At 43.7% G+C, this 57,062-nt stretch carries 59 protein-coding genes, 2 tRNA genes, 1 pseudogene and 1 riboswitch (2 of these 63 running past the window's edge); of the genes and pseudogenes, 27 read left to right on the forward strand and 35 right to left on the reverse strand.

Going from position 1 to position 57,062, the window contains the following annotated elements; translation table 11 throughout:
- The 5 genes from asd to truA all read left to right on the forward strand — a co-directional run.
- Positions 1-290, forward strand: the end of a protein-coding gene (gene asd, locus NQU59_RS01100) for an aspartate-semialdehyde dehydrogenase (protein ID WP_005239899.1). The gene continues 829 nt to the left of window position 1, outside the view; only the last 290 of its 1,119 coding nucleotides appear in the window; its start codon lies off the left edge, out of view; the stop codon is at positions 288-290.
- Between the two features lie 141 nt (positions 291-431).
- Positions 432-1,895: a FimV/HubP-related protein gene (locus tag NQU59_RS01105; protein WP_257064613.1), complete on the forward strand. Its 1,464-nt coding sequence runs from the start codon at positions 432-434 to the stop codon at positions 1,893-1,895.
- A 61-nt stretch (positions 1,896-1,956) separates the two neighbouring features.
- Positions 1,957-3,213, forward strand: a complete 1,257-nt coding sequence (locus tag NQU59_RS01110) for a FimV domain-containing protein (RefSeq protein WP_257064614.1) — start codon at positions 1,957-1,959, stop codon at positions 3,211-3,213.
- Between the two features lie 44 nt (positions 3,214-3,257).
- Complete coding sequence (locus NQU59_RS01115) at positions 3,258-4,226, forward strand: asparaginase domain-containing protein (RefSeq protein ID WP_257064616.1); 969 nt, start codon at positions 3,258-3,260, stop codon at positions 4,224-4,226.
- Positions 4,227-4,242: 16 nt separating this feature from the next.
- Positions 4,243-5,040, forward strand: coding sequence for a tRNA pseudouridine(38-40) synthase TruA (truA, locus tag NQU59_RS01120; protein ID WP_096911260.1), 798 nt, complete (start codon positions 4,243-4,245; stop codon positions 5,038-5,040).
- Positions 5,041-5,085: 45 nt separating this feature from the next.
- Here truA and NQU59_RS01125 read toward each other — a convergent pair whose 3' ends face one another.
- Positions 5,086-6,093: an AraC family transcriptional regulator gene (locus NQU59_RS01125; protein ID WP_005239905.1), complete on the reverse strand. Its 1,008-nt coding sequence runs from the start codon at positions 6,091-6,093 to the stop codon at positions 5,086-5,088.
- Positions 6,094-6,323: 230 nt separating this feature from the next.
- Here NQU59_RS01125 and infA point away from each other — a divergent pair, with 230 nt between their 5' ends.
- Positions 6,324-6,545 (forward strand): translation initiation factor IF-1, encoded by a 222-nt coding sequence (gene infA / locus NQU59_RS01130; RefSeq protein ID WP_001284370.1) that lies wholly within the window; start codon positions 6,324-6,326, stop codon positions 6,543-6,545.
- A gap of 62 nt (positions 6,546-6,607) precedes the next feature.
- Here the strand turns inward: infA and NQU59_RS01135 are convergent, their stop codons facing one another.
- Positions 6,608-6,979, reverse strand: coding sequence for a lysozyme inhibitor LprI family protein (locus NQU59_RS01135; protein WP_257064619.1), 372 nt, complete (start codon positions 6,977-6,979; stop codon positions 6,608-6,610).
- A gap of 151 nt (positions 6,980-7,130) precedes the next feature.
- On the opposite strand from NQU59_RS01135, the gene NQU59_RS01140 reads away from it, so the two are divergent.
- Positions 7,131-7,520 (forward strand): hypothetical protein, encoded by a 390-nt coding sequence (locus tag NQU59_RS01140; RefSeq protein ID WP_010589773.1) that lies wholly within the window; start codon positions 7,131-7,133, stop codon positions 7,518-7,520.
- A gap of 53 nt (positions 7,521-7,573) precedes the next feature.
- Here NQU59_RS01140 and leuB read toward each other — a convergent pair whose 3' ends face one another.
- The 4 genes from leuB to leuC form a co-directional block, all read right to left on the reverse strand.
- Positions 7,574-8,653, reverse strand: a complete 1,080-nt coding sequence (leuB, locus tag NQU59_RS01145) for a 3-isopropylmalate dehydrogenase (protein WP_096911261.1) — start codon at positions 8,651-8,653, stop codon at positions 7,574-7,576.
- Between the two features lie 46 nt (positions 8,654-8,699).
- Positions 8,700-9,275 (reverse strand): hypothetical protein, encoded by a 576-nt coding sequence (locus NQU59_RS01150; RefSeq protein ID WP_005278764.1) that lies wholly within the window; start codon positions 9,273-9,275, stop codon positions 8,700-8,702.
- Positions 9,276-9,411: 136 nt separating this feature from the next.
- Positions 9,412-10,062 carry a 3-isopropylmalate dehydratase small subunit gene (gene leuD, locus NQU59_RS01155; protein WP_005239913.1) on the reverse strand — a complete coding sequence of 217 codons (651 nt, stop codon included), beginning with the start codon at positions 10,060-10,062 and terminating at the stop codon, positions 9,412-9,414.
- A gap of 12 nt (positions 10,063-10,074) precedes the next feature.
- Positions 10,075-11,493 carry a 3-isopropylmalate dehydratase large subunit gene (gene leuC, locus NQU59_RS01160; protein WP_005239915.1) on the reverse strand — a complete coding sequence of 473 codons (1,419 nt, stop codon included), beginning with the start codon at positions 11,491-11,493 and terminating at the stop codon, positions 10,075-10,077.
- A gap of 335 nt (positions 11,494-11,828) precedes the next feature.
- Here leuC and NQU59_RS01165 point away from each other — a divergent pair, with 335 nt between their 5' ends.
- Together NQU59_RS01165 and NQU59_RS01170 are read left to right on the forward strand one after the other, a co-directional pair.
- Positions 11,829-12,041, forward strand: a complete 213-nt coding sequence (locus tag NQU59_RS01165) for a DUF2061 domain-containing protein (RefSeq protein WP_227501348.1) — start codon at positions 11,829-11,831, stop codon at positions 12,039-12,041.
- A 53-nt stretch (positions 12,042-12,094) separates the two neighbouring features.
- Positions 12,095-12,958, forward strand: a complete 864-nt coding sequence (locus NQU59_RS01170; RefSeq protein ID WP_096911265.1) for a LysR family transcriptional regulator — start codon at positions 12,095-12,097, stop codon at positions 12,956-12,958.
- Here the strand turns inward: NQU59_RS01170 and NQU59_RS01175 are convergent.
- The 3 genes from NQU59_RS01175 to NQU59_RS01185 all read right to left on the reverse strand — a co-directional run bounded on the left by NQU59_RS01175 (position 12,955) and on the right by NQU59_RS01185 (position 16,060).
- On the reverse strand, positions 12,955-13,743 hold the full coding sequence (locus NQU59_RS01175; protein WP_257064625.1) for a hypothetical protein: 789 nt from the start codon (positions 13,741-13,743) through the stop codon (positions 12,955-12,957). The genes NQU59_RS01170 and NQU59_RS01175 overlap by 4 nt on opposite strands.
- Positions 13,744-13,841: 98 nt before the next feature.
- Complete coding sequence (locus NQU59_RS01180) at positions 13,842-15,272, reverse strand: DUF2252 domain-containing protein (RefSeq protein ID WP_257064629.1); 1,431 nt, start codon at positions 15,270-15,272, stop codon at positions 13,842-13,844.
- A gap of 137 nt (positions 15,273-15,409) precedes the next feature.
- Positions 15,410-16,060, reverse strand: coding sequence for an HAD family hydrolase (locus NQU59_RS01185; RefSeq protein ID WP_005239932.1), 651 nt, complete (start codon positions 16,058-16,060; stop codon positions 15,410-15,412).
- Between the two features lie 184 nt (positions 16,061-16,244).
- Here NQU59_RS01185 and NQU59_RS01190 point away from each other — a divergent pair, with 184 nt between their 5' ends.
- Both NQU59_RS01190 and ptsP read left to right on the forward strand, forming a co-directional pair.
- A complete protein-coding gene (locus NQU59_RS01190; RefSeq protein WP_004656060.1) occupies positions 16,245-16,721 on the forward strand; it encodes an RNA pyrophosphohydrolase in 477 nt (158 codons plus the stop codon).
- A 93-nt stretch (positions 16,722-16,814) separates the two neighbouring features.
- Complete coding sequence (ptsP, locus tag NQU59_RS01195; protein WP_005239933.1) at positions 16,815-19,109, forward strand: phosphoenolpyruvate--protein phosphotransferase; 2,295 nt, start codon at positions 16,815-16,817, stop codon at positions 19,107-19,109.
- A 72-nt stretch (positions 19,110-19,181) separates the two neighbouring features.
- Here the strand turns inward: ptsP and NQU59_RS01200 are convergent, their stop codons facing one another.
- Positions 19,182-19,631, reverse strand: coding sequence for a hypothetical protein (locus tag NQU59_RS01200; protein ID WP_005239935.1), 450 nt, complete (start codon positions 19,629-19,631; stop codon positions 19,182-19,184).
- A gap of 607 nt (positions 19,632-20,238) precedes the next feature.
- Between NQU59_RS01200 and NQU59_RS01205 the strand changes: the two genes are divergently transcribed.
- The 3 genes from NQU59_RS01205 (at position 20,239) to NQU59_RS01215 (ending at position 22,696) form a co-directional block, all read left to right on the forward strand.
- Positions 20,239-21,759 carry a catalase gene (locus NQU59_RS01205; protein ID WP_257064632.1) on the forward strand — a complete coding sequence of 507 codons (1,521 nt, stop codon included), beginning with the start codon at positions 20,239-20,241 and terminating at the stop codon, positions 21,757-21,759.
- 92 nt (positions 21,760-21,851) lie between these two features.
- On the forward strand, positions 21,852-22,292 hold the full coding sequence (locus NQU59_RS01210; protein ID WP_005239939.1) for a thiol-disulfide oxidoreductase DCC family protein: 441 nt from the start codon (positions 21,852-21,854) through the stop codon (positions 22,290-22,292).
- A complete protein-coding gene (locus NQU59_RS01215) occupies positions 22,289-22,696 on the forward strand; it encodes a DoxX-like family protein (RefSeq protein ID WP_005239941.1) in 408 nt (135 codons plus the stop codon). The genes NQU59_RS01210 and NQU59_RS01215 overlap by 4 nt, the downstream gene beginning before the upstream one ends.
- Here the strand turns inward: NQU59_RS01215 and NQU59_RS01220 are convergent.
- Positions 22,683-23,735 (reverse strand): MBL fold metallo-hydrolase, encoded by a 1,053-nt coding sequence (locus NQU59_RS01220; protein WP_096911377.1) that lies wholly within the window; start codon positions 23,733-23,735, stop codon positions 22,683-22,685. The two genes, NQU59_RS01215 and NQU59_RS01220, sit on opposite strands and share 14 nt — an antisense overlap.
- 389 nt (positions 23,736-24,124) lie before the next feature.
- Between NQU59_RS01220 and NQU59_RS01225 the strand changes: the two genes are divergently transcribed.
- Positions 24,125-25,045 (forward strand): LysR substrate-binding domain-containing protein, encoded by a 921-nt coding sequence (locus NQU59_RS01225; protein WP_257064633.1) that lies wholly within the window; start codon positions 24,125-24,127, stop codon positions 25,043-25,045.
- Positions 25,046-25,085: 40 nt separating this feature from the next.
- Here the strand turns inward: NQU59_RS01225 and NQU59_RS01230 are convergent, their stop codons facing one another.
- From NQU59_RS01230 to NQU59_RS01245, 4 genes are all read right to left on the reverse strand, one after another.
- Positions 25,086-25,694: a glutathione S-transferase family protein gene (locus NQU59_RS01230; protein WP_005239948.1), complete on the reverse strand. Its 609-nt coding sequence runs from the start codon at positions 25,692-25,694 to the stop codon at positions 25,086-25,088.
- A gap of 51 nt (positions 25,695-25,745) precedes the next feature.
- Entirely contained in the window at positions 25,746-26,444 is a 699-nt protein-coding gene (locus NQU59_RS01235; protein WP_257064634.1) for a helix-turn-helix transcriptional regulator, read from the reverse strand.
- Positions 26,445-26,519: 75 nt separating this feature from the next.
- Entirely contained in the window at positions 26,520-27,194 is a 675-nt protein-coding gene (locus tag NQU59_RS01240) for an HAD-IA family hydrolase (protein ID WP_257064635.1), read from the reverse strand.
- Positions 27,191-28,123 (reverse strand): RluA family pseudouridine synthase, encoded by a 933-nt coding sequence (locus tag NQU59_RS01245; protein ID WP_005239955.1) that lies wholly within the window; start codon positions 28,121-28,123, stop codon positions 27,191-27,193. Before NQU59_RS01245 ends, NQU59_RS01240 begins: the two co-directional genes overlap by 4 nt.
- 789 nt (positions 28,124-28,912) lie before the next feature.
- Between NQU59_RS01245 and NQU59_RS01250 the strand changes: the two genes are divergently transcribed.
- From NQU59_RS01250 to NQU59_RS01265, 4 genes are all read left to right on the forward strand, one after another.
- Positions 28,913-32,272, forward strand: a complete 3,360-nt coding sequence (locus NQU59_RS01250; protein WP_257064637.1) for an Rne/Rng family ribonuclease — start codon at positions 28,913-28,915, stop codon at positions 32,270-32,272.
- 190 nt (positions 32,273-32,462) lie between these two features.
- A complete protein-coding gene (locus NQU59_RS01255) occupies positions 32,463-34,304 on the forward strand; it encodes a long-chain-acyl-CoA synthetase (RefSeq protein ID WP_096911380.1) in 1,842 nt (613 codons plus the stop codon).
- Between the two features lie 174 nt (positions 34,305-34,478).
- Positions 34,479-34,554 (forward strand) — tRNA-Lys (locus NQU59_RS01260).
- 116 nt (positions 34,555-34,670) lie between these two features.
- Positions 34,671-34,746 (forward strand) — tRNA-Lys (locus tag NQU59_RS01265).
- A gap of 125 nt (positions 34,747-34,871) precedes the next feature.
- On the opposite strand, the gene hemW is transcribed toward NQU59_RS01265, so the two are convergent.
- Positions 34,872-36,026, reverse strand: a complete 1,155-nt coding sequence (hemW, locus tag NQU59_RS01270; RefSeq protein WP_005239961.1) for a radical SAM family heme chaperone HemW — start codon at positions 36,024-36,026, stop codon at positions 34,872-34,874.
- Positions 36,027-36,165: 139 nt separating this feature from the next.
- On the opposite strand from hemW, the gene NQU59_RS01275 reads away from it, so the two are divergent.
- From NQU59_RS01275 to NQU59_RS01290, 4 genes are all read left to right on the forward strand, one after another.
- Positions 36,166-36,627 (forward strand): DMT family transporter, encoded by a 462-nt coding sequence (locus NQU59_RS01275; RefSeq protein ID WP_005239963.1) that lies wholly within the window; start codon positions 36,166-36,168, stop codon positions 36,625-36,627.
- A 27-nt stretch (positions 36,628-36,654) separates the two neighbouring features.
- Positions 36,655-38,013, forward strand: coding sequence for an MATE family efflux transporter (locus NQU59_RS01280; RefSeq protein WP_257064639.1), 1,359 nt, complete (start codon positions 36,655-36,657; stop codon positions 38,011-38,013).
- Between the two features lie 197 nt (positions 38,014-38,210).
- Entirely contained in the window at positions 38,211-39,503 is a 1,293-nt protein-coding gene (locus NQU59_RS01285) for an ABC1 kinase family protein (protein ID WP_257064640.1), read from the forward strand.
- Positions 39,504-39,712: 209 nt separating this feature from the next.
- Positions 39,713-39,967 (forward strand): type B 50S ribosomal protein L31, encoded by a 255-nt coding sequence (locus NQU59_RS01290; RefSeq protein ID WP_005239968.1) that lies wholly within the window; start codon positions 39,713-39,715, stop codon positions 39,965-39,967.
- 90 nt (positions 39,968-40,057) lie between these two features.
- On the opposite strand, the gene NQU59_RS01295 is transcribed toward NQU59_RS01290, so the two are convergent.
- The 3 genes from NQU59_RS01295 to NQU59_RS01305 all read right to left on the reverse strand — a co-directional run bounded on the left by NQU59_RS01295 (position 40,058) and on the right by NQU59_RS01305 (position 41,914).
- Entirely contained in the window at positions 40,058-40,387 is a 330-nt protein-coding gene (locus NQU59_RS01295; RefSeq protein WP_257064643.1) for a DUF190 domain-containing protein, read from the reverse strand.
- Between the two features lie 16 nt (positions 40,388-40,403).
- Positions 40,404-40,784 carry a fluoride efflux transporter CrcB gene (gene crcB / locus NQU59_RS01300; protein ID WP_096911169.1) on the reverse strand — a complete coding sequence of 127 codons (381 nt, stop codon included), beginning with the start codon at positions 40,782-40,784 and terminating at the stop codon, positions 40,404-40,406.
- 131 nt (positions 40,785-40,915) lie between these two features.
- Positions 40,916-40,982: riboswitch (Fluoride riboswitch) on the reverse strand.
- Positions 40,983-41,062: 80 nt separating this feature from the next.
- Positions 41,063-41,914: a DUF2071 domain-containing protein gene (locus NQU59_RS01305; protein WP_257064644.1), complete on the reverse strand. Its 852-nt coding sequence runs from the start codon at positions 41,912-41,914 to the stop codon at positions 41,063-41,065.
- A 140-nt stretch (positions 41,915-42,054) separates the two neighbouring features.
- Here NQU59_RS01305 and NQU59_RS01310 point away from each other — a divergent pair, with 140 nt between their 5' ends.
- Positions 42,055-42,387, forward strand: a complete 333-nt coding sequence (locus tag NQU59_RS01310) for a HopJ type III effector protein (RefSeq protein ID WP_257064646.1) — start codon at positions 42,055-42,057, stop codon at positions 42,385-42,387.
- Positions 42,388-42,452: 65 nt separating this feature from the next.
- Here the strand turns inward: NQU59_RS01310 and NQU59_RS01315 are convergent, their stop codons facing one another.
- Positions 42,453-43,193, reverse strand: a complete 741-nt coding sequence (locus NQU59_RS01315; protein WP_257064649.1) for an SDR family NAD(P)-dependent oxidoreductase — start codon at positions 43,191-43,193, stop codon at positions 42,453-42,455.
- Between the two features lie 194 nt (positions 43,194-43,387).
- Here NQU59_RS01315 and NQU59_RS01320 point away from each other — a divergent pair, with 194 nt between their 5' ends.
- Entirely contained in the window at positions 43,388-43,996 is a 609-nt protein-coding gene (locus NQU59_RS01320; protein ID WP_257064650.1) for a TetR/AcrR family transcriptional regulator, read from the forward strand.
- A gap of 106 nt (positions 43,997-44,102) precedes the next feature.
- On the opposite strand, the gene NQU59_RS01325 is transcribed toward NQU59_RS01320, so the two are convergent.
- The 5 genes from NQU59_RS01325 to NQU59_RS01345 all read right to left on the reverse strand — a co-directional run bounded on the left by NQU59_RS01325 (position 44,103) and on the right by NQU59_RS01345 (position 47,836).
- Positions 44,103-44,705, reverse strand: coding sequence for a flavin reductase family protein (locus NQU59_RS01325; protein WP_257064651.1), 603 nt, complete (start codon positions 44,703-44,705; stop codon positions 44,103-44,105).
- Between the two features lie 18 nt (positions 44,706-44,723).
- Entirely contained in the window at positions 44,724-45,137 is a 414-nt protein-coding gene (locus NQU59_RS01330; protein ID WP_005239973.1) for a GFA family protein, read from the reverse strand.
- A gap of 134 nt (positions 45,138-45,271) precedes the next feature.
- On the reverse strand, positions 45,272-45,931 hold the full coding sequence (locus NQU59_RS01335; RefSeq protein WP_005239974.1) for a hypothetical protein: 660 nt from the start codon (positions 45,929-45,931) through the stop codon (positions 45,272-45,274).
- A gap of 80 nt (positions 45,932-46,011) precedes the next feature.
- Positions 46,012-47,199: a TIGR03862 family flavoprotein gene (locus NQU59_RS01340; protein ID WP_257064652.1), complete on the reverse strand. Its 1,188-nt coding sequence runs from the start codon at positions 47,197-47,199 to the stop codon at positions 46,012-46,014.
- Complete coding sequence (locus tag NQU59_RS01345; protein ID WP_016653182.1) at positions 47,192-47,836, reverse strand: hypothetical protein; 645 nt, start codon at positions 47,834-47,836, stop codon at positions 47,192-47,194. The genes NQU59_RS01340 and NQU59_RS01345 overlap by 8 nt, the downstream gene beginning before the upstream one ends.
- A 91-nt stretch (positions 47,837-47,927) precedes the next feature.
- Here NQU59_RS01345 and NQU59_RS01350 point away from each other — a divergent pair, with 91 nt between their 5' ends.
- On the forward strand, positions 47,928-48,119 hold the full coding sequence (locus NQU59_RS01350; RefSeq protein ID WP_005239977.1) for a DNA gyrase inhibitor YacG: 192 nt from the start codon (positions 47,928-47,930) through the stop codon (positions 48,117-48,119).
- Positions 48,120-48,137: 18 nt separating this feature from the next.
- On the opposite strand, the gene NQU59_RS01355 is transcribed toward NQU59_RS01350, so the two are convergent.
- The 6 genes from NQU59_RS01355 to pqqA form a co-directional block, all read right to left on the reverse strand.
- Positions 48,138-49,199, reverse strand: a complete 1,062-nt coding sequence (locus NQU59_RS01355; RefSeq protein ID WP_257064654.1) for a dipeptidase — start codon at positions 49,197-49,199, stop codon at positions 48,138-48,140.
- Positions 49,196-50,359 carry a pyrroloquinoline quinone biosynthesis protein PqqE gene (gene pqqE, locus NQU59_RS01360; RefSeq protein ID WP_257064656.1) on the reverse strand — a complete coding sequence of 388 codons (1,164 nt, stop codon included), beginning with the start codon at positions 50,357-50,359 and terminating at the stop codon, positions 49,196-49,198. Before pqqE ends, NQU59_RS01355 begins: the two co-directional genes overlap by 4 nt.
- The gene (gene pqqD, locus NQU59_RS01365) at positions 50,356-50,640 is read right to left on the reverse strand and encodes a pyrroloquinoline quinone biosynthesis peptide chaperone PqqD (protein ID WP_096911163.1); all 285 of its coding nucleotides are present in this window, start codon (positions 50,638-50,640) and stop codon (positions 50,356-50,358) included. Before pqqD ends, pqqE begins: the two co-directional genes overlap by 4 nt.
- Positions 50,633-51,391: a pyrroloquinoline-quinone synthase PqqC gene (gene pqqC / locus NQU59_RS01370; protein WP_257064658.1), complete on the reverse strand. Its 759-nt coding sequence runs from the start codon at positions 51,389-51,391 to the stop codon at positions 50,633-50,635. Before pqqC ends, pqqD begins: the two co-directional genes overlap by 8 nt.
- Positions 51,392-51,401: 10 nt before the next feature.
- Complete coding sequence (gene pqqB / locus NQU59_RS01375) at positions 51,402-52,313, reverse strand: pyrroloquinoline quinone biosynthesis protein PqqB (RefSeq protein ID WP_257064660.1); 912 nt, start codon at positions 52,311-52,313, stop codon at positions 51,402-51,404.
- 73 nt (positions 52,314-52,386) lie between these two features.
- Complete coding sequence (gene pqqA / locus NQU59_RS01380) at positions 52,387-52,461, reverse strand: pyrroloquinoline quinone precursor peptide PqqA (protein ID WP_009514286.1); 75 nt, start codon at positions 52,459-52,461, stop codon at positions 52,387-52,389.
- Between the two features lie 186 nt (positions 52,462-52,647).
- Between pqqA and NQU59_RS01385 the strand changes: the two are divergent.
- A pseudogene (locus NQU59_RS01385) lies at positions 52,648-53,854 on the forward strand (IS256-like element ISAba26 family transposase).
- Positions 53,855-54,143: 289 nt separating this feature from the next.
- Here NQU59_RS01385 and NQU59_RS01390 read toward each other — a convergent pair.
- The 4 genes from NQU59_RS01390 to murI form a co-directional block, all read right to left on the reverse strand.
- Positions 54,144-54,788 carry an MBL fold metallo-hydrolase gene (locus tag NQU59_RS01390; RefSeq protein WP_257064661.1) on the reverse strand — a complete coding sequence of 215 codons (645 nt, stop codon included), beginning with the start codon at positions 54,786-54,788 and terminating at the stop codon, positions 54,144-54,146.
- Positions 54,789-54,817: 29 nt separating this feature from the next.
- A complete protein-coding gene (gene hemH, locus NQU59_RS01395) occupies positions 54,818-55,834 on the reverse strand; it encodes a ferrochelatase (RefSeq protein ID WP_257066100.1) in 1,017 nt (338 codons plus the stop codon).
- A gap of 70 nt (positions 55,835-55,904) precedes the next feature.
- Positions 55,905-56,933, reverse strand: a complete 1,029-nt coding sequence (locus NQU59_RS01400; RefSeq protein ID WP_005239993.1) for a DUF4062 domain-containing protein — start codon at positions 56,931-56,933, stop codon at positions 55,905-55,907.
- Between the two features lie 94 nt (positions 56,934-57,027).
- Positions 57,028-57,062, reverse strand: partial view of a glutamate racemase gene (gene murI / locus NQU59_RS01405; protein WP_005239996.1) — the final stretch only. 853 nt of this gene lie beyond the right edge of the window; the window shows 35 of its 888 coding nt (coding positions 854-888); the start codon falls outside the window, past its right edge; the stop codon is at positions 57,028-57,030.

A 57,062-nucleotide genomic window follows, 5' to 3' on the forward strand; every position in this document is an offset into this window, starting at 1 on the left:
CGATTACCTTGAAATTGAAAAAAGATGTTGCGCTTGATGAAATCGAAGACATGATTCGTCATTCAAGCCAATGGGCAAAAGTGGTTCCAAATACCCGTGAAGCATCAATGACTGATCTGACTCCTGTTGCCGTTACCGGTACTTTAACTGTTCCTGTCGGTCGTTTACGCAAACTCAATATGGGTAAAGAGTATCTTGGTGCATTTACAGTCGGTGACCAACTGCTTTGGGGTGCTGCTGAGCCATTGCGTCGTATGCTTCGTATTCTGGTGGAATACAAGAACGCTTAAGCAAAAATTGCTAAAAATCAAAAGCCGATCACATTTGATCGGCTTTTTTCATGTGATGAAAGATGAATAATTTACAATTCATTTACATCACGGTAATGTATACTTTTTCCAGACCATAACATCACTTTTTCATGGATCGAGATGACTGTTTATAACAAATTAAAAATTGCCATTTTAGCCATACTTTCATCGCAACATCTTTATGCAATTACACTTGATCCATTACAAATCCAGTCTGCACCTGGTGAATTACTGTATGCGGAAATGGGCTTTCACCAAGCCGATAACAACTCGAAATTAGAGGTGAGTCTAGCAACCCCAGAAGATTTACTGATGCTTGGTGCTGCACATCAGCCACCATCTAGTCTTAATTTTTTTACCCGTCGAAATAATCAGGGTGAAGGTGTGATTGTGATCACCTCTTCACGCCCCATGACGGATACCGAACTGAATATTATTGTAAAAATTCAAGAAGGCGGCGCATCTCATTTAAAACATATCCGCCAGCCGATGCGTCAAATTGCAAAAGCACCCTTAGCCAAAAATACCAATGAAAAATCACTGACGCCTCAATTTATTGTCAGTGAAAAAGACATCGCCTTAAATCTACCGGAAAGTACCCGCTTTAATGTCGCAAATGCAGGTCCCCAAGAAGTCAATAAAAAACAAGAAACACTTTTAAATGCCCCATTTGCACTCCCCCCTGTATTAGAAACATCAAAATCTTCTGCATCGGTACCTGAAGTGAGTGCTGTTTCAATTGCCGCACCTGTTCAAGTCCAAACAACCGCACATTCTGCAGCTGTACCACAGCCAGCAATGCCAGCCCCAGACAAAGTAAAACAGCAACCAGAAGCAGCCCCTCTCAAGCAAGAAACCGCTCAGACTGCGAATGCTGCAACCCACAGCAAACCCAATACGGCATTGGATGAAGAACTGAAAGCAGCTCCAATCAAGCCAACGGAAACCAAAGAAAAAAATAAAATAGCAGATCAGGTCAAAGAAACGGCCAAAACGGTCAAAAAGAAGACTCCTGCAACCCCAGCACCAGACACTGAAAAAAATCAACAACATGTGGTGCAGCGCAATGAATCGTTATGGAGTATTGCTCAACGTATTGCGGGACAAACGCAGCAGCCTGTTGCTCAGGTGATGAACCAAATCAAACTACAAAATGAGCATGCCTTTATTGGTGGCAATGCCAACCGACTCAGACAAGGTTCTCATTTAAACTTTAATCTTAGCGCAACATCTGCTCAGCAAAATAAAAACAGCAATCAAATTGCAGCACAAACACAGCGTCCTGTCACAGGAAAAGCCAAATATCGTTTGCAACAGGCAGAAATGTCATTGGTTGCAGAAAGTAATCAAGATGCGAGTACTGGAAGTGCCAAAAAAGACACATTACAGCAAAAAACCAGTGCTGACTTATCATTAAAAGTTATGACAGCACGGGAAAAAACCGTTACATTACAAAGAAACGTAACACAGTTAGAATCGGCACTACGTCAGAAGGAACAACGTATTCAGCTGTTAAATGCCCGGCTTGCCGAGTTACAAGATCAGTTGAAAGCGCAGCAACAAACTAAAAAGCCAACACACTAGGTTACGAGAAGATTCTCATAAATTTGCTTAAAAGCGGCTCTATCTTTAAGGGGTATAGATCATGTCAACGATAATTATTGTACTGCTGGTCATTGTACTGGTCGTTGCGATCGTTTTAAAAAAACGTGAAAGCAGTCAAGCCAATGCAACACCGAAAAAAGGTGCGACGAAAGCCACTAAAAAAACCGCAACAAAAACGGCTTCACGCACCACGCTGGTTCGTGAGGAGCAAGAACTTGCCCCTCAAGTCACAACTGCAATTTCTGAAAGCCTACGCCAACAACTTGAACAGCAAATTCAAAGTGGTCATTTTCAGTCTGCCGAAGCACAAATCAATCAGGCTTTAAAACAAGATAACTCTCAGCATGAGCTCTATCTGTTTTTATTGGATATCCATTTAAAGCAAAAAGATGATCTAGCAATCGATCAGTTGATCAAGCACATTCATGCCTTAAAACTAGAAGATATTGCACAAGCGGCTGAAACAAAACATCGAGAATACGAACAGAATAAACAGCCCGATTCACTCGAATTTAATTTAGCTTCACATAGCTTTCAACAAACACCTGCTTCAGAACCGCAGGCCCAGAGTAAGGTCGCTGACTTCGATGCTTTAGTGCAAACACCCGCAACACAATCATTTGACAACTTACAGTCAGAATATGTTGCTCCCGCAATCGAAGAACCCAAGCCAGCCGAGCCTGTGCCAGAAGTTCAACCACTGGACTTTAATTTTTCCTTCGAGCAGAAAACAGCTGTTGAGCCTGCGCCTACGCCTCCTGCTGAAACACCTGAAAGTAAAGCACAGCAACCACTTGAGTTTTCTTTTAACTTAGAGCCAACATCGCCCAATACGGAAGAAGCGAAAGTTGAGGAAGCAAAACCTGAACTGGATTTTAACTTTGCCAATTTAGAGCTGGCATCACAACACACTGCAGAAAAAGCACCTGTTGAAGAAGCTGCGCCAAGTTTAGATTTTAATTTTGAACCTGCCCTAGAAAAAACTGAACAACCCGCGCCACTTGAAACAACAGAATTTTCATTTGACCTTGCAGAACCTGCCAAAGTTGAAACACAACCCGAGGTTATCGCTGCTGTTACTGCACCTAGACCTGCCACTACGGTTCATGACCCATTGGCACAGTCATTCCCTGATCTGCAACAGCTTGATGAAGCACAGCTGAATTTAGAACTTGCAGCGCAGTATATTGAACTGGGTGCTTATGACTCTGCCCGAGAATTATTAAAAAACACACCGTCGTTGAATTCAGCGCAACAACAACAGGCAGAAAATTTACTGAATAAAATAGCTTCCTGAATTTGATCAGTCTAATATAAGCAGTCTCTCAGACTGCTTTTTTTATGATGAAAACAATCGCTTTAATTTATATGGGTGGGACGTTTGGTTGTATTGGTGAACCGCTGATGCCAATGCCTGAACACGATTTTTTGCCTTTATTAAGTAAGGTGATTCCGCCTCATTTACAAGTCGAATGTTTTGCTGCACCGAGCATTCAAGACAGTAGTGCCTGCACAGCAACAGATTGGTTAAAACTGGTACAACAAATTCAACAATTACAGCTGCAAGGTTTCCATCATTTTGTGATTATTCATGGAACCGACACCTTAAGTTATGCCGCAGCGACCTTGGCACGTTTCCTTGGACACTCTTGCCATGCCATTATTACAGGTAGCCAATATCCCTTATTGAATATTGAAGGCAATGATACCCGCGAATTCACCGACGCCATTGGCAACCTTTATCTCGCATTGGAACAGGTCCTTGCCTTGCCAACGGGCGTTTATCTCGCCTTCCATGAGCAGGTCTTTCATGCACAAACGACGTTAAAAGCCCACACCACTGAATTAGATGCCTTCGTTGGCGTTAAAGCAGAGCAAAGCTGTGATATCGCAGCTGATTCTTTTATTGTCCAAAATGAACACATTGAGCAAGCCGCTCGACTCAGCATCCTGAATCTGATGTTGCAGCCAATCGCAAAAGAACAGCTCATTTTACAGTTAAACAATCTTTTACTTGCCCCACCCAACTTTCTCGTCTTACAGGGTTTTGGTACCGGGAATATTGCCGTAAATGACGAAATACTCGAATTATTCGAGGCATGCTATCAAAAACAGTGTCTGCCAATCATCAGTACGCAAGTCACTTTTGGACAACTTGATCAACGCTATGCCGTGAGCTCATGGATTCAATCTGCTAAAGTTTTGGTCAATGATAGTCATAGTCATGCTGATTTGTATGCAAAAGCCTTGCAAATGTATTTAAAATACCCGACCCATGAACAATGGTTCGAACATTGGCATCAACACTAATTTTTGAGGTTAAAACATGCAACGTTATGCAATTGGTATTGAATTTTGCGGTACTCAATACCGTGGTTGGCAAACCCAACAGGCTGGCGTTGTAACTGTTCAGGAAACCCTAGAACAAGTCCTGAGCCGCATTGCCAATGAGCCGATCATTTTGCATGGCGCTGGACGAACTGACGCAGGCGTACATGCAACCAATATGGTGGCGCACTTCGACACCGAAGCCATTCGCCCGGAACAGGGCTGGATTCGTGGTGCCAATAGCCAACTGCCCAAAGATATTTCAATCCAGTGGATCAAGCGTATGGATGAAAATTTCCATGCACGCTTTAAAGCCGTGGCACGCCGCTATCGTTATGTGGTGTATAACGCACCAACTCGCCCAGCCTTAATGTACAAGCAAGTCACCCATCTTTACCAAACCCTTGATGTACAAAAGATGATTACGGCAGCTGCAAAATTCGAGGGCACGCATAATTTCGAGACTTTCCGAGCGGCAGCCTGTCAGTCCAACCAACCTGTACGCCATGTAAGCCACTGTCGCTTATTCGAGCATGGCCGCTATCTGGTCTTAGATATTCAAGCGGATGGCTTCTTGCACCATATGGTCCGCAACATCATGGGCTGTTTACTTGAAATCGGACAAGGTCAGTATGAAATCGACCATATTGATAGCATGTTTGCCGCTGAAGATCGGACGGCTGCAGGCATTACCGCCCCACCTGATGGCTTATATTTTATTCAGTCTTATTATCCAGATGAATTCGACTTACCACAGCTGCCTTTGGGTCCACACTGGTTGAATCTGCCTAAATAAAAAAAAGCCTTATCAGATCGATAAGGCTTTTTTCTTTAGAAGCATTTAACGTTGTTTACGCTTACGATATTCAACAGGTGTTTCATTGGTCCAACGCTTAAAGGCGCGGTAAAAAGTACTTGGCTCAGAGAAACCGGTTAAATAGACAATCCGCTCTACACTTTCATTGGTATTCGCCAATAACTTTTTTGCCAAACGGCAGCGATAATCAGAAAGAATTTGCTGAAAACTGGTATTGGCTTCGCTGAGTTGGGTTCTTAAACGACGTGGCGTGATATTGAGTTGTGCCGCCACTGTTTCTAGCGTGGTTTCACCACTTTCCAGTGTTGAGCCAATGGCACGACGCACTTCACCTACCAAGTCATAGCGCGCCAATTCTTGTAATTTTTCAATCGCCAATTGCTCATGCAATTGTAGTAATTCTGGCTCTGCTTGCCACAATGGATAATCCAGCACTGCCGCATCAAAATAAAGGCGGGTTTCTTTTTGTCCTAAACTGACAGGACAGCCATAGACACGGAAGTATTCATCATCCGTCGCACCTTCATGAAAGTTAAAGTCGATATAAATGGGATGAAACTGCCCTTCAGTAATAAATTTAAAGAAGCGTAAAATGCCTGACATGGCACATTCAGAAAAATGGCGGTTAACCAGATTATCAGGCCAATACTGCTCACCATTACTTAAATAACAGCGACCATCCTCAATCACCAATTTGGCATCAAAGGCATCACTAATCAGACGTTGATAGGCCAAGGCACGTTTCAGGCCTTCACCAAAAGTCTCACTGCTGATAAATAGGTGTTCAATCACCTGGCCACGATAAAGGGGTAAGTGTTCACCGAGATGAAGTCCAATATCAGGATCATTACTGACATCCTGTGCAGCAATCCAGAAGGCATTCTGTGCACTTAATGGCGTTCTTGCATTGGTATCTACCTGATTTAATGCAACCCCTGCCTTTGTTAAAATCTCTTCAGTTGGTAATCCTGCTTTACGAATTGCCTGATAACCAAAGCGCAATACAACTGATGCATCTGTTAGCTGACCCACGCAATGCCCTTCCCTGTAGATACGTTATTATGACAATGAACAACAATTTTAGATTAACGTTGATTGACCAAAGTGACAACAATATTCTGCTTATTTTGTTAAAAAAATTCCTAAATTGTCTGACAGTTTCTTTCGGTTAATATCTGACAGCCTCTCACCGACTTGATCTTGTAAATTTTAAATAAATTGACTATAATTTGCGCCTTCCCAATTTGATCATCAGGTAGGCTATGGCCAATAAAGAGGAACTCATTGAGTTCGAAGGCGTTGTCACCGAAACGCTTCCTAATACGATGTTCCGTGTACGTTTAGAAAACGGTCACGAAGTTATTGCTCACATTTCTGGTAAAATGCGTAAACACTATATCCGTATTTTAACAGGTGACAGTGTAAAAGTTGAAATGACTCCTTATGATTTGACCAAGGGTCGTATCACTTATCGTGCGCGCTAAGTCAGATTAGTGAATGCAAAAAAGCCACATTATGTGGCTTTTTTTATTGCGCTTATGCCGATTTATTCACTTAAACGCGTGGTTTTACAGCCGATCGTCTGACACTCACGGATACGGTCCTGTAACCAGTTATTCCGTTCTTGTGTCGTCGTAAGACGGCACTGTACATTGACTGAGCTTCTTTCATCATTGGTGCATTCAGCATCGCGATGGCGAATCCAGGCCAGTTGTGATTTTTTCAAAATTTTTTGTTGTGTTTCATTGAGCTGTTTACGTAATTGCTGATAATTTTTATTTAAATCAGCATCCGCACTGGCATAAACTTTATTGGTACAGTAAATGTCATCATAGGTGTTGCGCGCATTATCACAATTATCTGCATAACTGAATGTTGCCACTGCCCCACAAATTAAACCAAATATTATTTTGCGCATGAATTTGTCCAAATCGTTTAGTTATAATAACTATCTAAGCATATTTTTATTCGCTTGAACATTCCCCGAAAGTAGACAAGTTCGTATCTTTTTGTCTTTGCATTATTAGAATGTTCACGTACATTTATCACTGATAAATAGGGAAATTATGATGAAAAATTATAAAATGTATCTCGCTGCTACACTCCTTATCTTGCAGGGATGTGCAACGCCAGGAATGCAATCTGTTCAACTACAGGATTATTTACAACCTTATCTAGGTCAGCCTGCCGACCAGATTCAGCAGAATCTGGATCTTAGAAACTTAGGCTTTCAGACGTTAAAACAACCGCAGAGAAACAATCAAAATTTAATTTTTACCATACTTCGTCCAATTAATATCCCTGTACCAATGAATATGGGGATTTCAGATGGCTCCCGTCTTTCAACTAACATGACTTATGGCCAATCTTATGATGTTAACTTTTACTGCCATATTATTTTCGAGCTTGATCAGCAGCAAATCGCGCGCGCGATTCGTTATGAAGGCAAAGCCTGCTAATCAAAGCAATAAAAAAACGCAGCTGTTGCTGCGTTTTTTATGATCAGGGCTAGTTAGTTCAATGCCGCAACCACAGCCTCACCCATGGCATCGGTACCCACCTTGGTCATGCCTTCAGACATGATATCTCCAGTACGTAAGCCTTGATCTAAAACCTGCCCCACCGCATCTTCAATGGCTTTGGCCGCAGCTTCTTCGCGGAAGGTATAACGCAACATCATCGCCACTGAAAGTACAGTTGCCAATGGATTGGCAATATTCTGCCCTGCAATATCCGGTGCAGAGCCATGACATGGTTCATACATGCCTTTACCCTGTTCATCCAGTGAGGCTGAAGGCAACATGCCAATTGAACCTGTTAACATTGCCGCTTCATCTGACAAGATATCACCAAACAAATTGCCTGTAACAATCACATCAAACTGCTTAGGTGCACGAACCAATTGCATCGCAGCATTATCCACATACATGTGCGATAACTGGATATTCGGATACTGTGCCTGCTGAAGGTCAGTAACGGTTTGTTTCCATAATTCAGTCACTTCAAGTACATTGGCTTTATCAACTGAACATACTTTGCCGCCACGTAATCCCGCCAGCTCAAAAGCCACTTTGGCGATACGCTTAATTTCACTTTCTGAATAAACGTCAGTGTTATAACCTTGCTTCTCACCATTCTCGAGTTCACGAATACCACGCGGTTGACCAAAGTAGATCCCGCCGGTTAATTCACGAACGATCAGAATATCCAGACCAGCAACGATTTCTGGCTTTAGGCTTGATGCATCCGCCAACTGTGGGTAAAGAATTGCAGGGCGTAAGTTGGCGAATAAATTCAATTCACTACGGATTTTTAATAAGCCGCGTTCTGGGCGAATTGAACGTTCGATACTATCCCACTTAGGACCACCAACCGCCCCCAGTAAAATCGCATCGGCTTTTTTTGCCTGCTCACTGGTTACCGCTGGATAGGGTTCACCATGCGCATCAATTGCAGAACCACCGAGTAGCCCATGTTCCCATGTCAAACCTAGATTAAATTTATCATTGACCTTGGTTAAAACTCGTTCAGCAGCAGCTACGATTTCAGGGCCAATGCCATCACCCGCCAAAATTAAAATATGTTTAGACATTTATTGTTCCAGTTTCCCTATGCGCAGCGTTGATACTGCGAGCCGATTAAATCTTTTTCTCAACAAATTCGCCTAAACCTGTGCTGACATCAAAAGGACGGCAGAAACGGCGAATCGTATGTTGCCCTTGTTGTAAATCTACACATAACGGATCAGGCACAGAAACGTTAATTAAACTGCCTGAACGACGTGTTCGGTCTCGGTACATTTTAAAGGTATAGTTCACATGCGGTTTAAATGCATGAATCACATGAAAAGTCTCAGCACGATCAGGAGAAATCGGATAGAAGCGAATCACAACTTCATATTGCTTGGCGGGTACACTCAGGTAAACTTGCTGTTTACGGCTAAATACGGAACCATGCAAACGTACAATGCCACGTTCCATCGCTTGTTTGCTAATCCGATGATTTTTAGCATCAATGACTGCAATATCACCGATTCGCTCAAACTCACAATTCTCAACACCTGAACAATATAAAGTTGTGTTGTCCGCCTTACTTTCCAATGTGTTTTGTGCGATACGAACCTGATCCACCACATTGGGTGCGTTTTGACATGCAGTCAAAGCCGTCGCAACACCTAGACACAGTAAAATACTGCGAGCGAGTCTTCTTTTCATTATTCAAGCCCAGTCCTCATGTCTTGTTAACATGTAAGCAAAATATTATCCGCTAGCATGTTAACAAGAGTTCAATCTCTGCGCTATGCCTATATTAAAAATGTCCAAAACACAATCTTGTTTCGTTTACCCAAACCTAAGCCTGAATATCTTGAAACACCCATGGACGCGCTTGTTTTGCCTTGGCTTCAAAAGCACGAATATCATCTGCAACCTGTAAGGTTAAGCCAATATCATCCAATCCATTCAATAAACAGTGTTTACGGAAAGGATCAATTTCAAATTGAAAGGCTTCACCTGTCGGGGTTCGTACTTCCTGTGCATCCAGATCGATGGTCAATTGATAGCCTTCGGTCTCGGCACATTCCTTAAATAACTGATCGACCGTTTCCTCAGATAAAATCACAGGTAACATGCCATTTTTAAAACAGTTATTAAAGAAAATATCGGCAAAGCTAGGTGCAATCACCGTGCGGAAGCCATATTCATTCAACGCCCAAGGTGCATGCTCACGGCTTGAACCACAACCGAAATTGCTTCGTGCCAATAAAATACTTGAACCTTGGTAACGCGGTTTATTCAACACAAACTCAGGGTTTTTCGGGCGTTTGCTAATGTCTTGACCCAAATAGCCCTCATCCAAATAACGCAATTCATCAAATAAGTTATCGCCGAAACCTGTACGTTTAATCGATTTCAAAAACTGTTTTGGAATGATTAAGTCGGTATCGACATTGGCACGATCCAAAGGTGCGACAACGCCTTGTTCTATGGTATATTTTTTCATGCTTGTGCTCCCTTAGAATGAACGGACGTCAACAAAATGGCCCGCAATCGCTGCGGCAGCGGCCATGGCTGGGCTGACCAAATGTGTTCGCCCACCATTGCCTTGACGACCTTCAAAATTACGGTTCGAGGTCGATGCACAATGCTCACCTGGTTGTAATTTATCAGCATTCATGGCCAAGCACATTGAACAACCTGGTTCGCGCCATTCGAAACCTGCCTCCAAGAAAATTTGATCCAAACCTTCCTGTTCAGCCTGCTGTTTGACTAAACCAGAGCCCGGCACAATCATTGCCTGTTTAATACTCGACGCCACTTTACGACCTTTTACCACATCCGCCGCAGCACGAATATCTTCAATCCGCGAGTTGGTGCATGAACCAATGAAAACACGGTCTAACTGAATATCTTCCAAAGCCTGCCCAGCAGTTAAACCCATATATTGATAAGCTCGAGTCCAGTCATTGCGTTGTACATCATCTTTGGCCTGCTCTAATGTTGGCACAGCCTGTGATACTGGAATCACCATTTCTGGAGAAGTTCCCCAAGATACTTGCGGTTCAATCTCTGCACCATTCAATACCACCACCGCATCAAAGACGGCATCTTGGTCTGAATGTAAGGTATTCCAATATTCGACGGCTTGATCCCACTGTTCGCCTTTTGGTGCATAGTTACGGTCTTTCACATAGGCAATGGTTTTATCATCGACCGCGACCATACCCACACGTGCACCCGCTTCAATTGCCATGTTACACACCGTCATACGCCCTTCAATCGACATATCACGGAATACTTGACCACCAAACTCAATGGCATAACCTGTACCACCCGCAGTACCAATTTTGCCAATAATCGCCAACACAACATCTTTAGAGGTTACGCCTTTGCCTAATACACCATCGACACGCACCAGCATGTTTTTCGATTTTTTCTGTACCAAGCACTGGGTTGCCAATACATGTTCAACTTCTGAAGTTCCAATGCCGTGGGCCAAACAACCAAAGGCACCATGCGTTGCGGTATGTGAATCACCACAGACCACCGTCATCCCCGGTAAAGTCAAACCTTGCTCTGGACCAACCACATGGGCAATGCCTTGACGGATATCATTAATCCCAAATTCAACAATATTAAAGCTTTTACAGTTGTCATCTAAAGTTTGGACCTGAATACGAGAAGTATCGTCTTCAATCCCAGCAATCCCCTGTTCGCGCTCTTTTTTAGAAGTTGGCACGTTATGGTCGGGGGTGGCTACATTGGCACTTAAGCGCCAAGGTTGACGGTCCGCAAGTTGTAGACCTTCAAATGCTTGAGGGCTGGTTACTTCATGTAATAAGTGGCGATCAATATAAATTAAGCTTGAACCATCATCACGTTGCTTGACTAAGTGGTCGTCCCATAATTTGTCATATAAGGTTTTGCCTGCCATGTCGTCGCCCTCCATCGTGCTTGCCATCGGACTGGGTATTTTTGATCTTAACTTGATTATAGCGATGCTTTTGCATAAATCTAATTTATCATTTTTATAAATTAACAAACTTTTTGGAATGATAAATTGTGCTTTTTAATTACTCTTCCTTTATGAAATTAAAACGATGATAAATCAAGCTGTTCCACTCTACCCTTATTCCTGCATGTGGTTTTTAGCCAAATTTAATCAAATCCTCGACTCATTTATAAATTCAATCAGCATAAATCAAAATTTCTTTTTACATTTTAAATGATAATGATTATTATTTAATTAAATAGCGATTCTGTAGGGTGATCCTCATGTCAAATATTCAACAATTTGTACTCAACAATAAACGGACTTTGAAAAAAACCTTGAGTTATTACATCATGCATATTAGTGTGGCGATGATGGTTGCCTACCTGATTACAGGCAACTGGCTTATGGCAGCCACCTTAAGTTTGATTGAACCCACGGTGCAAGCCTTTGCTTTTTTCTTCCATGAAAAAGTCTGGAATTACTTCTAATTCAAAAATACTGCATATAAAACTAATTTTAAAATCTCCTTGGACAAGCCTGTATGAACCTCGCTGCTTTTGAAGCATTTGTCAAAGTGATGGAAACTGGTTCAATTTCTATCGCGGCAGAACAATTATTTATTACCCAGCCTGCGGTCACCAAACGGATTCATAGCTTAGAAGACTATTTTGGGGTCAAACTGTTTGAATCCGCAGGGCGAGGTATTCAACCCACCCATGCAGCACATTCTCTATTGCCTAAAGTTCGTACATGGCTCAACGAGTTGGGGGAAATCCACCATACCTTGAGTCATGAGCAGGCTCAGGTTCAAGGTCGTTTAAAGATTGGTACCAGTCATCATATCGGCTTGCATCATTTGGCAGAGCCACTTAAAAACTTTGTGCAGCATTTTCCTCAAGTCATTTTAGATGTCCATTTTGTCGATTCAGAACAGGCTCATGAACAGGTCTTGGCGGGTGAACTGGAACTGGCTTTTTTAACCTTACCGCCAGCTGGAGATGACCGACTCAACTATGTCACGATCTGGAATGACCCACTGGTATTTGTGACTGCACCCTTCCACCCCTTAGCCCAGCAAAGCCAACTGAAACTCGAAGACTTAATTGCCTACCCAAGTTTATTACCTGCCGCACAAACCTACACCAGTCAGATTACACTCGCCGAATTTGAAAAAAACAATCTTAAACCCAAAATCACCATGAGTAATAATCCGCTAGAGTCAATCAGGATGCTGGTATCGATTGGCCTTGGCTGGTCAGTCCTGCCGAAAACCTTGGTCAATCGCGATTTAAAACAACTCGATTTAAAACTGGATATGCAGCGCCAGCTTGGTATGGTCTGGCATCCTGCCCGAATTCAGTCCAAAGCCGCTGAAGAACTTGTTCGCATGATGCAGGTGGGCTAATCCCCTCCTCCGCTGCCACAGCTGCTGCTGCAACTACTACAGCTATTGCTGCTACTGCTACAACTCGAAGATGATGAAGATGACTGAGCCTGCAGATAGTGCATATAATCTTTGGTCATCAATTCAAGATCAAAATACTGGCCATCTTGCCAATTTAAAACCTGATCAACCGCAAAAAGTCGTGGCAATAACAGGGTATTTCTAGGCGGATAAGCATGCAGACCACAACTGACTCGCCATGCCTCAAAAAATTGTTGGGTCTGCTGTTTTGAGGTTGAGCTACCGTCATTGGGCTGATGATGTAAAAATCGGCCTAAGGTTTGCTTACATAGGTCCTGATATTGTTTTGGAAATTCCAGCATGACGTGCCACAAGGCATCAACTGCATCTGAAGGCATGGCATAGGCCTGTTTTCGAATCACATGCAAAGCCAAATAGTCCTTAAAACCAGCCTCGAGCAATTGTTGTTGCTTGAGACTCACCGCTGGATAACGAAATCTAAATCTTTCCCAGAGCACAGGATCAAATTTGAATTGATCAATCTTTTGTAATTTTTTAGATTTGGAGCGTGCAATCAAGGCAAGATTCAGCACAATCACTGTCCACATGAACGGCAAGATGACCCAAGCGCTAAAAAACTGTTGCTGCCAACTGTACATGAAGATCAACAGCAAGATCGGAACAGCAATCCATCTGGTTTTGATCATCGGCTGCTGCCGTTTTAACTGTAATAATCCGTCCAGCAAGCGAGCCGTCTGCACGTTCTGATTTATTGTTATTTGCATGCTTTAATCTTAAAAATGAAAGATGACCATCATATGACAAAAAGCGCCCTTTGCAGGGGCATCATTTGTTATCCCCACAGGCGGGCTTGCAGCGACATTTAAAGATCTTGAGCAAGCTGAATCTTGGCATCTGCAATTGCATTCATAAACTGCTGATAATCACTTAAATTACGCTCAGCAGACTGAGTTGCATAATCCTGCAAGATCTGGGTAATGGTATTCCCTTCCCCCAAATAGCCCTTCAATACATCGACGTTACCTGCTTTGGCATGGGCATGAGCCAGCGCAAGACCGCAGCTATCGGCATATTCATAGAAAAATGCTTCATCCATCCCAGAAAGATCAATCGAAATCTTCATATCTCGTAGTTGACGCACCAGATAATGCTGCTGTCCTTCTGTTGAAAAACCTAAGAAGATATCACTTGCCGCCTGCATCAGTTGCTGCCCCCGTACAACCCGCTCACCTTCATGCACAACAGGCTCTGGAAAAAGCGGACTCAAAATCGAAGGTATCGATTCCTTCATTTGCAAAATCAGCGGATCTCGATCTGCATCTTCAAATAGTGCAATCGCTGCACGTGTCCCAACACTGCCTACACCCACCACCTTGAGTGCGACATCCGTCCGTTGGTAACGATCAAACAGCACTTGTCGATCGTATTTTAGCGAATCACGATATAACTGAAAAAAAGCATCTGCATGCTGACCAAATGGTTCATCCGCTTTGGGATGCCACAATAAGGGTTCATCATCAATAAAATGCCGGAATCCAGATTCACCCTCTTGCTGGGTCAATTTCGGTAATACCGAGGAACTATCACGAGAAGGTGCACTATTTACTTTCTTTTCTAGTTTTTTACGGACTTTTTGATTTTCCGTTTTTTCTAATAAGGTCGTCGCATCAATGCGTTCATACCAGATTTGCACAGGAGATAAGGCAATTTGTTGATCCAGATGCGAGATATAGGCGCTGATCATATTCTGAATGGCTTTCAAGCCTGAACTTTCCTGCAAACCAATCTCTTTCGCTGCAATCACCAGACTGGTCACCAGACGTTTTAAATCCCATTCAAATGGTGCAACCAAAGTTTCATCAAAATCATTAATACCGAATAACAGATTACGCTCTGGGCTGGCAAAACCACCAAAATTACTTAAATGGCAGTCACCACAAATTTGCTGGAATAAGCCAGAATTAGAGGGTTCCCATGCCTGATCGAATAGCATGAGTGCAGGCATTCCCCGATAAAAAGTAAAGGGCGAGACACTCATCCGTTTGGCACGAATCGGTTTAAGTTTCTCCAAACGTCCCTGATTACTCCATTCATAAATAGTCAGTGCCGTGATTGCTTTGGGGCGTTGCGACAGTTGTGCCAGTTGCTCTCGCGGAATTTTTTTACGTTGTGCTTTGCCTAAGGCCAAGCCGTCACTCTTGGTCAGTAATTTACCTTGATAACGATGTCTGGTTAAATCGATGCTCTGTTCAGTCCAGAGTTGTTTTGGTAATTTAATGCGTTGTTCTGACATATCACGCTCTCAATCTATTCGTTAATATTTTCTATATTTTTCTAAAATATAATAGGTCATTCAATATTTTTTATTGTTGTTGATAAATAGCCAAATATTCCCGTTACTCAGGTAATATTTGGCATCCATGCCTCAGCTTATATTGACCAGTCCTGAATCTCCCAAGCCTGCGCTTGTGCCAGTTTTTCCAGACGGTCATCCGGATTGACTGCGATCGCATGCGTCGCATATTCAAGCAGGAAGCGATCATTGATTGAATCCGAGTAAGCCCATGACTCGTTCACCGTTCGTCCAGCCAGCCATTGATCCAAACGTGCGAGCTTGCCCTTTTGATAGCAAGGAATACCTGCTACCTTTCCAGTATATTGCCCATCCTGCACTTCCGCATTGGTAGCAATAATCTCGGTAATGCCAAATTCACGGAAAATTGGTGCAGTAATAAAATCACTGGTGGCGGTAATGCCCACAATCGCATGGCCAAGAGCCTGATGCTTTTTAATCGCATCGAAACCTTTGGGGCGCATTTGTGGCCGAATCACCTTCTGCATAAACAACTGATGTAACTCAGTTAAATAAGCATTATCGTGCTGGGTGAGAAATTCAAATACAAATTCATTATAGGCAATCGGGTCAAGCTGCCCAGCTTTATAATCTTCATAAAACTTGTCGTTCATTTGACGATGATGGACTGGATCAACCAAAGCTTCATTGACCAAAAACTCTCCCCATGAATGGTCAGAATCGGTATTTAACAGCGTGTGATCTAAATCAAACAAAGCCAATTGCATAGAATTTCTCGTTTAAACTGAAAATTAAGAAAAAAAATGTAAATCTATCTCCGCTAGTCGATAGAAATTCGTTAAGATCATAGCAATTTTTAAACATTTTACTTTGACCTTTTTCGAGTTGGACAAGAAGAGTGACTGTCCCCGAGATCAAAGTCAACGATATAGATAAAATTTAGGTAGCCAAATGATCGACTCAGAAGGTTTCCGACCCAACGTCGGGATCATTTTGGCAAACGATGACGGACAAGTTTTATGGGCAAAGCGCATTGGTCACAATGCTTGGCAATTTCCACAAGGAGGAATCCAATTTGGAGAAACCCCTGAACAGGCACTTTTTCGTGAACTGAGAGAAGAAGTCGGTTTATTGCCCGAACACGTCCAGATTATAGCGCAAACAAAAGGTTGGCTGCGTTATCGTTTGCCGCATCGGTACATTCGGTCAGATTCAGATCCGGTATGTATTGGACAAAAGCAAAAATGGTTTTTACTGAAGTTAACGGCATCGCCCCATCATATTCAGTTAAACCTGTCAGACCCACCCGAATTCGATGAATGGCAATGGGTAAGTTACTGGTACCCATTGGGTCAAGTGGTCAACTTCAAACGTGATGTTTACCGTAAAGCCATGATGGAATTATGTTTACAATTACCTCAGCGTTAATTGTTGAAAAATCATCATTTTAAGCAATGATTTTTAACAAGAGAGCTGTTATAACTAGGTCTATAACGATTCAATAAATTGGAGTAAACATCCATGTCAAACATGCAGCTCGACACCCTTAGACGCATTGTGCAAGAAATTAATGCGTCCGTCAGTTTGCATGAATCATTGGACATTATGGTCAATCATGTGGCCGATGCCATGCATGTGGATGTTTGTTCTATTTACCTGCTGGACGAACGGAATCGCCGTTATGTACTGATGGCGTCCAAAGGTTTAAAACCAGAAGCGGTTGGTAATGTCGCTTTAAATGTCGGCGAGGGTCTCGTTGGTCTGGTAGGACAACGCGAAGAAATTGTTAACCTAGACAACGCGCCTAAACACGAACGCTTTGCCTATCTGCCTGAAACAGGCGAAGAGTTATTTAACTCATTCCTTGGCGTTCCTGTGATGTATCGCCGTAAGGTCATGGGCGTGCTCGTGGTACAGAACAAAGAACCTCAAGATTTTAGTGAGGCGGCTGAATCCTTTTTGGTCACACTCTGTGCGCAGCTTTCAGGTGTGATTGCCCATGCCCATGCAGTGGGTAATATCGATGTTTTCCGTAAACCAACGACTGGTTCAACTTATAAAACATTCCAAGGTGTTTCAGGTGCAGGTGGGATTGCTTTAGGCCGTGCTATTGTGCTCTATCCACCTGCTGATCTGACTGTCATTCCAGATCGCGAAGCAGAAGACATCAGTGAAGAATTAGATTTACTTGATCAGGCGATTGCTGCTGTTCGTTTGGAGATTCAGTCTTTAGATGAAAAAATGCAAGACTCGCTGATGTCGGAAGAACGCGCTTTATTCAGTGTCTTCCTGCGTATGCTAGATGAGAATGCCCTGCCAAGTGAAATTAAAGATCATATTCGTGCCGGCAGTTGGGCTCAGGGTGCCGTACGCAAAGTGATCGACAAGCATGTGGTCCTGTTTGCACAAATGGAAGACGATTATCTGCGTGAACGTGTCTCTGATCTCAAAGACCTTGGTCGCCGAATTTTGGCTTGCTTGCAAGAAAACGATACCAGTCACCGTGAACTGAGCCCAGACAGTATTTTAATTGGTGAGGAAATCAGTACTGCGGCCTTGGTTGAATTGCCCGTGGATAATATTGCTGCGATTGTCACTTCTGAAGGCGCAGCCAACTCGCATATGGTCATTGTCGCGCGTGCGCTGGGGATTCCAACGGTGGTGGGGGTCACTGAATTACCCATCACAACACTGGATGATATCGAGATGATTGTGGATGCCTATCAGGGCCGTGTCTTTGTCAATCCACCACGCCGTTTACGCCAACGTTATAAAGAAGTGCAAAAAGAAGAAGAGCAAATCGCCAAAGATTTAAAGCAATACGAAACCAAAGATGCGATTACCCCAGATGGCGTATCCATTCCGCTATTCGTCAATACAGGTTTGATGATTGATGTGGTGCGTGGTGTACAACGTGGTGCCAAAGGTGTGGGACTCTATCGTAGTGAAATTCCTTTTATGCTACGTGAACGCTTTCCTGGTGAAGAAGAACAACGTGCCATTTACCGTCAACAGCTCAGCCATTTTGCCAACAAACCTGTGATTATGCGCACTCTGGATATTGGTGCGGATAAAGATTTGCCTTATTTCAGTATCGAAGAAGAAAACTCGGCCTTGGGTTGGCGTGGTTTACGCTTCACGCTGGATCATCCTGAAATTTTCTCTGCACAAATTCGCGCCATGCTCAAAGCCAGTATTGGCCTGAATAATTTGCATATCTTATTGCCGATGGTCACCAGCGTCAGTGAAGTTGAAGAAGTGCTGTATCTGCTGGAACGTGACTGGATTGCAGTACAGGAAGAAGAACAGGTTAAAATCACCAAACCGAAAATCGGCATCATGGTCGAAGTGCCTAGTGTGCTGTTACAGATCGATGAGTTTGCTGAATTGGTTGATTTTTTCTCGGTCGGCTCTAACGATTTAACCCAGTATTTACTGGCAGTGGATCGTAATAACCCGCATGTGGCCAACGTCTATTCGCATTTCCATCCATCCATTTTACGTGCGTTAAAACGCTTAGTAGAAGACTGCCACATTCATCAGAAACCCGTCAGTGTCTGTGGTGAAATGGCAGGTGATCCGTTATCAGCAATCTTGCTGATGGCCATGGGCTTTAATACTCTTTCCATGAGTTCGAGCAACATTCTCCGAGTCCGCAAGGCGATTTGTCATGTTCCAATGAGCGACGCCAAAAAACTATTGGATGATGTGCTACAGATGAATAACCCGCTGGTGATTAAAAGCTGGCTGGAACATTATTTCAAAACGCACGGTCTAGCAGATATGGTCAAATCCAACCGTTTGGTGAGTGCATAAAACATCAAGCTTTCAAATACAAAAAGAGCGATTATTTTTTAATAATCGCTCTTTTTGTATGGGGCTGATTTATTATTTTAAATAGATCTGCTGTTTGCTGCGACCTGGCGTAACGCTCGGGAATTTACGATCATAATCAATCACAATCGCATCTTTACCCGTCAAGTTTTTAGCATCCGATTCCCAGGTCACATAATAGCTAATTTCAGCATCATCACGTACAGGGGGCTGAATGCGCTGACGGTGATCTGCTGGAAGGGTAAATTCCACTGAAAATGGCACTTGCGACACTTGTACTTTCTTTTTCTCGATCAAGGTCGCCGGGACATCCGCCATCCGTTTTTCTACGGCGTATAAACTCACAGTACCCTGCTGTTGTGCCACCTGATGTGTACTTGGTCCAATAAACTCAACATTCAATGTTTGTGAAGCATGTACTTTGCTGTGATCGTTATGAGACATCGATGTACAACCTGCGAGAACTGTTAAGGATAACCCGAAGCCCAAAGCTAACTTTTTCATTGTTTTAATCTCTTCTCTAAAGATATACCCAAAATAGCATAACAAATGCTGAAATTCTGATGACTTACATATCTGCTACTGAGTATTATTTTTTGAAAAATAATTTAACTACAAATAATTGCATCTATTTGGCCACAGCGCCCACCGCCATTCACCACACAGAAAAACCATTAGAATTAGCTCTACGGGTCTTTTTACATAACTCCAACATGTAAAATAGACATCCTTCAAGAAAAGCATTGTTTTTATTTTACCGAATTCAATCGCCTCTTCAGGTCTAAGCAATACACTAAGTCTTTATTTTTCATTATCTTTTATCTTTTCTTAACAATTTTCATATCCACAAACACCCAACTCATGTTTAAGATTTAGTCAGCTTCAATCGAATAAAGCATTTATGACATCAACTTTAATCCATTGGAAAAAAAGCTTTCATCAACCTAGAGTAAAAATACAAAGGATGTGAACTCAATCATTGTAAATCGCAACTTAGGCATCTGAAATTTCGATACCCAATTTACATATGAGCCAGTTAAACATTCATATCTTTGAACGGTCAAACAATTAAGGTGACCTAGCTCACAGGTCATCTTGACGGAGATAGAACATGAGCCAAGACGATAAAAAATGTCCTTATAGCCACTTAACTACTGATTTTGGAGCCCCTGTCGTGGATAACCAAAACAGTATGACAGCTGGCGCAAGAGGGCCCTTATTAGCCCAGGATTTATGGCTAAACGAAAAACTTGCTAATTTTGTCCGTGAGGTCATTCCAGAGCGTCGCATGCACGCCAAAGGTTCAGGTGCATTTGGCACGTTCACGGTCACTCATGATATTACTCAATATACCCGCGCTAAAATCTTTAGTGAGATCGGCAAAAAAACAGAAATGTTTGCACGTTTTACCACGGTTGCTGGTGAACGTGGAGCAGCAGATGCGGAACGTGATATCCGTGGTTTTGCTTTAAAATTCTATACTGAGGAAGGGAACTGGGATATGGTGGGAAATAACACCCCGGTATTCTTCTTGCGTGATCCGCGTAAATTCCCCGATTTAAACAAAGCGGTAAAACGCGATCCAAAAACCAATATGCGTAGCGCAACCAATAACTGGGATTTTTGGACTTTGCTACCAGAAGCATTACACCAAGTCACGATCGTGATGTCAGACCGCGGCATCCCTTCGAGCTACCGCCACATGCACGGCTTCAGTAGTCATACCTATAGTTTCATCAATGCAGCCAATGAGCGTTTCTGGGTCAAATTCCACTTCAGAACTCAGCAAGGCATTCAAAATCTGACTGATGCTGAAGCAGGCGAATTGGTTGGTCAAGATCGCGAAAGCCATCAACGTGATTTATTCGATGCAATTGAGCGTAAGGATTACCCAAAATGGACGCTTTATGTACAGGTCATGCCAGAGCAGGATGCAGAGAAAGTTCCATATCACCCATTTGATTTAACCAAAGTTTGGCCACATGGTGACTATCCATTGATCGAAGTTGGTGAATTTGAGTTAAACCGCAATCCTGAAAACTTCTTCCTTGATGTTGAGCAATCTGCTTTCGCACCAAGTAATCTGGTACCCGGCATCAGTGCTTCACCAGACCGTATGCTACAGGCGCGTCTGTTTAACTACTCCGATGCACAACGCTATCGTCTGGGTGTGAATTATCAACAAATCCCTGTTAATGCTGCACGCTGTCCTGTGCATAGCAACCACCGAGATGGTCAAGGTCGTATCGATGCCAACTATGGCGGCTTACCACATTATGAACCTAACAGCTTTGGCCAATGGCAAGAGCAGCCTCAATACAAAGAGCCTCCATTGAAAATCAATGGCGATGCAGATTTCTGGGATTATCGGGAAGATGACAACGATTACTTTAGCCAGCCACGTGCCCTGTTCGAGTTGATGACCCCTGAACAACAAGATGCGTTATTTGGCAATACTGCACGCGCCATGGGTGATGCTTTGGACTTCATCAAGTATCGTCATATCCGTAACTGCTATGCTTGCCACCCTGCTTATGGAGAAGGTGTTGCAAAAGCACTCGGTCTTACGGTTTCAGATGCACAAGCTGCTCGGGAAACCGATCCAGCCCGTCATTTGCCTAGCTTTTTGTAAGTCTTAAATATTGAAATCAAAAGCCATCCTCGGATGGCTTTTTTAATGCCGTTGGGTGACAATTTATTTAATCTCTTATTAGAAAAATAACCATGCAAAAACCATTACAGCAACTGATTCTAAGCCATAACATCATCCTGTTCGATGCAGTGTGCGTACTCTGTTCAGCTTGGGCAGATTTTATGATCAGGCATGATCAACACTACCAATTCAAATTGGTATCGGTACAATCCAGTTTAGGACAACAGCTCCTTGCCTATTGCCATCTTCCTACTGATCACTTTGAAACGATGGTTTTATTGGAAAATGGTCAATGCTATACCGAATCAACTGCTTTTCTCCGTATCATTCAGCGCCTCGATTTTCCGTATTCCAGTTTGAGACATGCCCGTCTTGTGCCTAAAACCATCCGAGATTTTGCTTATCGATGTGTCGCATTAAATCGTTATCGCCTTTTTGGTAAAACTAAACAATGTTATGTGGTGACTCCAGATATTCAGCAACATTTTCTCTTGGATGAGGTTGTCGCATGAATAGCGAAAAACAGACTATTCAACAGATCTTAACGTTTTGTCAGTGGGTGATTGGCAGCCTTTGGATTTATCAGGGATTAATGCCGAAGTTAATTTTTCAGGTGCCAGATGAACAATATCTTTGGCAACAACTCAATATCGCGCCATCTTATATGGCATGGATGATTTCACTTTCAGGTCTCGCCGAAATCATTGTTGGTAGTCTTTTTTTCTGGATCCAGCATAAATATTTGCACTTGCTCAGTATCATCAGCCTAATTGGCTTACTTATTTTGGTTTTACTGATTTATCCAGACAAGATTTATCAGGCGTTCAATCCTGTTGTCATGAATATTGCGTTGGCAAGTCTTTCGGTGATTTCACTTCACTGTATTCAAGCACTACAACATGCTAAGCCCGAATAAAGTGTCCTTCACGGATACAGTAAAAAGGACTCACCAGTTTGGAGGAAGATTTCATGGCCTGCTGCAGTTCATGCTCGGGGGCATCCCGATCTTCATCGGTCAACTGAAAGGTACGGTAATGAATTGCCAGTGAACGATGGGCATGCAAATCCAGATGAGCGTGAAATGCATCCTGCGGATTCATATGCACATAACGCATCAGCAACCTTGGCTCATAAGCCCCGATCGGCAATAAAGCCATTCTAGCATCGCCATAACGTTCATGAATGTGCTTAAAGTGTCCTGAATACCCGGTATCCCCTGCAAAGAAACAATGTCCTGTTTTGGCAAGTAAAGAAAATCCCCCCCACAAGGCGCGATTCTGATCTCGTACACCTCGCCCAGAAGTATGCTGTGCAGGTGTATAGGCAATCTTTAATTCATCATGAAACGGGATTTCCTGCCACCAATCCATTTCGATCACATGTAAATGCTTCGGCATGTAATACGCATTGCCCAGCCCCGTATAAATTGGCATTTCGAATTTTTGATGTAGCCAGTCTAAAGTCGCCAAATCCATATGATCATAATGATTATGGCTCAGCAATACACCATGAATCGTTGGCAGATGTTCAAGCGCAATCCCTGCGGGGCAAACACGGCGCGGGCCATTGCCCTGTTTCGGGCTGACATATTCACACCAGACGGGATCGGTCAGGAAATTATAGGGGCCAATTTGAATCAGAACAGTTGCATGCCCAACAAACCAAATCTGCCAATCATTGAGATCCGCATGTGGACGGTTTTGTGGCAACTCCAGCATTTGATTACGCAGGTTGGACTCATGGTTATGATCTATCTTCCAGGTAGAAGACTGACGTGTCGCTAACCATTTTAATAAGCCTTTACGATCAAATGGGGTTAAAGGTTTTTCCAGATTATAAAAACGATCAATCCCACAGTGATCAGAAGCCTCATGCGGAAAAGGAGGTTTTGCCCAAGTATGGCTCAAGCAAGATTGTGTCGGCAATTGGTAGGTTAATGTCGGCTTATCTTTCATGTATTTCTTCTTTGCTGGAATCGTATCGCATGAGGTTGCTAAGGTTATTTCGCGTTTAAATCCTAGAGATATTTTGATGCGCGAGTCTTTAAAATCATGATGATTTTTCTACTATTATCGCCTCATTCCAGATTCCTGTAACTGGTCTCTGATCCTAACATAAGCTTATTAGTTATGCTGATTTTCTCCCACAGAGTCAACACAATTTTACCGAACTAATAAGGCTTGATGACAATTCGGTTCAAATTTAAAAATGAATGCTCTATCTATTTTAATATTTTATAAAAAAGCATATTGTGTATAAGATCATCTTAGCCATAATGCGCCCATCGCATGATGTTCTATTCAGCATAACCAAAAGAACAATAAGACACTTCTGGACCCGTCTTATGGAATTACGTCATTTACGCTATTTCATTACCGTTGCTGAAGAACTGAGTTTTAGTAAAGCAGCACTGAAACTACACACAGCACAGCCCTCACTTAGTCAACAAATTAAAGATCTCGAAAATGATGTTGGTGTACAACTGTTGCACCGGACCAAACGAAAAGTTGAACTTACCGATGAGGGGCAAGTTTTTCTGGAACAGGCCCGTTTAACCCTGATTCAAGCAGAGAAAGCCATCGTCATGGCGCGCCAAGTTGCTGCTGCTAAAGCTCAATGTTTAAGCATTGGTTTTGTTCCCTCGGCAGAAATTCGTATTTTCCCTTATCTATTACCACGCTTGAGGTTCAAATTGCCGAAACTGCAGATTCGAACGCTCAACCTGAAAGAACGGGATCAGATCAGCAAACTCAAAAAAGGTGATTTGGATATTATTTTTATTAATCAAAAATTCGAAAATGAGACTTTTGCAAGCCAATTGGTTTTTAAAGAACCGTTGCTGTTCCTGCTTCCCAAACAGCACCCTTTGGCCCAATGTGTAAACATTGACCTCGCGCAACTGCACAACCTCCCCCTCACGATTTTGACCGCTAAGCTTTCCCCCGCTTTGGCGCAAAGCATTACCCAGTACATTAAGCAGCAACAGATTCATTTTCAATGTATAGATGAAGCCGCAACCATCGCTGAAGCGATTCAAATGGTACAATCAGGTCGACACTGTGCCATTTTGCCTGCCTATATCCAAGCCTTAGCCACCGAGCACGTTGTTATTGGTCATTTAAGTCATGCACTTCCATATCTGGAGGTCTATATGAGCTATCAAAGACATGAACCGAGTCTCGCAATAAAGCAATTACTGACCGAAATCAGCCGTATCTTTGCATTAGACAGCCCATCCACACGTAAACGGACTGTTTTAAAATAAAAAAAGCCGAGTTCAGTCGGCTTTTTAGCGCTACACGGACTTAGACATTGCTAAAGAATGCAGCAAATTTTTGGTAGCTTGGACGCTGTTTAACATTATTTAGATAATGTTCAATCGCAGGATGAGATTGAACGTCACCCATTTTCAATTGCCAAAATAACATAGCAGCAACCGTGACATCGGCGGCCGTAAATTGCTGACCACATAAATAGGGATCAACCTCACTTAATCCTTGCAGCAAGGCATTATAGGCATCTTGATAATCGCCATATCCCACCGATACTTTCTGATCTGCTGCCACTTCAACACCCAACTTTTTATTGGTCGATGCTGCTTCCCACGGGCCAGAGATAAAGAACAACCAGCGATAATATATCCCACGTTTAGGGTCATCCAGTGCTGGTGCCAAACCTTTTTCGGCAAATTTATCGGCCAAATACGCACAAATTGCATCTAACTCATATACAACAATATCACCATCCACCAGTACGGGCACTTTGCCAAAGGGATTAATTTTTAGATATTCTGGAGCTTTCATTTCGGTTTGGAAAGCAACTTCAATACGTTCACATTCAATGCCCAACTCAATGAGCAACCAGTCAACCACGACGCCACGCGAAAAATTATTGGTATAAAGTTGAAGAGCCATTTTGATATTTCCTTGTTTGTTGGTCTTATTTCAATTTAATCGTGTTGTTTGTCAGTTTTTGTCAGTAGTCGAACGGCACACCTCCTGTGTCCACCATTGTTGAAAAAGATGTTGTTTGAATTGTGGATAGAGTTCTTGGCTCAAGGTTAATTGCTGTATACGATCGATCCTAAAATGACGAAACCCTTGGCGTAATTCACACCATGCTGCCAACACAATCCGATCATTAAAATAGCCCAGTGCGAAAGGCCATAAGGTACGGGAACTAATTCGTTGCTGCTCATCCGCATAATCGACAACGATTTTGACTTGCTGACGAATCGCCAACCTGACTTGCTCCACCAAGGTTTCATTCACGGGTAACCAGACATTGATGGATCTTAAAGTGGTTTGTTGCAGTAAATGCTGACAATGTTGAGGCAAAACGGCATTCAGTTTGGCCAATACCGACGTTGAAGCCGACTTCAATGCCAGATCAGGAATGTCATTCAGCCAGTTTAAAGCCAAATAAATCGCTTCAATTTCAGTTTCATTCAGTGTCATTGGCGGTAACAAAAAATCTTGTTTGAGCTGAAAACCCAAACCCGCTGCCGCATCAATCCCAACCCCCTGTTCACGTAGGCTTTCGATATCACGATAGACACTACGCTGACTAATTTGCAAACGTTCTGCCAAGACCTGCGCAGTCACGGGATAACGGTATTCGCGGAGCAGCTGTAATAAATGAAGTAAACGGATTGAACGACTCATACGGTCCCTATTGTTATTATGTAGAAAGGGAAAGTAGACCTCCCCCTCCTTGTCCTTTCATCTGATTTGAAGCGCTTAACTTTCAGTTAAAGCCGCCACATTGAGCACACGCTGCAAATACACATGCAGATCTTGAACCGTATGCGCGACAGTTAAGGGCTGATATTGCTGCAAAGTCTCAATACTATGCACCCCATAACTGACCCCGATCCGTGGCATCTTCAGGTTTTGCGCCATTTCCATGTCATAACTGGTATCACCCACCATAATCGCACGATCAGCTGCCACATCCAGTTCAGTCAAAATCTCCTGCAACATCAAGGGATCAGGCTTGGATTTGGTTTCACTGGCCGCTCGGGTAATATCAAACAGCGCAAGACTATTGGTTTGCACGAGCACACGATCTAAACCTTTACGACTTTTGCCTGTGGCAACTGCGAGTTTTAAACCTTGTTGCTTTAAATCAGCCAATAACTCGGCCACACCGTCAAACCAGACATCACTTTTCGAGTTTGCCACATAGTGATCGGCATAACACTGCAATATATCTTGGTGTAAATCTGGAACTTGTGGAAACAGAATTTGCATGACTTCAGGCAAACCCAAACCGATGATACTTTTGGCCGCCTCATCGGTCAGCGGTTGTTCAAACTGTCGCGCCGCATATTGCAAACTTGCCACAATTTGCCCAACCGAATCGAATAAAGTGCCGTCCCAATCAAAAATCACCAACTCGATATTTGGACTCATTTCTGTTTTCTCAACTGTTCAATCACCTGCTGCATATCCTCAGGCATTGGCGCTTCAATACTTGGATAATTGGGGATATCCAAACGCATGGCATGTAAGCACAAACGACGTGCTTCCGGACCTGTATAGGCCGTGTTATGACCGTATTTATCATCTCCAACCAGAGGATGACCAATACTGAGACCATGCACACGAATCTGGTGAGTACGTCCCGAGAGTGGTGATGCATGGATCAAAGTTGCTGATTTAAAACGTTCAACGACTTTCCAGTCGGTTTTACTTGGCTTGCCTTCTTTGGTTACACGCACACGACGTTCGCCATTGGCCAATTCATAACGCAGTAAAGGCGCATCAATCATCTGCCGGTCTAAACTGACCTGTCCTTTCACAATTGCGGCATAGGTCTTTTGAATTTTATGTTCACGCAGTAAGTCCTGTAACAGTTTTAAGGTACTACGCTTTTTACTGATCATCACCAGACCCGAAGTATCACGGTCAATACGATGGATCAACTCTAGATACTTTTTGCCTGTGGCTGCACGTAGGGCCTCAATCAGACCATAGGCCACACCACTTCCCCCATGCACGGCAATGCCTGATGGCTTATTGACCACCAGTAAACCTTCATCCTCATACACCACACGGCTCAGTAAACTTTGCGCCACATCATCGCTCACGGGTGCAGCCGTTTCATCCTTTTGTTCATAGCGGATTGGGGCCACCCGAATCTGGTCACCAATATTCAAACGGGTTTCTGCTTTTATTCTTTTTTTGTTTACGCGTACTTGTCCTTCACGAATCAAACGATAGATTCGACTCTTCGGTACACCTTTTAATCGGGTGAATAAAAAATTGTCTATTCGCTGCCCGTCTTGATGCTCATCCACGTCAAACCAAGTGACACTTTGCCATTGTTGTGTAGAATTCATACGCTCGATTTATCCAAGATTTGCTAAATATGATTAAAAAATGATCATTTAGCTAAGTTATTTCACAAGAAACCTAAACTTAGCCCATAGGCAGATGCTGCAAGGTTTGATATATTCAGCGCACGGATACCGCCGTAAGTGAGCATCAAATCAGAAATTTTATTTAGATAAAATTTTAAATCGATGAGATATTCACCCACAACTCGGATAGGTCCTAAAGAATTATGCCGACGCCGAAGGCTTATTATATCGGCAAAATGGCAAACTGTTGCGTTTAATTGTGCATCAGCACATACAGTTTGTTCAGAAAAAATATGTCGCCAGCAATTTGCTGGTTATTAAACGTAAACTGATCCACATCAGACAATTTGCTCCCTGATGTCGCATTCAGGCTAAAGCGTTGATGCATTGGAACTGCCAAGCAGAGATACGATGATCATTCCGTATCAAGACTTCCAGATGGATCGACTTCAATGCTTAATGACAGTGAAAGTCACCATCCAATGCACCGCTCACCCGCCAGTGAAGCGTACAGGAAACTTTGATTATGTCGGATCTAGTGATATTTCACAGATGTAAGACATGCCATGAAATATCAACAGATTCAAGATTGAAGCAATATTGCTGACATCGAAATAACCGAATCAAAACCCCAGCTGGATATTTACAGCCAGTGGTCTTAGAACTTCCTACACAAAGTTGCTTCTGAGTCTTGATCGCGCCAATTTGATGTTTGCTCAACAATATTGGGCTGATTGTTTGTGTGCATCACTATTAGGTGTCACACCCATGAAACGTATGTTGATTAATGCAACCCACGCCGAAGAAGTTCGCGTTGCACTTATCACTGGTAATCGTCTTTACGATTTTGATTTAGAAAATCGTACACGCGAACAAAAAAAATCAAATATTTATAAAGGTCATGTCACTCGCGTTGAGCCATCTCTAGAGGCGGTTTTCGTTGAGTACGGCGCACAGCGTCAAGGCTTTTTATCAATGCGAGAAATTGCAAACTCGTACTTCAAAGCTGACCCTCGTCAAACTTCAAACATCCGTGAACTCATTACTGAAGGTACTGAATTACTGGTTCAAGTTGAAAAAGAAGAACGTGGCAACAAAGGCGCTGCGCTTTCTACTTTCATTTCACTTGCTGGTCGTTACTTGGTTCTCATGCCAAATAATCCGAAAGGTGGCGGTATCAGCCGTCAGATTTCAGGTTCAGTACGTGAAGAACTGAAAGAAATTTTAGCCTCTTTAAATGTACCGCGTGGCATGAGCGTGATCGTTCGTACCGCAGGGATTGGCCGTACTCAAGAAGAACTACAACTCGACTTGCAACACTTACTTGACCTTTGGGCACAAATCCAAGGTTCAGCAAGCTCTGGCCCATCGCCAATGTTGGTACATCAAGAAGCAGGTGTAGTGACACGTGCGATCCGTGATTATTTACGTGATGATGTGGCTGAAATCCTGATTGATAGCGAACAAGCCTATAACGAAGCGTACAATTTCGTAAAAGCCGTGATGCCGCGTCAACTGGACAAGTTAAAAACCTATACCTTGAATGAGCCTCTATTTGCTCACTTTGGGATTGAAAGCCAAATCCAGACCGCTTATGAACGTGAAGTTAAACTTCCATCTGGTGGTTCAATCGTGATCGACCAAACCGAAGCTTTGGTTTCAATCGATATTAACTCAGCGAAATCAACCCGTGGTCACGATGTTGAAGAAACTGCGTTAAACACCAACTTAGAAGCAGCCGAAGAAATCGCGCGTCAACTGCGTTTACGTGATATCGGCGGTTTGGTGGTGATCGATTTTATCGACATGACCAAAGACCGTAACCAACGTATGGTTGAAGCGAAATTACGTGAAGCGACACAAAGCGATCGCGCACGTATTCAGTTCGGCCAATTATCACGTTTTGGTTTGATGGAAATGAGCCGTCAACGTTTACGTCCTTCTTTAGAAGAAGCGACTGGTTACGTTTGCCCACGCTGTCATGGTACGGGTATGGTGCGTGACTTACGTTCGTTGTCACTTTCAATCATGCGTAAGGTTGAAGAAATTGCTTTACGTGAACGCCAAGGTGAAGTTCAAGTTGAAGTGCCTGTTGAAATCGCAGCATTCTTATTGAATGAAAAGCGTCACAGCCTAGTGTACTTGGAGCAGACTTCAAATGTTCGTGTGACGGTCTTACCGCATCCGCACCTTGAAACACCACACTACCAAATCCAGTTCAATCCAGATGGTTTTGCACCTTCAAGTTATGAACGTACTGAAGCTACCCGCTCTAGCGAAAAAGAATTGGGTTATGAATCTTCAGACTGGCATTTGGAAGATGCAGAGCATCACCATGCACCTGCTGCGCAAAACCAAGCTGCTGCACCACAGAAGAAAGCGGCACAAAATGCGGCAGCACCAGCAAAACAAGCTCAACAGGCTGTTGCGCAAAAGTCAGCAAGTCCTTGTGCATGGTTAGAAAACCTGTTTGTTCAAAAGCAAGCGCAAACCACAGATCAATCTCGTTCGGCACAGAATGCGGCAGCTGCAATTGAGCAAATGGTTAATAATGGCGCAGTGAGCCGTGGCCAGTTTGGTCAGGTGAACGTACCTGTTGTTCCTGAAACTGCTGCACCAGCGGCAAACAATGCCTATATTTCACAGAATCCTGTGAAACAGGAAACGCGTGAGCAGTTTGAGAAAGACGAAAAACCACATCGTCCGAATCAAAACCAGAAGAAGCGTAAGCACAAAGAGCAACGTGAACAACACGCACATGCACATGCACATGCACATGAACAACAAAACCAAGTGCATGAAGAAGTGGTTCAGTTGTCACGTCAGGAACAGCGCCAAGAGCAACGTGAACTGAAACGTCAACAAAAACGTCATCAGTCGCAAGAGCCTCAAAACCAGCAACAGCATCATGATGCAGCTCAAGGCAATGAGAATGCGCCATTGCCACGTCGTGATCGTAATCAACAACGTCCAAATCGCCCAAATCGTCATCGCGATCAAAGCGTGTTAAACGAAGCTCCTGCTACCACTGAAGCACCAGCGAATCCACAACAAGTCAAAGTGGATGTGGTGGATGCACCTCGTGCAGAACCGATGAACACGGCATTAATCGTGAACATTGACCAAGGTCAAAGTGAGATTGTTGCACTGAATCCACAACAAGCTACTACACCTAAAGCAAAGGCTGAGGTTGCCCCTGCTGTTGTTGAAAAAGCTGAAACAAAACCTGTTGCACATGCAGAACCTGTCGTTGCGAAAGAAGCACCAGCTGCGGTCGCAGAAGACGCGGTTCAAGCACCCGTAAAACGTGCCAGCAATGATCCGCGTTCGCGTCGTCGTCAACGTGGTGCTCAAGCATCTCAGAAAGCCGCTGCACCAAAAGTTGCACCATCGCAAATTCCAGCGTTGGGTCAATACACACTAGGTAGCTTGATTCGTCATGTCTATGGTGAAGACTGTACCATCTTGATTGAGCAGTTTGGTTTAATCACGACGTTTAACCGTGCCCTACAAAAGTTTGCTGAGCAATATGCAAGCACTCTCGCTGTAGAAACAACGGTTGCAGAAGAAAAGCGTCCTGTAACACGTGATGCTGAACTTCCAAGCAAAAAAGTAACCGAAGAGGCTGAACCAGCGCCTGTGTTAGCATTAACACCGCCTGAAGCAGCAAGCATTCGTGTTGCCAATGACCCACGTGAACGTCGTCGCTTGGCAAAACTTGCAGCTGAACAAGCAAAAGAAGCTCACATTGCCTCGACTGCTGCTCCAGCGGCGGCTGAAAGCACAGAACCGAAAGAAGAAGTGAAGAAAGTCGAAGCTGTCGTTGCAGAAGAAACTATCGCTGTAGCACCAGAACAACAGCCATTGGAACTGGCCAATACAGATGCTGCTCCAGCAGAAGTACCGCCAGTTGAAACGGTTGAACCTGCTGTGCTTGCTGAAGTTGAGCCTGTTGTCGAAGCAGCAGCTGAAGCCGTTGAAACAGATCAAGCTGTAGAAAAAGCAGAATCTGTTGCAACCGAGGCAGATTCGGAAGATGAAGCAGCGAAAGCGGAAAAAGAGAAATCGAGCCGCCCTCGCCGTCCGCGTGGCCGTCCACCGAAAAAAGCAACAGCCAGCAATGAGTAATTTGCTAAATTGCACTCAATAAGGCTAAGCCTAGTCATTTCGGTGACTAGGCTTTTTTGTTATTTTGTCAAATTAGGTTGATTGCTCTAGGGACTTACCATTACAAAACAGCATCAACGACAATGGTGTGAATGGTTGTGTTCTTACGGATAGCCATTTTTGGATTGATCGAAAAATAAACAGGATTGATATGAGCCAGACTACGCAGACCGATATTATTACCCTTGGTGATGTCGCTACTCGACTTCCAAACTTCATCACTAAAGTACCTCATATCCTTAATGGTCTTAAACAGGCATATTTACGAACGCCATCTTCTCCCGCAGGTCTAGGGATTGCCTTTGAAAAAGCAGTCAAGCGCAACCCTCAAGGCATCGCACTGTTATTTGAAGATCAAAGTTACAGTTACCAGGCGCTAAATGAATGGGCAAACCAGATTGCACATTACTATTTGTCACTCGGTGCGAAAAAAGGTGATGTGATTGCGGTGATGGTTGAAAACCGTCCTGAACTGATCGCCAGCATTGTTGCTTTAGCAAAAATCGGGGTAACCATTGCCCTCGTCAATACTTCTCAGGTGGGTAAAGTTCTCGCACATAGCATAAACTTGGTCAATCCGATTGCTGTGATTGCCGGTGAAGAAGTGCGTGCCGCCATTGATGAAGCACGTCAAGATTTAAAAGTTGCCCAAGATCGTTTTCACTGGTTTGCCGATCAGGAAACCCGTAAAAATGCAGGTACAGCACCAGAAGGCTACGTCAATCTAGCGCTACAAATTGACCAGTTTCCGAAATTTAATCCATCGACCACACGTACCGTAACCGGTAAAGATGGCTTGTTCTATATCTACACCTCAGGCACCACGGGTTTGCCAAAAGCCGTGATTTTTACCCACAGTCGCTGGACACTTGCTTATGGCACCTATGGCCATATCCTGAACTTAGGTAAAGATGATGTGATGTACGTGACCCTACCGCTCTATCACGCAACTGGTGTGGTGGTGTGCTGGTGTGGTGTCATTGCCGGCAGTTCAACCTTGGCGGTACGTCGTAAATATTCAACCAGTGCGTTCTGGAAAGACGTACAGAAGTTTAATGCTTCTGCGATTGGTTATGTAGGTGAGCTCTGCCGTTACTTAATCGATGCACCAGCAACTGAACAAGATCGTGCCCATCGTGTCACCAAAATGATTGGTAATGGCATGCGTCCAAATATTTGGAGCAAGTTCAAAGAACGCTTTGGTGTCGAAGAAGTACTCGAACTGTATGCTTCAAGTGAAGGAAATGTAGGCTTTAGCAATATCTTCAACTTTGACAATACGGTTGGCTTCTCTCCAACCCCGTATGCCATCGTTGAATTTGATAAAGAAAAGAATGAGCCAGTCCGTGACAAGAAAGGCTATTGCAAGAAAGTGAAAACCGGTGAAGTCGGCTTACTTATTGGTAAAATCACCAGCCGCTCTCCATTTGATGGCTATACCGACCCTGAGAAGAACAAATCTGTGATCTTGAAAGATGTCTTTACTCAAGGTGACTCATACTTCAACACTGGTGACTTGGTTCGCGACATCGGTTTCCGTCATGCCCAGTTTGTGGATCGCTTAGGTGATACCTTCCGCTGGAAAGGTGAAAACGTTTCGACCACCGAAGTTGAAAACATGGTCTGCGAATATGAAAAAATCGCTGAAGCCGTGGTCTACGGTGTTGAAATTCCAAATACCAATGGCCGTGCTGGTATGGCCGCGATTACCTTGGTCGACGGTGCAGAACTCAATGATGCGGATTTAAGCGAAATGGTCAACGTATTCAAGAAATGCTTGCCCTCTTACGCAATTCCAGTGTTCCTACGTGTTCAAGAAAAAGTCGAAACCACAGGTACATTTAAATATCAGAAAAATAAACTGAAAGAAGATTCGTTTAATCCAGACAAAACTTCTGAACGTTTGCTGGTTTTATTACCAGGTGCAAATCGCTATTCTGATGTAAATGCTGAGATATTTGACAATATTCAAAGCTATCAGTACCGTTTTTAGTTTATTTTTTAGCTAAACAAGAGGAAATCGTGCTTTTTATAAACAATCATGCAGATGTTTTTAAATTTCCTCTTGTGTTAGCTGAATAAGTTGCTAGAATACGCAACATCAAAACGAAGACGCATTTAGAACCAATTAGTTTCTGTTGCGTAGCATGTTTAAACACTTGCTTATGGGTCGTTAGCTCAGCTGGTAGAGCAGCGGACTTTTAATCCGTTGGTCCCGCGTTCGAATCGCGGACGACCCACCATCTTATGTTTTGATCTTCCTGAAAAGGATTGATAACCGAAAGTTATCAAGATTTGTAAGACTACGCGCTTTGCTTGTCTTGCAATAATTTTAGAGTGTTACTCTAAAATTCTTTCAGGGTCGTTAGCTCAGCTGGTAGAGCAGCGGACTTTTAATCCGTTGGTCCCGCGTTCGAATCGCGGACGACCCACCAAATTCTAAAAAGCCTCATCTTAGTTGATGAGGCTTTTTTATTGTCTACTTAATTTCTTTCAGAAAAATGACTATAGCATTTCAATCGCCTGAAGCATCCATGCTGCAAGCATCACGATAGTTTAATTATAGAAATTCTTCTAAAACCGAATTTAAAAAGATATGCCCCTGCTCGGTACAGGCGATCCGACTCGGATCAGCAAGCAATAATTTTTTCTGGCGTAATGGTTTAAGCCGTGCTTCCAACTCACTCAAATCCAATCCGGTACGCTGGGTATAAAGTTCAGCAGCAACGCCTTGATTTAAGCGCAATGCATTCATCATAAATTCAAAGGGCAATTCATCTGTCTCGATACGCTTCATTTGCACATGTTCCGCAGGCACTTTGGCTAAATAATCCTTCGGCAAGCGGGTTTTCTGAAAACGATAAACGCCATCTGGTCGGGTAACTTTGCCATGAGCACCTGCACCAATCGCCAAATAATCTCCAAATTCCCAATAATTTACATTATGTGCTGATGGCTTTTCCTTACGCCACGCTGAAACTTCATAATTCACATAACCATTGGCTTTTAAATAGGTCTCACCTTGCGCCTGAATATGCTCCAAAATTTCATCTTGTGGCAATACAGGTTGAGTACGGAAAAAAACGGTATTCGGCTCAATGGTAAGTTGATACCAGCTAATATGCGTTGCACCCTGCTCCACAGCCAATCTAAGATCCGTTAACGCCTGTTGTTCTGTCTGTTGGGGCAAGCCATGCATGAGATCGACATTTACGCGCTCAAAGCCAGCCTGACGCGCCTGTTGAATGGCATCCAGTGCATTATTGGCTGAGTGGATACGACCGAGTCGCTGTAAATGTTCAGGATCAAAACTTTGTACCCCCAGCGATAAACGATTAATGCCCACCGCTAGATAATCGGCAAATGGATCATGTTCCACCGTACCCGGATTGGCTTCCAAGGTAATTTCACAATCGGTTTCAAAGTCTAAACGAGCTTTAAGTTGATCAAACAGCCATTGATAACCTTGCGCAGAAATCAGTGACGGCGTCCCCCCACCAATAAATACACTATGAATGGCTCGACCTTGTGCCATTTCAATCTGCGTCTCAAAGTCAGCCACCAACGCAGCCAAATATTGCTGCTCCAGATCTATCGACAATTGTCCATCGGGAACAGCGTGCGAATTGAAGTCACAATAAGGACATTTACGTACGCACCATGGCATGTGGATATACAAGGACAGTGGGATATTTGCAGGATTTAACAGACTCAAGATACAAGCTCAATGAAAGAACTTAATCATTTTAACATGACTCGACTCGGCACGGTTGCAGCTTCAATATTGCATACGGCTTATCATCTCGGGTTTATTCAGTTAGACTGAAAGCATAAAGAACAATTAGACCGATAATATGATGAAAATTTCCAGCCAGTTGCTATTGATTCTGCCCCTTGCTTTAGGGATCGGGATTGCAATGGCTTTTCAGACGGCAATCAATGCACAACTTCGCGAATATCTGAATTCTCCGCTACAAGCCGCCTTACTTTCTTTTTTTATTGGCACCCTGATTCTGGCCCTTCTGGTTTATTTTCAAACTGCAAGTAAACCTAGTTTAACGGAACTTTCACAGATCCCCTGGTTTCTCTGGCTGGGTGGCTGCCTCGGAGTTTATGCAATCAGCATGAGCATTTATACTGCACCCAAACTCGGATTTTTAACCTTCTCGGGTTTGGTTATTTTTGGACAGTTGGTGATTTCCATGTTCATTGATCACTTTGGCTGGTTAGGTACTGAAAAAACACCGATTAACTGGCAACGCCTGTTGGGCAGTATTGTGATTTTTATTGGTGTTTTACTCACACTACAACGCTAATCCCCCATTTTAATAAGAGTATTTTTTGTGTCCCATGTCACAACCAAGCGCTTTGAACTGAAACAGCTGTTCCATTTGATGTTTCCAATCCTGATTACCCAGTTTGCCCAAGCTGGATTAGGTTTAATTGACACAATTATGGCGGGGCATTTGTCTGCCACTGATTTGGCTGCAATAGCCGTGGGTGTTGGTCTATGGATTCCCGTCATGTTGTTATTTGCAGGGATTATGTTAGCAACCACCCCTTTGGTAGCTGAAGCCCGTGGTGCAAGAACCCCTGAAAAAATTCCAACCATTGCCCGCCAGTCCTTATGGGTGGCTGTGATTCTCGGGATTGTAGCAATGTTGATTCTGCAAGGTATGCCCATGTTCCTGCCACTATTGGGCGTACCTGAAAGCTTAATCCCGAAAGCAAGCCTGTTCTTACATGCGATTGGCTTTGGTATGCCTGCCGTGATGATGTATGCGGCGCTACGCAGTTATTCTGAAGCATTGGGGCATCCCCGCCCCGTGACCGCAATTAGCTTGATTGCCTTATTGGTCTTGATTCCGCTGAACTTTATTTTTATGTATGGCTTTGGGCCAATCCCGGCATTGGGCAGCGCAGGCTGTGGTTTTGCAACAGCGATCTTGCAATGGCTGATGTTTATCACTTTGGCCACTTATATTTCCAAAGCCAAAGCCTATCAACAGGCACCGATCTTCACCAAATGGGAAAAACTTGATCCCGTTTGGATTAAACGCATTTTAAAACTGGGTTTACCAATTGGTCTGGCGGTATTTTTTGAGGTCAGCATTTTTAGTACTGGAGCGATTGTACTGGGTCCGCTCGGTGAAAATGCCATTGCAGCCCATCAGATTGCCATTTCAGTCACCTCACAACTGTTTATGATTCCGTTGTCCTTAGCGATTGCCTTGACGATTCGTGTTGGCATGTATTATGGCGAACAAAACTGGCATGCGATGCGTCAAGTACAAATTGTAGGACTGATCACTGCCACGATCTTTGCGGCCTTGACCATGACTCTAATTGCACTTGCGCGTCCCCATATCGTGGCGATCTATACCACGGATATCAACGTGATTCCTGTAGCGATGTACCTGCTCTGGTTCGCGATGGCGTATCAATTGATGGATGCATGGCAAGTCAGTGCAGCAGGTTATTTACGTGGTATGCAAGACACTCAGGCCCCGATGTGGATTACCTTAATGGCATACTGGGTCATTGCTTTCCCAATCGGCTTATATCTGGCGCGTTATACCATTTTGGGGGTGGCAGGCGTTTGGCTCGGCCTGATCATTGGTTTAAGTATTGCCTGTGTATTACTAATCGGCCGTTTATATTTAAATAATAAACGTTTAGCACAACGTGCCCTCAATACATAAAAATTAACCTGCATTGAGCGTTACTGATTCAGGGCAGCATGGACGCTGCTCTTAAACTCATCCTCTCATTCAATACCTCCATTTCCCCCCTTCACAGCATACTTACATCACTTAACATTTTGGTATAGGCAATTTAAGTTTTGTCGCCTATGATCAAAGCATCACTTTGAAACTGGATCACCCGAGGTCAAGTCCATATGGCAAAACATGCAAGCTCTCCCAGTAAGCGTTTTTTCAAACTGGCTGGCATGACCGCAAGTATTGCCAGCAAAAGCGTTGCCAACTCCATCCGCAATCTCACCGCAGATGAAGAACAAAAAAATGCAGCGCGCAGCAAACTGTTTCAAGATATTGGTTTACAGATTGCAGACACCTTGGGTGAGATGAAAGGCGCAGTGATGAAAGTCGGGCAAATCGCCTCGCAATATAAGGATATCTTCCCACCAGAAGTGGCGAAGGCGATTGCTAAATTGCAACGCCAAGCCCCCGCCATGCCTTTTACAGCCATTCAGCAACAAATTGAAAAAGAGTTGGGCAAACCGTTAAACCAGATTTTTAGCTCTTTTGAAACAGAACCCTTTGCGGCGGCTTCAATTGGTCAGGTCCATCGCGCGGTGCTGCCGAATGGACAAGCTGTGGTGGTGAAAGTGCAATACCCCGGGGTGGATCAAGCCTGTGAAAGTGATTTAAAACAGGTCCGTCTGGCTTTACGCTTAATGGGTGTATTAAAGATTGATAAAAAGCTGCAAGATCAACTATTTCAGGAAATCCAAGACAGTTTATCTGCCGAACTGAATTATGAAATCGAAGCACAAAACTTAGAGGTCTTTAAAACCTTCCATGAAAAGCTAGATGATCAGATCATCATTCCGACTGTATATAAGGATTATTCATCGCGTCGGGTGCTGACCCTGAGTCTTGAACAGGGTGAATCGATTGAAACCGCCAGCACATGGTCGGTGGAAACCCGTAATCAAATCGGTCGTCGCCTGATTCGGGCCCTAGGGCAGGAAATGTTTTTCTTGAAACGGTTCCATTGTGACCCACATCCAGGCAATTTTGCTTTCCGTGAAGATGGTAGCGTGATTATTTATGATTATGGCAGCGTTAAGACCCTTTCACCTGAAATCATTCAGCACTTCAAAGCACTGGTGAATGCCGCTCGCCAAGAGAATATTGCTCAAGTAGAAGATTTACTGGTTGAACTGCATTCGATTGCCGAGAAACAAAAATTCCCAACTGAACTGTATACGCAATGGATTGAAATCCTGTTACGCCCGTTAAGCACCCACTATGACTTTGCCGAGAACTCATCACATCACGATGGCATGCTGTTGGTGAAAAAATCGTTGAAATACTGGGATGTGTTTAAGCCTTCTCCAGATACCTTAATGGTCAACCGAACCATTTCAGGACATTACTGGAACCTGATTCACCTCAAAGTACATGATAATCTCAATGATTTATTTGAAGAACTGGTTCCGAACTAAACTTCTAAAAATGCCAATCATCTGATTGGCTTTTTTTATTTCAATTATATTCAATGATTTAATCAATTAATAGGCTTGTACAAAGCTCCATTTTCCATACTTGCTGGCCATTATTTACAAATAAACGCCAGCAAAACTTGAAATAAACAAGATTGACGGCATATATTGTTATGTTATAACATTTCTATTAATAATAGGAGTCCTTCAAAATGCGTAAAGATATCCACCCTGCTTATCAACAGGTCTTGTTTCACGATACCAATGCCGATGCTTATTTCTTGATTGGCAGTACGCTTCAGACTAAACAAACCAAAGAATATCAAGGTCAGGTCTATCCTTACGTTACCCTTGATATCTCAAGTGCTTCGCATCCATTTTATACCGGTGAAGTTCGTCAAGCCAGCAATGAAGGTCGTGTGGCAAGCTTTAACAAACGCTTCGCGCGTTTTAACCGCAAAGGTTAATCTTCGTTTAAGTTTTACTTATTAGGCTGTAAGCATTAGAAGTCTAAGGCTATCTCTCCTCCACTTAGACTTCTTTTTTATGCCTCACCCTCAAGAATCTGTCTTGGCCTGCCCCAGCACACCAAATTCAATCGGCGTTTTGACATAAAACAAAGAAATTTCTTTGTCATTTAAATAGTTCAATAATTCTGCCGCCTGTTGATTACTGACCGCAAACTGAATCTGTACAGGACGATCAGCCAACTCAAAAAAACTGGCGGAATGAAATAAGCCTTGATGGTCAATTCCTTCCATGCCTGCCAGTACCGTGGCGCCACGTAAATTCATCTGCTTCGCCACAGCCAATAACCATTCACTCATCGGTTGTCCCTGATAAGTCCGATTTTGTGCCGTGTAAAAACTCAGTAAAAATCCATTCATGGTCATTACTCCAAAGTTATGCAGCACTCAGCCATTGATGCAAACTCATGCCTAAAATGGTAAACAGCAATGACCCAATCACATGAATCAGAATCGCCGCACAGGCATAGCCCAACTTACCACTTTGTAATAAGGTAATAATCTCGGCAGAAAAGGTCGAAAATGTGGTTAATGCACCGCAGAAGCCTGTAATCACAAACAGTTTGTAATTTGGACTCAGTGAGCTTTGAGAAAAGTAAGAAATTGCAAAACCAATAATAAAGCCACCGACAAAGTTAACTGTGACGGTTCCCAAAGGAATATTCGGAAAAATTGGATTCAGCTTTAGCCCCAAAAACCAGCGCAACCATGCGCCGAGTACCGAGCCTAAAGCAATAGAGAGTAAAGGATAGTACATGACTTACTCCAAATACAGCGTTGGAGCTAAAACAATATTCAGCATGGATTTATAGCTATTTTTTTGAGGATTATTCATTTGCGAACTCCAAAAGAGAAACAGAGCGCGCACAAACCTACGTCCCTGTTCAGGGTAACGTAGGCATCATTAGCCACAATGGCGGTTTGTAATAGGAGGAATGCCATCTCCTTTGTTCTAAAATAACATAATTTTTAGACAACTCAATCGCTGTTTTCGCACTTTAAAGGGTTGTGTATAAACATAAAGTTATCCACAACTTAGCTCTTCTGCGGCACAACTTGCTCGCCAATCACATAAAAATCCAGTTCTGGTACGACAAAAGCAAAGACTTCCGCATCAAGGTCCATCCCAAATTGTTGTAACAATTGAGGGGCCTGTAATGAAGTAATTGCAGCAGCTTGTATCTGTTGAAACTGAACCGGCATCAGGATATCCCCTTGCGACATCCGTGCAGGTTGATCCACCCACTCAGCCCATGCATGATCTTGATCAACCAAGAATTGAACGGCTTCGTCCCATGAGGAAAATAGACACTGCCATGCAGCAGGTAACTGTTTTTCCCCTTTGATTTGCACATCACTCTTCAAGGAATAATGATCATTAACACTCATTTCAGTATGAATCAATTGTTCATCCCGTTGATGCTGAAACGTCGATGCATATTGTGCTGGCATCACATCACTGGCCAATCGGCCACCTAAAACATAGAGTGCTTGGTCTACTATGACCTGTTCAAAGATCACAGTCTTGGGCTGTGTCTCATCCAGATAAAAACGCCAGTTACTTTGCAGGGGGGAAGGCATAAGCTGGCGTAACTTGCCGAGGAAAGCAAAACCAAAATGCTGATGCTGATACGTCAAAATGGTAAAAATGGTTTTGCCGTCTTTTTCCCATAACGGTACAGATTTCGGATAGCGCAGACGTACTTGCTCAACATCAATCAACCAAGACAAGTACACCACATTGCTGACCTGACTCTGCAAGCGCATAAAAGGCAGTCGTCGCATCATCCTACGGCGGAGTTGTAACAGCAAACCACAACTTAGAATCGGTGCTAAAAGTCGAAGCACAGCGTTAGATATTGATAACTTTAAACGATGTCTATTCATTATTATTCAATAGATTAATGTTGTGTTTGAGCATAAACTGCTGACTCTAGTACGTCCAGTTCAAATCGTGTCCAGCTTCTATTCTGCATTTTCAATGTTATGATGCTTGCCATTGATTCAATCAACATGGAATTTTTAAAATGGCTCAAAGCTTATTGGCACACCTTAAAGATGGCACGGCAAAATTTGCTGATGTATTGGCATTTATCGAAGCTCGTTATCAGCATACACCAACCGCTTTTCAAAATGGCGCACAATCGAATGCTGCGACTGAAAATCAAGGCAGCGCAAAAGTATTCAGCTTTGCTCAAATTGAAGGTCTCAATCAAGCGGAGACCTTAAGTTTATTTGCTGAGCATTATGCCTCTGTACTGGCAACACCTGAAGCCACCGACCATCAGAATATCCGCCAGTTTATGCAACATGGCTGGGATGGCGTTAAGTTTGAAGGTGAAGCACTTACTGCAAAATAAAAAAAGGAGGTTTAGCCTCCTTTTTTCTCGCTTTGATTTATCACAATTCTTTCTATATCGTCTGTTCAGGCATTAAAACCACCATCCACATCAATCACTGCACCCGTGATATAACGCCCGCTTTCACCCGCCAGATGAAGCACAGTTGCGGCAATATCATCGGGATGCCCATAATCAGCCAATGCCAGAGTCGCTCGTGCGGCGTCAGCATGTGATCCATCAGCAGGATTCATATCGGTATCGGTTGGTCCTGGCTGGACAAGATTGACTGTAATACCGCGCTTACCCAGATCTCGCGCAACGCCCTTAGTCAAACCTACCAAGGCAGCTTTGCTGGTTGCATATAAACTGATCCCTTCACGGCTTGTTCTTGAGGCAAGACAACTGCCAATCGAAATAATACGTCCATCAGCAGGCAAATACTTGCTTGCCTGCATGGTCGCAGCAAACACGGCACGTAAATTGACAGACATGGTGTGGTCATAATCATCTAATGTGAGTTGATCAATTCGTCCAGTCAAAAAATTACCCGCGTTGTTGACTAAAATATCCAGTTGTCCAAGTCGGTCGACCGTTATATCTACCGCAGTGATGACTTGGCTGGCATCGACAGCATCCGCCAAAATAATTTCAGCACGTTGGCCCAATGCACGAATTTCTGTAGCAACAGCCTCAGCTTGTTGCTTCGAACGACTATACGTAATCGCCACATCTGCACCGTGTTTGGCAAGCATACGGGCAATAGCAGCACCAATACCTCGACTTCCGCCAGTCACGAGAGCAACCCTACCTGTGAGTGTATTCATTATAAAAATCCCTGTTTTAAAACATAGTCAGATATTCAGCGCTGCTCCAACTCAATTGGCTAAAGAAATAATGATAGTAAGTGAGCCTCGAATCAGCACCAATATATGTATCGATCGATATAAATGTAGGCTTAGTATTCCTGGTTGTCAATGATTTTTGTATCGAATAGTATATATCTAAAAAGGAGCATCAAATGGCACAAATGGGACGACCTAGGACCTTTGAACGTGATCAAGCACTTCAGCAGGCCATGCATCTATTTTGGCAATACGGATATGATTCGACATCCTTGACCCTGCTCAAAGCCAACATCGGCAATGGTATCAGTGCTCCTAGCTTCTATGCGGCCTTTGGTTCCAAAGAGGAATTATTCCGAGAGGTCATTGGACATTACATCGCAACGTATGGTCAGGTCACGAACAGTCTCTGGGATCAAAGCCTTACACCAAGAGAAGCGATTGAACGAACTCTACGTCAGTCCGTAAAAATGCAAACTGAATCCAGTCATCCCAAAGGCTGTTTATTGGTTGTTTCAACGACGACCTGTTCCCCTGAAAATATCCACATTCAACAATTCTTAACCCAACATCGCCTAACAACTCACGATAGATTTACACAATGCATTCAACGTGCTGTGGATACAGGTGAATTAACAGCTGATACGAATATCGATGCGTATGCGACTAGCTTATATAGCTTTTTACTCGGCATATCCATACAAGCGCGTGATGGCGTTTCTGGCGCTGTTTTAGATGCAGCAGTAACAGAAATCATGCGTCACTGGGACTCACGCGTTGCCTGATCACAAAGCAAACATATTCATGATTAAGTATTCACCTAAAGCAATTATTGCAAAATAAGAAAAAAGGAGGCTCAAGGCCTCCTGTTTTGCTTTAATGTTTTAAGCTTCAGGGGCGTGACAATTTTCGTAAGTCCGTGGTGAGGCTATAAAAATCGCCACCCATTTTGCCCACACTCTGAAGTTGTTGCTGATCAATCATCTGCCCATCCCACAAATGATCCGCCACATAAATCGATTTCACATCCAGTAAGGCGACAGTTCCCCCTGAGGGAAGCGTACTTAGTTGCATGACCTCCCTTAACTGGCATTCGTAGCGAACAGGCGCATGCTTTACCGCTAACGCCGCAACCGCATGGCTGGGTTCAGACGCAATCTCAGCAAAATCAAATTCGCTTTGCTCTGGGGGCAATAAAGCACAGGATAAATTCATCTTTTCAAGCAAGTCAGTATGGGCAATATGCACCACACACTCTTTAGTCGCAATCAGATTTCTGATGGTGTCTTTATCCTGCCCATTTCTTGGATTGACTTGTGAATACCACAGAATAGGTGGATTGCAACTGGCAACATTAAAAAAGGAATAAGGCGCAATATTGGCCACCCCATCCACCGATAGCGTACTGATCCATGCAATCGGCCGAGGCGTAATCCCTCCGACCAAAAGTCGGTAAATCTCATTGGGCTCTAAATCAGCAGTTTCAAAAATCATCGCAAAAATAAATCCGATTTAAGGACGTTCAGCATATTGTGGTAAATCATCAGCGATACAATCCCATTCTGCTTTAGAAGCCGCAAAAATATGCATGCTTGGTTTTTGCTGTAATGGCGTATCTAAAGTCCCGATACGTAGACGATAATGCGCTGGTGTATCGGTCTTGATACTCATAATCGGCGAACCACATTCTGCACAGAAACAACGTTGTGTCGTTTCAGTCGACTGAAACTTTTTCAGTAAATGCTCACCTTGGGTAATCTTGAAATCACTAATTTTAATCGGTGCATTAGTTGCAAAAGCCGTGCCGTTTGCTTTACGGCAGCGCTGACAATGGCACTGTATGATCTCTCCGATTTCACCATGAATCTCATAATGAATTCCATCACATAAACAACTGCCACGATACACGGGTGAAGCTTGAGACATATCCCTATTCCTGATAAGTATTTACTCAAAACTAGCATTTTTAAACGCCGTATAACAAGGTAAATATGCTCAAGCAATGCAATGACATTTTCATGCGCTTTGCTCAAACTGAACGGGCTACCCGATGGCCTCACTCAACTGATCAAGGCAGAAAATACCCCAATGATCATCACGTAGAACAGGATCGGTAAGCCTAAAAACCAAAATTTTGCCCATCCATTGGTCTTAAACACCTGAGTCGCACCGCGATAGCTGACCCAACACGATAAGAATAAAAATGGAACCGGAATGAATCCTAAAAAAGTCGAGTAGTTATAGGCGTCCAAATAATTTGGATATAACACGGTTTGAATCGCCGTTGTAATCACAATCGGCAGTACAAAGACCAAGGATTGCAATACATACACATGTCGAGCAAGCTGCGGATCAGCCTCTTTTGCACCAGAAAACTGTAATCTTTTTTTATACCACCAACCTTGAATCAACCATGTAATCACGGCAGAAATAATTCCGATGCCCAACACCCATAACCAGTAACTCAACCATGATGCCGTAACCCAATGGATCAGTGGTCTAATCCCACCTGTTTCAGCACTCAATATTTTTTGATCAACCCGATCCATGACCCCAACGATACCAATCAAATAAGCTGCAAAAATGATGCTTTTATGATGGTAAATCGTAGACTGAGCAAAAAATTTCTGAGGTTGGAAAAACAGGCGGAATAAGTTGCTCAATTGAAATGGTTTGATGATCTCGTTGTTTTGTGTTCCCACCGTTGGTTCTATATTCATATACCCTCTCCATCATGTGATTTAGATTATTTTTATTAATGCGCTATGGCTCATCACCTATGAAAAAACATGGCATGATCTTATTCGATAAAAGCATGCACCCCTTCTGCTGCTGCACGTCCAGTGGCGAAACAGGCCGTCAGTAAGTAGCCTCCTGTCGGTGCATCCCAATCCAGCATTTCACCACAGCAAAAGACTGAAGGATTAGATTGCAATTGCAGTTGTGGAGATAAGACCGCTTGCTTTACCCCTCCCGCACAGCTAATCGCTTCTTCAATGGGACGAAACCCCTCTAAAGGAATACACAGCTGCTTGATCTGCTGAGCCATTTGCTTGGCATCCGACCATAGGTTTTTTGCCACGATTTCACGTAGCAAATTAATTTTCACCGTATCCAGACCTGCTTTACGCCATAGATTGGTTAAGGATTGCTTTTTATTGCCCTGTAATTTCTTTTCTAATTGCTCAAGACTCAGGTCTGGGAGTAAATCTAAATGGAGTTGCAGCGTTTGCTGTTGTGCTATCTGCGCTCTTAGCTCACGACCCAATTTATAAATCACACCACTTTCAAAACCATAATGGGTAATGATGATATCGCCATGTGTCTGCTGTTCAGGTCTGACCCATGCATTGACACGTTTTAAAGGTTGGCCAAAGCACTCCTGCATAAATGGCGACCATGTTTTCAGCACGCCTGCATTACTGGCTTGGAACGGCTCAATTTCATTTTTTGAGAGCCATGGCTGCCATGCCCCATCACTGCCTAACTGCGACCATGATACTGCGCCACAGGCCAAAATAATCGCATCATAAGTTACACTAAAGCGCTGAGTTTGGTTCTCAATCGTGAGTTGATTTTCAGATAAATCCACACAACGATGACGATAATGGAACTTCACCCCATCGGCCATTAAACGTTTCAGCCATGCACGTAGTAATGGGGCTGCTTTCATTTCAACCGGAAAAATCCGACCTGAACTGCCGACATAGGATTCAATGCCCAAGCCCTGCATCCAGTCCTGAATCCACGTTGCATCCCATTGCCTGACCCAAGGCGCTAACCATTGCGTCTGATCATAACGTTGTATAAACGCCTCAACAGGCTCAGCATGGGAAATGTTTAACCCCGTTTTGCCTGCCATTAGGAACTTACGTGCCGCCGAAGGTTTCTGTTCAAACACATCGATTTCATAATCATATTGACTGAGGACTTCAGCAGCCATCAGACCTGCTGGGCCAGCACCAATAATCGCAACACGTTTAGGCATCAGACTGCTCTTGTGCATTTTGTCCTTGCAACGGCGCAAAATCATCAAAGCGGGTGGTATAACCTTCTGGCTTGCGAATAATCAACTGTTGGCACAGTTCGTCTCGCTCCAGATATTTAATTTCAAAATGGGTTCGCGCAGAGTCTGCAGCAATTTTTTGCTTTTCAAAGGGCAGTTTCCACAGTTCAAGTAACTGCTGCTCAGCTTCATCAATATATTCAGGAATATTACTTGCGAGTGTAATCGTGCCATTCGGCTGAAGGCGTGAAAGTAAAAATTCGAAGAATGGCATATTTAACCAGCGCTGTGCGGGATTATGCGGCTCTGGATTCGGATACAGAATAAAGAACTGCTCCACTTGTGCAGGGAACAAGGCATGCACCACCCAAGGCAGTGCATCGGCATGAATCGGGTGCAGGTGCTCACGTGGTTCTAATTGATGCTGCTTCTGCATCGCCACAAATTTTTCTTTGGTTCGCTCAATTGCATACAACGTGTTGTGTGGATTTTGCCCGGTAAAGAGTAAGGCATGTTTACCTTTGCCCGCCCCAATTTCAACGCAAATTGGCGTATTGGGAATGGCAATAAAATCACGAGGGGCTTGCATACGTTGTGCTTGAAATTGACGAATCGACATAATCTCATCAAACTATCTAGAAATCGGCATAAGTCTAACAACTCACCTTACTTTTGCCTAATCTATTTATTTTATGTTTTAGGAATTTTCTATGCCACGTACATTTCCTTGCCCCCGTTGTGGTGAAGCCAGCACTTGGGAAGGTAACGAATTTCGTCCGTTTTGCTCAGAACGTTGCAAGTTGATTGATCTTGGTGCCTGGGCCAGCGATGAATACAAACTCCCAACTCAGGATGCACCCCAAGCAGATCTCAAACGCCATGAAGATGATTATGAAGATTAATCATCTTCTTCTCTGTAGCTAAGACCAGATTCGATTCAACACATTTAACCAGTTGTTCCAGCAGATTTTCTCAATCAGTGCAGCTGAATAATGACGCTGTTGCATGGCTGCAACCAGCAGAGGTAAACCCGCCACATCCCTCAACTCGTTACTGACCAACGCCCCATCGAAATCTGAACCCAGCCCAATATGATCTTCTCCGAGACGATCCATCATATATTCCAGATGATCGAGGATTAACTCTAATGGCGTATCTGCATTTCGCTGTCCATCGGCACGCAAAAATGCCACATCAAAATTCACCCCAACCATACCTTGGCTGTCACGGATCGCGTTGAGTTGTCTATCAGTTAGATTGCGTGCCTGCGGGCAGAGTGCGTGCGCATTGGAATGCGTCGCGATCAGAGGTTGCTGTAAAATATCCACCGTGTCCCAGAATGCTCGTTCATTCATATGTGACACATCCACCAGCATTTTTTTCTCGGTGCAGCGTTTGATTAACGCTTTGCCTTCATTCGTTAGTCCCTCACCGGTATCAGGTGAATGCGGAAAACGGGCATTTAAACCATGTCCAAATCGGCTGACCCTGTTCCATAGAGGGCCAAGACTGCGCAGTCCTGCTTGGTAAAAAACATCGAGCAAGTCCGAGTTGTACTGTAAGGCTTCCGCACCTTCCATATGCAGCACCATGGCCAGTTTGCCTTGTATGCGGCAATCCTGAATCTGTTGCACCGAAGTACACAGTTGAATCTGCGCCGAAGCCAGAACCATTTGTTGTGCCAGCCCGAGTTGTGCCAAGCAAATCTGCTCCATCTGCTGTTGGCTAAAATCATCGGCCTGAAGCTCAAATAACTTATCAGGATGATGTTGTTTGACATAGGCAAAAGGCGGTAGAAAAATCGCAAACATACCCCCGACAAAACCTGCTTGCTGGCAGCGCTTTAAATCAAGTTGTCCTGCCAACTGCGCATGAGTAAAAGCCTGCACAGGATCAGTTGCATCGCTGAGCCATAAGCGGGTCAGTAGATCATTATGCCCGTCAAAAACTGCAACCTTGTGGTGATTCAAGCCATACGTCATGACCCAGACCCATCGCTCAGACTGTGCACCGGAATTTTTTGTTGAGTTGATAATTGTTTTGAGTTTCTACTATTGCGGAATACCAGTTGAGCCAATGCGACATCTTGTTCACTTTCACGGCGTGCTTGCTCAATCAGATGATGGTACGCAGATTTACCACATACTGGATCGGCATTGGCAGCATCACCCGTCAGCATATAGGCCTGACAACGGCACCCCCCAAAGTCTTTCTGCTTGTCCGGGCAACTACGGCAGCTTTCTGGCATCCATGCATCACCACGGAAATGATTAAAGCCAGAGGACCGGTACCAAATCTCTGACAAGGTATGATCACGGACATTCGGAAAAGCAATCGGTAACTGCCGTGCTGCATGACAAGGCAGCGCCATACCGTCTGGTGCCACCGTAAAGAAGATTTTGCCCCAGCCGTTCATACAGGCTTTAGGCCGTTGTTCATAATAATCAGGAACCACAAAGATCAACTTACACGGATGATTTTGCTGACGAAGTTTGTCACGATAGGCATTGGTCAGTTGCTCTGCACGTGTCAACTGCGCTTGTGTCGGTAACAGGCCTTGCCGATTTAAAAAAGCCCAGCCATAGAACTGGCAGATAGCCAGTTCAACCGTATCAGCATTCAGTTCTAAACACAGTTCAATAATCTGTTCAATCTGATCGATATTATGCCGATGGATCACAAAGTTCAGTACCATCGGATAGTCATATTGCTTGACCAGACGGCACATCTCATATTTTTGTGCAAAGGCATGCATCGAACCCGCCAAAGCATCATTAACCACGGGATCACTGGCCTGAAAACTGATCTGGATATGGTCTAGACCAGCCTGTTTGAGTTGGGCGATACGTTGTTCTGTCAGTCCCATCCCAGACGTGATCAGATTGGTATAAAATCCTTTTTGGTGGGCATGGGCAACCAATTGCTCCAGATCTTGTCGAACCAAAGGTTCCCCCCCTGAAAAGCCCAGTTGAACTGCACCCATCTGGCGTGCCTGATCAAACACATCACACCATTGCTGCGTGGTCAGCTCATTTTTATGTTGGGCATAATCCAAAGGATTGGAGCAATAAGGACATTGCAACGGGCAACGATAGGTCAACTCGGCCAAAAGCCAGAGCGGTAAGCCAATGCCCTCGGTCATCGTAAATCGATCCAGTAATGTTGTTGGGCAACCTGCATATAATCGACCACATCCTGCTCGATTTCGGCAAGATCCCCAAACTGCTGTTTTAACTGCGAAATAATGGCCGAAACCGTTCGCTGTCCATCAATGTTTTGTCCAATGGCGCCAGCACTGTCATTAAGCTTGATCATGCCTTCCGGATATAAAATGACAAAGGCATTTTGGGCAGGTTCAAACTGAAAACGGTAGCCTTGGCGCCAAGTCGGTATCTGATTTAAATCAAAAGCTGGATTAGTCACGAAATAGCCCCTTATGCCAAACAGGTTGTGATGTTACGGTGTGATACGGCGCTTGCTCATGCACATAAGCCAAAGTCAGTGCATCCAAAATACTCCACAGAATATCCAGCTTAAACTGCAAGATTTCCAACATACGTTGTTGTTGCTCATACGTTGTGAAGGAATCTAAGGTAATACTCAGCCCATGCTCCACATCACGACGTGCCTGACTTAAACGCGAGCGGAAATATTCATAGCCCTGATCATCAATCCACGGATAATGTTGTGGCCATGAATCAAGCCGTGACTGGTGGATTTGTGGTGCAAACAATTCGGTTAGGGAACTACTGGCTGCTTCGCGCCATGATGCCCGGCGGGCAAAATTGACATAGGCGTCCACAGCAAAACGCACCCCTGGCAAAACCAACTGTTCCGAAATGACCTGTTCACAGGTCAGACCTACGGCCTCTGCCAAACGCAGCCATGCCTCACGACCGCCACCATCAGGATATTCACCATCCTGATCAAGCATGCGTTGGATCCATTCCTGACGGACGCGCTGATCTGGGCAATTGGCCATAATCGCCGCGTCTTTCAGGGGAATATTAATTTGATAATAATAGCGATTGGCAACCCAAGCTTGAATTTGCTGCTGAGTCGCTTTGCCTTCATACATCATCACATGAAAAGGATGGTAGATATGATAATACTGACCTTTGTCCAGAATGGCCTGTTTAAACTGTTCTACACTTAAAACTGCTGTTGCTGGCATCAACATCCCCTTAAAGTTCGATCTGCATGCCATCATAGGCAACTTCAACAGCATTGGCCTTGAGTTCAGCCAATTCAGCCGAGTTTTCGTTTAAAATCGGATTGGTATTGTTGATATGAATCAGGACTTTGCGTGGTCGACTCAATTGCTTTAAATACGATAATGAGCCGCCTTCACCACTGATATATAAATGACCCATTTCGCGGCCGGTTTTGCTTCCCACGCCCGTTTGTTGCATTTCATCATCCGACCAGAGCGTACCATCAATCATGACACAATCAGACTGCTGCATAATCTGCATGATTGGCTCATCAATCTTTCCAAGCCCCGGCGCATAGAACAATTGTTTCTGTGTTTTATGATCCTTGATTATCAAGGCAATATTGTCACCTTCATGCGGATCATGACGATGTGGTGAATACGGAGGCGCTGCACTTTGAATCACCCAAGGTATAAACTCCAACGTCTCAAAACCAGCAATCTTAAATGCCTGTTGAGGGTCAATCTTCTGGTAGCGTAGTCCGCCATTCCAGTGCTTGAGCATATTAAAAACCGGAAAGCCTGTGCTCAGGTCCTGATACACCATCTCGGTACACCAGACATTTATTGGGCAACCTTCCCTCAAGCTTAAAAGACCCGTGGTGTGATCCAGTTGGCTGTCCATCAAGATCACATCACGAATCCCGGTATCTCGTAATTTTCGGGCTGGCTGAGCGGCCTTAAAAGCAAATAATTGCTGACGAATATCTGGCGAAGCGTTTAACAAGATCCAGTCTATGCCATTTTCAGAAAGGGCAATGGATGATTGTGTGCGTACTTTGGCTTGAATACGACCTGTACGAAGACCATGACAATTGGGGCAATTACAGTTCCATTGCGGAAAGCCTCCACCAGCAGCGGAACCTAAAATATAAATATACATAAAGATGATTTCTTATTAGAAAAGATAAGCCCTAGACGTGACTAGGGCTTAGTATAAATTTTGTGATAAAGCATTAACGAACTTCGAAGTACATGGTCACTTCGAATCCAATACGAACATCGGTAAAAGCAGGTTTCGTCCATTGCATAAAATCGTCTCCAATCTGTTTTCATCGTATAAAAATAAACGACATGTTCAATTTGAATAAAACGTTCACGATTTGATTCTAATTAAAAAAGGTGAATTTGTAGACATTCCCGGGACTGTTCTAAATTTTGTGTAAGTACTTAATTTTCATTTATCCTTCAGAGGATAATTACAAAAGGTACTTCACATGGATGAAGCAACAATCAAAAGTATGGCTGCCGAATTGGCTAAAGGTCTAAAAACACCAGAAGACTTAAACCAAATGACAGCAGTCTTTAAAAAATTCATGATTGAAACTGCACTCAATACTGAACTTTCAGACCATCTCGGTTATGAAAAGCATCAGTCCAGGAAAGGCTCAAATAGCCGTAATGGGTTTAGTTCTAAAACCATTACAACTCAAGATGGACAACTGGCTTTAGATATTCCCCGTGATCGAGAAGGTTCATTTGAGCCACAAATTATCAAAAGCACCAAACACGCATCACCAGTATGGATGACCAAATCCTCTCACTGTATGCAAAAGGAATGACTAATAGGGAAATTGTAGCCTTCTTCAAAGAAATGTACGATGCCGATGTCTCAGCATCTCTCATCAGCAAAGTTACCGATGCTGTGATTGAGCAAGTGACTGAGTGGCAAAATAGAGCCTTAGATAGCCTTTATCCTGTTGTCTATCTTGACTGTATTGTTGTCAAAGTCCGTCAGCACTCCAATGTGATTAACAAGTCCGTATACCTTGCTTTAGGCATCAATATGGATGGACAAAAGAATTACTGGGTATGTGGATTGCTCAGACAGAAGGTGCCAAATTCTGGCTGTCAGTCATGACAGAGCTAAAAAATCGAGGAGTACAGGATATTCTTGTTGCCTGTGTAGATGGATTAAAAGGCTTTCCTGACGCGATAGCCTCCGTTTACCCTCATACTGATATTCAACTGTGTATCGTGCATGTTGTACGCAATAGCCTGAGATTTGTAAGCTGGAAAGACTACAAGGCTGTTACCTCGGGTCTGAAAGCGATTTATCAGGCAAGTACAGAGGAAAATGCTTTAAAGTCCCTAGACATCTTCTGTGATCAATGGAATCACCAGTATCCCAAAATTGGAGAATCCTGGCGGGCCAATTGGGAAAATATCCGAACGATCTTTAGCTATCCAGCCGAAATACGTCATGCAATTTATACAACAAATGCGATTGAGTCGTTGAATAGCGTAATACGCCATTCAACGAAGAAGAGGAAAATCTTTTCATCTGATGACTCAGTAAAGAAGGTCATTTACTTAGCAACATCAAATGCTGCGAAGAAATGGACGATGCCAATTCAAAATTGGCGTTTAGCAATGAATTGGTTTACGATTCAGTTCGATGATCGATTAAAAGATCATTTATAAAAAATGGAACTTACACAAAATAATTTACAGGCTCACATTCCCAGTCAAAGATATTGTTCGATAATTGTGAGTTTTTTCTACGCTTCGGTATCTTTTCTTGTTATACCTTCTGCTCATATTCAGTCATGCCCAACAGCAGAGGACTTATTATTGCGCACTTCACATGATTTATTGATTTAGCAATGAAACCGCTAAGCGTGCTTCATCGAAAAAAATAGCACTATGCCTGCTGAGAGAACAAACCTCTGTATAAAACAAGCGTTATACAGAGGAACAATTACGACTAAACTTAACCAGCCTTGCTTGCCACAAAAGGATTGAACTGCTTTTCATAGCCAATGGTACTCATCGGTCCATGGCCTGAAATAAACTGGGTTTCATCGGGCAAGCTAAAGCATTCACGCTGGATTGAATCCAATAACTGCTGATGATTGCCTTTTGGGAAATCAGTACGACCAATCGACCCTTTAAACAGCACATCCCCCGTCCACAATAACCCATGCTTGGCATTATAGAACATGACATGTCCTGGGGTATGACCTGGCGCAAACCGCACCTCAAACTCATCCTCACCCAATGTTAATACTTCACCACCTTCGAGCCATTGATCCACTTTAACGGGTTGTGGAATGGGGAAACCATAACGCGCTGAGACTTCCTGAATCATGTCCAACCAGAACTGATCCTCTTTATGCGGGCCAATCACTGGGATTTTCCAAGTTTCAGCCAATTCGCCCACAGCTCCAGCATGATCAAGATGCCCATGGGTTAACCACAGTGCCTTGACCTTTAAACCCAAAGCCTCGACTTCTTTTTTCAGCACTGCTGCATCACCACCGGCATCAATTAAAACAGCGTCTTTACTGTCACTATCCCATAAGATTGAACAATTTTGGGCGAATGCAGTAACAGGGACGATTTTGACTTGCAGCATAGAAACCTCTGGCGAAATAAAGCGTCGATTTAACGATGGGCTAAGGTATGGGTCAGTGCGTCAAGATTAGCCTGAACCAGACTCGCAAGCAAATCTATATGTGCCTGATCCGTATTCAAAGCAGGAATATAGGCATAATCACCTCCACCTGCATGCTGGAAAATCTCTTTATTTTGCATCGCCAGCTCTTCCAGCGTTTCCAGACAGTCTGCGGAAAAGGCTGGACTAATCACCTGAACCGATTGTACTTTTTGTTCCCCCCATTGTTGCAATAGCTGATCGGTATAGGGTTTCACCCACTCTTGCTTACCAAAGCGGGACTGAAAGCTAATTGCCCATTCATCATCGCCCAAATGCAAAGCCTCAGCGACCAATCGTGCCGTCACACGACAACGATCTGCATAGGGATCGCCTTTATCGGCATAGGGCTGCGGAATCCCATGAAATGACATCAGTAGTTTTTCAGGCTTGCCGTGTTTCATTTGATAATTCAGCACACTATCAGCTAAGGCCTGAATGAACAGCGGATGCTGATAATAATCTTTAATCAGGGTCATCCCAGGTAAATGACGTTGCTGTGGAATCCACTTGGCAAAGGCATCATATAACGGTGCAGTCGAAGTTGCCGAATACTGAGGGAAAAGCGGCAGTAGAATGACATGTTCTTGTGGGGTCTGCGCCAGTTGATCAAGCACCGCAGTAATCCCTGGTCGACCATAGGTCATGGCCGGAACAACAGTAAGATCAAACTGCTGATTTTCATGTTCTAAACGCTGTTTGATCAACATACTTTGTTGCAACACAATTTCACGCATCGGCGAGTCATTCGACCAGACCGAAGCATAGGCTTCAGCCACACGTTTTGGGCGGAAGGTCAGCACAAATAGATGCAGGATGATCCACCAAAGCAATTTGGGAATCTCAATTACACGTGTATCAGATAAAAACTGCTTTAGAAAGCGTCGTACAGCTGGCACAGTGGCTTCATCCGGTGTTCCTAGATTTGCCAGAATCACCGTCACTTTGGGTTTTTGTGTCGCTAACATAGACCGCATCCGCTTTTCATTGAATTCATTCAATTACTTTAGCAGTTTTGACGCTTTTTTCTAAATTGGATTAATGCATGGTCTTAAACTGAAAAACCCGATTGCTATCCAGCACATTACTTTCCAACAGCTTCTGCCCTTTCGCCGTCAATTGCCACAGCATACGTTGGCGATCATCTCGTCCCGTCGGCATAATCCATTCATTTTGACGCATTTGCAACTTGATCTCATGCAAAGCACGAATATTGACTTGTGCACGAGATACTGCATGAGCTCTCGGCATTTCTTTACGTGCGTCCTCCAAGCCCGTCTCATTTAAATATTCATTTATTTTCTTTGAGAAGAATTCTTCAGGTGTCGGGATCACAAAGGCTGAACCCAAGACATTAAGCAATTGCGCCCATGTCATTTTACGATGTGGTTTAACTTCCTTGAAGTTCCCATCCTGATAGGCATGCATACGATATTCAAAGGAGTACAGCTCATGCATTGAAACTTTGGCGACACTGGTCAGCGGGTCTGCTTCACGATTGCCCAACTCAGTTTCCAGTTGTTTGACTTTGGCACGCAAGGCATCAATTTCATCACGCAATACTTGCGTGTTTTGTGGACGCACCCACCCCACCACAGGGTAGCGCTCCAACATCTGCGGCATGCTTGAACGGACAGCAAGTTCCAAGTCTCTTAACGTGCGATAACAAAAGACTTGATCCACTTCATGTTGTAACTGCTTTCTAAACTCTTTGAATTTTTCTTTGAGTTCAACTTTGGGATCATGCAACTTGGCATCCCGTGATTCTGGATCTTCATGCATGAACACAATCACAGGCTTCTGTTTGGTCATGGCATAAATATATTCCAGATGCATATAACCCACACCTGAAACCGACTGTTCACCGTACTGACTCCCCAACAGAATCACCACATAATCACAATCATCTATCTGGCGTCGTGCAATAGAAGTACTTAACGGCGTGCGCTGTTCCAAGCCCCAAGATAGGAACCCCATTCCCACCAGAGTTTGTGCCAAAACCGCTCGCTCTGGTTGCATTTCATTACCAGAGGTAGAAACAAAGACTTGATAACGAGTATCTTGCATAGGCGAAGCCCCAATTCATTTATCAATAATATCAAGTATGCATCTTGATTTTTATTAACAGCTAACCCCAACTCAATCTATAAAAATGGTCCGATTAGTGATTTTCCATCCCAATATCGTCCAAATTTT

Origin of the sequence: Acinetobacter colistiniresistens (genome assembly GCF_024582815.1) — a bacterium.
Classification (GTDB): domain Bacteria; phylum Pseudomonadota; class Gammaproteobacteria; order Pseudomonadales; family Moraxellaceae; genus Acinetobacter.

Bases quoted from the DNA above. Each gene is read 5' to 3' on its own strand.
- NQU59_RS01105 (WP_257064613.1), top strand. From the start codon at position 432: ATGACTGTTTATAACAAATTAAAAATTGCCATTTTAGCCATACTTTCA.
- NQU59_RS01110 (WP_257064614.1), top strand. From the start codon at position 1,957: ATGTCAACGATAATTATTGTACTGCTGGTCATTGTACTGGTCGTTGCG.
- NQU59_RS01115 (WP_257064616.1), top strand. From the start codon at position 3,258: ATGATGAAAACAATCGCTTTAATTTATATGGGTGGGACGTTTGGTTGT.
- truA (WP_096911260.1), top strand. From the start codon at position 4,243: ATGCAACGTTATGCAATTGGTATTGAATTTTGCGGTACTCAATACCGT.
- infA (WP_001284370.1), top strand. From the start codon at position 6,324: ATGGCCAATAAAGAGGAACTCATTGAGTTCGAAGGCGTTGTCACCGAA.
- NQU59_RS01135 (WP_257064619.1), bottom strand. From the start codon at position 6,979: ATGCGCAAAATAATATTTGGTTTAATTTGTGGGGCAGTGGCAACATTC.
- NQU59_RS01140 (WP_010589773.1), top strand. From the start codon at position 7,131: ATGAAAAATTATAAAATGTATCTCGCTGCTACACTCCTTATCTTGCAG.
- leuB (WP_096911261.1), bottom strand. From the start codon at position 8,653: ATGTCTAAACATATTTTAATTTTGGCGGGTGATGGCATTGGCCCTGAA.
- NQU59_RS01150 (WP_005278764.1), bottom strand. From the start codon at position 9,275: ATGAAAAGAAGACTCGCTCGCAGTATTTTACTGTGTCTAGGTGTTGCG.
- leuD (WP_005239913.1), bottom strand. From the start codon at position 10,062: ATGAAAAAATATACCATAGAACAAGGCGTTGTCGCACCTTTGGATCGT.
- leuC (WP_005239915.1), bottom strand. From the start codon at position 11,493: ATGGCAGGCAAAACCTTATATGACAAATTATGGGACGACCACTTAGTC.
- NQU59_RS01170 (WP_096911265.1), top strand. From the start codon at position 12,095: ATGAACCTCGCTGCTTTTGAAGCATTTGTCAAAGTGATGGAAACTGGT.
- NQU59_RS01175 (WP_257064625.1), bottom strand. From the start codon at position 13,743: ATGCAAATAACAATAAATCAGAACGTGCAGACGGCTCGCTTGCTGGAC.
- NQU59_RS01180 (WP_257064629.1), bottom strand. From the start codon at position 15,272: ATGTCAGAACAACGCATTAAATTACCAAAACAACTCTGGACTGAACAG.
- NQU59_RS01185 (WP_005239932.1), bottom strand. From the start codon at position 16,060: ATGCAATTGGCTTTGTTTGATTTAGATCACACGCTGTTAAATACCGAT.
- NQU59_RS01190 (WP_004656060.1), top strand. From the start codon at position 16,245: ATGATCGACTCAGAAGGTTTCCGACCCAACGTCGGGATCATTTTGGCA.
- ptsP (WP_005239933.1), top strand. From the start codon at position 16,815: ATGTCAAACATGCAGCTCGACACCCTTAGACGCATTGTGCAAGAAATT.
- NQU59_RS01200 (WP_005239935.1), bottom strand. From the start codon at position 19,631: ATGAAAAAGTTAGCTTTGGGCTTCGGGTTATCCTTAACAGTTCTCGCA.
- NQU59_RS01205 (WP_257064632.1), top strand. From the start codon at position 20,239: ATGAGCCAAGACGATAAAAAATGTCCTTATAGCCACTTAACTACTGAT.
- NQU59_RS01210 (WP_005239939.1), top strand. From the start codon at position 21,852: ATGCAAAAACCATTACAGCAACTGATTCTAAGCCATAACATCATCCTG.
- NQU59_RS01215 (WP_005239941.1), top strand. From the start codon at position 22,289: ATGAATAGCGAAAAACAGACTATTCAACAGATCTTAACGTTTTGTCAG.
- NQU59_RS01220 (WP_096911377.1), bottom strand. From the start codon at position 23,735: ATGAAAGATAAGCCGACATTAACCTACCAATTGCCGACACAATCTTGC.
- NQU59_RS01225 (WP_257064633.1), top strand. From the start codon at position 24,125: ATGGAATTACGTCATTTACGCTATTTCATTACCGTTGCTGAAGAACTG.
- NQU59_RS01230 (WP_005239948.1), bottom strand. From the start codon at position 25,694: ATGGCTCTTCAACTTTATACCAATAATTTTTCGCGTGGCGTCGTGGTT.
- NQU59_RS01235 (WP_257064634.1), bottom strand. From the start codon at position 26,444: ATGAGTCGTTCAATCCGTTTACTTCATTTATTACAGCTGCTCCGCGAA.
- NQU59_RS01240 (WP_257064635.1), bottom strand. From the start codon at position 27,194: ATGAGTCCAAATATCGAGTTGGTGATTTTTGATTGGGACGGCACTTTA.
- NQU59_RS01245 (WP_005239955.1), bottom strand. From the start codon at position 28,123: ATGAATTCTACACAACAATGGCAAAGTGTCACTTGGTTTGACGTGGAT.
- NQU59_RS01250 (WP_257064637.1), top strand. From the start codon at position 28,913: ATGAAACGTATGTTGATTAATGCAACCCACGCCGAAGAAGTTCGCGTT.
- NQU59_RS01255 (WP_096911380.1), top strand. From the start codon at position 32,463: ATGAGCCAGACTACGCAGACCGATATTATTACCCTTGGTGATGTCGCT.
- NQU59_RS01275 (WP_005239963.1), top strand. From the start codon at position 36,166: ATGATGAAAATTTCCAGCCAGTTGCTATTGATTCTGCCCCTTGCTTTA.
- NQU59_RS01285 (WP_257064640.1), top strand. From the start codon at position 38,211: ATGGCAAAACATGCAAGCTCTCCCAGTAAGCGTTTTTTCAAACTGGCT.
- NQU59_RS01290 (WP_005239968.1), top strand. From the start codon at position 39,713: ATGCGTAAAGATATCCACCCTGCTTATCAACAGGTCTTGTTTCACGAT.
- NQU59_RS01295 (WP_257064643.1), bottom strand. From the start codon at position 40,387: ATGAATGGATTTTTACTGAGTTTTTACACGGCACAAAATCGGACTTAT.
- crcB (WP_096911169.1), bottom strand. From the start codon at position 40,784: ATGTACTATCCTTTACTCTCTATTGCTTTAGGCTCGGTACTCGGCGCA.
- NQU59_RS01305 (WP_257064644.1), bottom strand. From the start codon at position 41,914: ATGAATAGACATCGTTTAAAGTTATCAATATCTAACGCTGTGCTTCGA.
- NQU59_RS01310 (WP_257064646.1), top strand. From the start codon at position 42,055: ATGGCTCAAAGCTTATTGGCACACCTTAAAGATGGCACGGCAAAATTT.
- NQU59_RS01315 (WP_257064649.1), bottom strand. From the start codon at position 43,193: ATGAATACACTCACAGGTAGGGTTGCTCTCGTGACTGGCGGAAGTCGA.
- NQU59_RS01320 (WP_257064650.1), top strand. From the start codon at position 43,388: ATGGCACAAATGGGACGACCTAGGACCTTTGAACGTGATCAAGCACTT.
- NQU59_RS01325 (WP_257064651.1), bottom strand. From the start codon at position 44,705: ATGATTTTTGAAACTGCTGATTTAGAGCCCAATGAGATTTACCGACTT.
- NQU59_RS01330 (WP_005239973.1), bottom strand. From the start codon at position 45,137: ATGTCTCAAGCTTCACCCGTGTATCGTGGCAGTTGTTTATGTGATGGA.
- NQU59_RS01335 (WP_005239974.1), bottom strand. From the start codon at position 45,931: ATGAATATAGAACCAACGGTGGGAACACAAAACAACGAGATCATCAAA.
- NQU59_RS01340 (WP_257064652.1), bottom strand. From the start codon at position 47,199: ATGCCTAAACGTGTTGCGATTATTGGTGCTGGCCCAGCAGGTCTGATG.
- NQU59_RS01345 (WP_016653182.1), bottom strand. From the start codon at position 47,836: ATGTCGATTCGTCAATTTCAAGCACAACGTATGCAAGCCCCTCGTGAT.
- NQU59_RS01350 (WP_005239977.1), top strand. From the start codon at position 47,928: ATGCCACGTACATTTCCTTGCCCCCGTTGTGGTGAAGCCAGCACTTGG.
- NQU59_RS01355 (WP_257064654.1), bottom strand. From the start codon at position 49,199: ATGACGTATGGCTTGAATCACCACAAGGTTGCAGTTTTTGACGGGCAT.
- pqqE (WP_257064656.1), bottom strand. From the start codon at position 50,359: ATGACCGAGGGCATTGGCTTACCGCTCTGGCTTTTGGCCGAGTTGACC.
- pqqC (WP_257064658.1), bottom strand. From the start codon at position 51,391: ATGCCAGCAACAGCAGTTTTAAGTGTAGAACAGTTTAAACAGGCCATT.
- pqqB (WP_257064660.1), bottom strand. From the start codon at position 52,313: ATGTATATTTATATTTTAGGTTCCGCTGCTGGTGGAGGCTTTCCGCAA.
- NQU59_RS01390 (WP_257064661.1), bottom strand. From the start codon at position 54,788: ATGCTGCAAGTCAAAATCGTCCCTGTTACTGCATTCGCCCAAAATTGT.
- hemH (WP_257066100.1), bottom strand. From the start codon at position 55,834: ATGTTAGCGACACAAAAACCCAAAGTGACGGTGATTCTGGCAAATCTA.
- NQU59_RS01400 (WP_005239993.1), bottom strand. From the start codon at position 56,933: ATGCAAGATACTCGTTATCAAGTCTTTGTTTCTACCTCTGGTAATGAA.